We start from the raw sequence: 55,787 nt of genomic DNA on the forward strand, positions 1-55,787 counted from the left end.
TCACCGGGGTCGCGGTGCCGCGGAAGGTGGCCTCGGGCGTGACGGTGACCTTCCCGGTGGTCGGGTCGATCGTGTAGGTGCCCTCGCCCGGGACGGTCAGCTGCTTGCCGTCGGTCGAGACCTGTGCGCCCTTCGGCTGGCCGGTCGTCGGGAAGACGACGCTGCTCGGCGTGAGCGGGGTCTGCGCGTTGCCGGCGGTGTCGTTCGCCAGGACGTCGACCGTGGTCGCGCTGCCCTGGTCGATCGTCGCGGCGTCGTCCTGTGCGGTCGGGCGGACGGCCGCGACCGTGACGCTGATCGTCGCGGTCCCCGTCGCTCCGCCGCTGTCGGCGACCTGGTACGTCACCGGCGTGGTCGTGCCGGTGAAGCCCTGCGCCGGGGTGGCGGTGACCTTCCCGGTGCTCGGGTCGATCGTGTACGTGGCCTCGCCGGGGACGGAGAGCTGCCTGCCGTCCTTCGACACGGTGGCGCCGGTCGGCTGGCCGGTGGTCGGGAAGACCACGCTGGTCGGGTCGATCGGGGTGCCGTTCGCGACGCCGGGCCGGTCGTTCGCGGTGACGTCGACCACGATCGGGGTGTTCTGCTCGGTCTTCGCGGTGTCGTCCTCGGCCGCCGGGCCGACCGGGGTGACCGTGGCCGTGATCGTCGCGGTCGCGGTGTGCCCGTCGACGTCCGCGACCCGGTAGGTCACGGGCGTCGCGGGGCCGCGGAAGGTCGGCTCGGGCGTGAAGGTGACCTTCCCGGACTTCGGGTCGATCGCGTACGAGCCCTCGCCGGGGACGGTGAGCTGCTTCGTGCCGTTGCCCGGGAACGTGACGGTGGTGGGGTCGAGCGGCGTCGCCGTGTTGCCCGGGGTGTCGTTGCCGAGGACGTCGACCGTGGCCGCGTCGCCCTGCACGAGCGTGACGGTGTCGTCCTTCGCGGTCGGGGTGACGGCCGTGACCGTGACGGTCAGCGTTCCGGTGCCGGTCGCGCCGCCGGTGTCACCGACCCGGTAGGTGACGGGGGTGGTGGTGCCGGTGAAGCCCTGCGCCGGGGTGAAGGTGATCGTCCCGGACGTCGGGTCAGCGGTGTACGTGCCCTGTCCGGGGACGGTCAGCTGGCGGCCGTCGGTGCTCGTCGTGGCGCCGGCCGGCTGGCCGTCCTCGGGGAAGGCGACCTTCGTCGGGTCGACGGGGGTCCCGCCCTGCACGCCCGGAGCGGCGTCGCGGACGACGTCGACCGTGGTCGGGGTGTTCTGCTGCGTCGTGACGGTCTCGTCGTGCGCCGTCGGGCCGACCGCGGCGACGGCGACCGTGATCGTCGCCGTGGACGTCGCGCTGTCGGCGTCGGCGACCTGGTACGACACGGGCGATGCGGTGCCGCGGAACGCCGGGTCGGGAGTGAACGTGACCTTCCCGGTGCTCGGGTCGATCGTGTACGTGCCCTCGCCCGGGACCGTCAGCTGCTTGCCGTCCGCGGAGACCTGCGCGCCCTTCGGCTGACCGGAGGTCGGGAAGACGACGCTCGAGGCGACGGTGCCGCCCTGGTCGTTCGCCAGGACGTCGACCGTCACGGCCGTGCCCTGGGTGGTCTTCGCGGTGTCGGGCTGCGCGTTCCCCTTGTACGTCACGGCGATCTGCCCGGACGTCTGGTTGCCGCGGGTGTCGGCGACCGTGTCGGTGACCGGGGTCGGGTTCTTCGTGGAGCCGCTCTCCGGCGTGAAGGTGACCTTGCCCGACTGCGGGTCGACGGTCCAGGTGCCCTCACCGGGGACGGTGAGCTGCTTGCCGCCGTTCGACACGGTCGAGTCCGGCGTGTTCGGGGCCAGCGTGACGGTCGTCGGGTCGATGGTGCCCGTGGAACCCGCGAGCGGGTCGACGGTCGCCGGCTGCCCGGGGGTGTTGCCCGTCGACGAGGTGTTCGCGACGGTCGGCTTGACGGGGTTCGTGAACACGCACTGCACGTCGCCACCACCCGCGGGGACGGTGAACGACGCCGAGGTGCCCTTGCCCTGCTTGACGATGGTCTGGTCGACCAGGTTGGTGCAGACGTAGGTCGTGTCGTAGGCGTTCGGATCGGTCGTGGTGTTCCCGGGGGTCTGGTCGACCTGGTACGTCTTGCCGGGCAGCAGGAGGATCGGGCCCACGGTGACGGTGTCCTTGCCGGGGGCGGTCGTCCCGCTCACCGGATCCGGGATGCCGCCGCCGCTGATCGTCGTCGTGAGCTCGTCGCTCGGCTTCGCTCGGCCGTCGGTGAAGCCGCCCTGCGACTGCCCCGTCGACGGGAGTGCGCGCGATCCGAGGTCGTACACGTTCAGCGCCGTACCGCCGGAGCTGATCGACTTCGCCGTGCCGACGGCACCGGTGACCGGGTCCACCTGCATGTAGGTGTTCGCGCCGGATCCGCTGATGTAGATGTACCCGTCGTCGCCGAACGCCAGCGAGGTCAGGTTCACGGACGTCCCGATCGCCGGTCCGACCGGCGTCGCGGTCGTGCTGCCGCCGCCGAGGTCCGCGGCGTTCACGCGGTAGACCTGGGCCGACCTCGTGCTGCTCGAGATGAAGTACATGTTGCCCTGGCGGTCGAACGCCAGGTCACCGGCTCCGCCCGGAGGGGTCGACTTCGGCGTGACCGACACGACCTTCGTCGAGACGGCCCCCGTCGCCGGGTCGTAGTACAGGAAGGTGAAGAGGTTCGACGTCGTGTCCAGACCGCCGAAGTAGAACCGGCCCGTCTTGGGGTCGACGCCACCCATCTGGGTCGCCACGGTCGGGGAGCTCGGCCGGGCGATGGTCTTGAACGTCTCGGTCGATGCCGTCCACTCGAAGACGTTCGAGCTGTTGGTGAAGAACATCTTGCCGCCGTCGCCGGAGATGCCGAGCTGGTTCAGCCCGGCCACCTTCCCGGGGGAGCTGATGAACGGCGTGGCCGTGCCGGTCGCGCGGTCCACCGAGTAGATCGTCGAGTCGCCGTTCACGGTGGCGTACAGGCCGGAGACGGGCAGGTTGGCCATCGCGGAAGCCGTCAGCGGGCTCAGGAGGGCGAGGCCTCCGGCGACGATCGTGGTGATGGTCGTCGCAGCCAGGACGCGCAGAGCGCGACGGCGCGGACGAACACGGTGTGTGGGAGACACAGAGTTCCTTCGTGCTGCTCGGTCGTGTCGGGTACGCGACCGTTCATCACAGTAGGGGGTACACGTGTTCTCAGCTGCGACTCAGACGGGGGGTTCGTGTCCCCAAAGAGGGGGACCGAGCCGTCCCGCGGTGGACTAGCGCAGCGGCGCGATGAGCTGCGGGCCGTCGTTGCGGACGCTGTTCACCGCGCGCGAGACCTCGTACTGCTCGAGCCCGGCCGCGACCGCGAGCGACTCGTGGTCGAGCAGCGCGAGCAGGTCGTCCGAGCCCAGGTCGCCGTCGAGCCAGTCGTCGTAGCCGTCGGGGGTGAGGAACGCCGGCATCCGGTCGTGGACCTCGCCGGGGGCGACGTGCGCGTCACGGGTGATGATGGCGAGCGAGAGCCGCCACTTGTCCGGGTCGTCCTCGGGCTTCGTCGGGTCCGGCCAGGCACTCACGATGCCCGCCATCGCCAGCGCACCACCGGGTTCGTGGACGAAGTGGGGTTCCTTGCCGTCCTCGCGGACGACCCACTCGTAGTAGCCGAGGGCGGGCACGATGCAGCGGTTCGTCGCGAAGGCCCGCTTGAACATCCCGCTCGTCGCGACCGTCTCGATGCGGGCGTTGATCGGCTTCGGCCGCTGCTTCCGGAAGTCCTTCGCCCAACTCGGCACGAAACCCCAGCTGATCTGCGGGAGCTCGCGCTGCCCGTGGCGCTGCCGGACGGCGTACACGGGGTCGGTCGGCGCGACGTTCCAGCTCGGGGCGAGGCCGGCGTGGACCTCGCCGGTGTCCTCGTCGACGTGCTCGGTGCGCGCGGCGAGTTCACCCACGAGCTCGGGCAGCAGATCGGCCGTGGTGTCGGAGACGACGAACCTTCCACACATGCGCCCAGTGTGCCCGGCGCTGCCGACAGTGGTGCGGCAAGCCGGTGGTGTCACTCACTCACCGGCATCGGTTCGCCCGCGTCCTGTCCCTCGTCACGTCCCTCACCGGCATCGCCGAGGCGTCCGGGGTCCTCCCGCTCTGGAACGCGCTGCTCGAGCGGATCGTGAAGACCCTCGCACAGGCCATCGTCGACGGCATCGGCAACGCGGTCCTGGTCCAGGACGTGCACTGGGTCGTCATCCTGCAGAACGCGGCCGTCGCGGGCCCCGGTTCCTTCGTTCTCGCCGGCACGACGCCCTTGCCGAGCAGCACGCGCAGGCGCTCGGGAAGCTCGACGCGATTCACGCCGCCCTCACCGCCCAGCAGAAGCACCCGGACACGAAGATGCCCCCCGAACTCCCGCAGGAGTCCGAGGGGGCACCTTTCGCATTCGGCCCGGTCTAGCCAGCCCTGCGATCCGCAGTAATGCGCAGGGACGATGCGGCAATCAGTGCTCCTGCGAGCATGGCCGGGTAGGCGCTGACCGCCCCGTAGCCGACTGCTTCGAACGGGTTGAGGACCTGCGACGCCGACGACCAGCTGACCTGCTGGAGCATGGCAAACAGGACGATCACGAGCATCACGAGCATCACGGCGCCTGCCGACATGCCGATCACCGGCAGGCGCCAGCCCCCGACGACAGCAAGCGCCGCCAGGACGGCCAAGATCAGGAGTACCCCTGGATTCGTGGTGAAAGGCCCTGGGACCTGGGCCGTGCCCACGATCGCGGTCGCCCAGAACAAGAGGCTGCCGGCGACGAGTCCGACGACGATCCTCACTGCGATTCGCGGGACGCTCTTCCGAACGCCATGCATGCCACTTGCGATGTTCGTAGAAGCCATGGTCTCTCCTCAGTTCGAAAGGTTGATCAACCCGGGTTGCAGGCGAGCCTGACGTGATGGTGTTGCCCCCTCGATCGGCTGTGATCGCTACTCCCTGAACTTGCGCGCTCAACGTAACGCGCTGTCTACCCCCGGGACGAGTCACGTTTCCGAAACCAGGGCGTAGATCGTGCGGATGGGTCTGTTCTTCTGAGCACGACGCAGCATCGCCGTCGGCGTCGCTGCGAACCTCTCGAAGCGCGGCGTCCCCGCCAACGCGCGCCGCGCCGGCTTCCGAGCACGATCAGCATCCGGAGGACCCCTGAGGCCTTGTCCCGGCAACTGCGTTCTTGGGCCGGCCTCGAGCAGCGGGATCGTTCTCAGGGGTCACGGCACCGCTGACCCGGAGGCATGGTTCTCCGGTGGGGCACCAGCGGCTCCCTCCCTTCGGGGGCGTCGACCGGGTTCCCCGCGGCGACCTAGGATCGTGCATCGAAGCGCTGCCAGACATCGGGTGTTCCCCGCGACGCGGGCGCCCCCGCAGGCAGTGAGGAAACAGATGGGTGTCGTCTACGCGACCGCGATCGTGGCGGTGGCGGCCGTCCTGCTCTTGCTCACGAGGCCCGACACTCGTCGCTTCGTGCGGGCATGCAGGACGAAGACGTCGTGGGAGCGCTCACTACGTGTCGCTGACGAGACGGCAGACCTCAGTCCTTCCGACGAGGTGCGACTCTTCGTGTCCACCACCGGTCTCCACGCGCCCGGTTACGCCGTGCTCATCCCCGTCGACGAGCCGGCGGACCACGTCGTCGTGGCGATCGCAGACCACGACTCCAGAGCAGGGCTCCCGCTCGACATGGAGCCAGACGGGTTGCCGTCCGGGGATGTGGCCGGCTACGTCTCCTCGTGGGGCCTGCGGAGCATCACCGAAGCCACGTACCGCGATGCGATCCTCCTCCGGCACTTCCGCAACGTCCTGTCGGGTGACTCGTGATCGCCACGAGCCACCCGTCGCCGAGCGACGTTCGGCCACCCTCGTCGCGGAGGTTGCGGCGGATCACGGGCACACGCCGCGCATCCATCTGGTTCGCGCTCGTCTTCAACGTGTTCTTCGATGCAGCGCTCGCAGTGCCGGTGCCGTCAGATCTGAGTCCCTTTCCCTGGATGTCGCTCGGTTTCGCGAGCGCCCTGTTGCTGTGGCTCGTGCGGGCGTTCTTCATGGGTGTGCTGATCAGCGATCGGACGCTGCGGGTCCATGGCTGGTACCACTTCCGGGACTTCCCGCTCGAGTCGATCGAGCGCCTCGAGATCGATGGCTACAGCGGCGGTCTGAACGGAAATCTGCAGAGCAACATCGACCCGTTCTACCGGTACGGCAGGATGCTCGTGTTGCGGATCAACGGCAAGGAGAAGGAGTTCCCGACGGCCTTGTTCTCGAGGCGGACGGCGGACCGGGTGCAGGAGTCGCTGCTGGCTGTCGCTCCGTGGATCCGTCTGACGTCAGGAGCGCACGGGAGCGTCAGGGGCAAGCGGGCGAAGCGGCGAGACCAGTGAACGGTCTGCAGGCCGGACCTGAACGGTCGGACGGCGCACACCGCGGGTCCGGGGTTCCCCACGCGCTGGACCGCCTGTCGAAGACGGCGCCGGGGCCACTGCTGACCCGCGTCCTCCTCGTCTGCGGGCTGCCCGTTCTGGTCCTGGCCGGACTCGGCTTCCCGCTCCCACCGCTGTTCTCCCGCGTCGGCACGGTGATCACCCTCGATGAGTCGCTGACGAACGTCGGACTCTGGTGGTCGGCGGACGGCGTCCTGCAGTACGACTTCTCGTCCTGGGTCTGGGGTGCGGCCGCCTGGGTCCTGCTCAGCAGCGCCCTGCTCGCGCATCGAGCCACACAGGTCACCCGCTTGCTCCGACGTGCCCCGGTGCGTGCACGGATCGCGCTGCCGCTGTTCGTGACCCTTCCCGCGCTGGTGATCTCCTGCCTCCCGCCGCTGCTGCTCGCTGCACTCGCCCTCCCGCAGTCGAGCTACGCGGATCAACGATGGCTGGATGAGGGTGCCGTCGTGAACGCAACCGTCATCTCGGTGCCCTACCTGGTCGGGTTCGTTGCCTACGCTCTCGGAGTGCCTCGCACCGCCCGGGAAGCCGAGAGGCTGCTCACCCGGGGCGCCGTCGCGAAGCATCGAAGCGACCCGCGCCGTGCCGTCAGGAAGAGCCGGGGTCGTGATGGTTCCAGCGATGAGCGGTGAGATGAGCGACGACACGCAACGGCCGGGCGACCTCGCGCCGTACGGCGCGGGACTCCTCGTGTTCCCGTTCGGTTTCGCGGTGTTCGCCTCCAGTTCGATCGCAGACCTCGCCGACGGCTCGAGCGATGCGGTGATCGATCTCTGGACTGCGATCGGAGCGCCGATCGCACTGGTGGTCCTCGCTCTCTTGACGACCATCCCTCGCCGTCGCCGTGAAGCGCGGCTGCGCATCACGCACCCTCGAGCCGCCATGGTGCACGTCATCGTGACGCCGACGGCCAGGCGGGACCTGCGGCTCGAGGACGAGTTGCGGCGCTCGTACACGGCGACCTTCGTCTTCGAGCCAGGCCGCGTGACCCTGTGGAAGCGGGGGTTCAAGCCCGTCCCTGTCGCCGCAGTGGCGCCAGGAGGAACAACCGTGCGTGCCACTTCCATGCGCTACGGGGGCAACCGCGTCGCGGCGCTCGAGCTCACACTGCCGGATGCGACGCTCATCGTCCCGGTGATCAAGAGCGGCGCGGTCTTCAACGTGCCGACCGGGTACGCGACCATCGAGGAGCTCTGCCGGTCGGCTGCCGAACACCTGGCACCGGAGGGGAACTCGCCGTGCTGAGGGGGATCCGGGTCTACAGCATCGCAACGTGCCTTGTGGCTCTCCTCGTCAGCGCGTTCTGGAGTCGCGTGTTCGGGGCCGCGTTGTGGCTGGAGGATGCGCTGTTCCTGGTGCCGCAGGTCACGCTGACCGTGGTGGTCAGCATCCTCGTCTCAAAGAAGCTGCCGGCTGGTTCACCGGGACTGGTGCTGGTCCTCGAGATGCTCAAGGCTGTCCTGTTCTGGGTCGCCTTGGGGTGGGCCTGGCTGAACGTCCCCTGGTATGACTGAGCGCTCGGCAGGTTCGCGTCTTCCCGCCGGCGGACGATGTCGGCACACGCGGAACGTCCTGGACGACGAGTCGGGTGCGACCCGGAGCAGATGCGCTCAGAACGGCGCCGTTCCACCAGCGCAGGACTGCGCCGCATCACGCCGCGGGCTCGGGACGTGGTGAGTCCGACGAAACCCACCCGCGTACGTGGTTCCCGCGGCGGGCCGGTGTGGGTAGCAGTCGCGTTGACTGCGGTCTTCGCGCCCGGCATCGCAGCGAGCATCGCCGGATTCGGCCTGCACTGGGATCAGGTGGCCTTCGCCTCGCCGTTCGTCCTGATGCTCGTGCGCGCTTCGACGATGGGCGTGTTCGTCGGGCCGGAGGAGATCCGGATCCGCTCGTGGTGGTGGAACAAACGGATCAAGCTGGAGCGGGTTCGGTGCCTGGAGATCGACGGGTACAGCGGCAGCCTCAACCGTGGGTCACAGAGCCCGCTGGACCCGTTGTACAGGTACTGCCGGATGCTCGTCCTGACGATCGGCGACGGGGAGCGGGAGTACCCCGAGACGATCTGCTCGCGGGAGGTGGCACGGCGGATCCAGGACGCGGTACTCGCGGCGCGGCCCGAGACCACGCTGCTGTCCGGCGAGCACGGGAGCCCGCCGGGCAAACGGCGCCGCCACTGAGGTTCAGGTCCTTCGACACCTCACAGGGCGCCAGCGCGAGAGGTTGCTGGATGGAGAGGAGCGACGGACCGTTCTCGGGGCGCAGAGCGCGAGCGTCGTCGCTGCTACCGTGCCCAGGTGGTCCTCGACGACGAACAGCGCTGCCCCTGCCTGAGCGGCAACCCCTACGGCGAGTGCTGCGGGCCCCTGCACGCTGGCGCCGCGGCCCCGACCGCCGAACGGCTCATGCGCTCCCGGTTCAGTGCGTTCGCCCTCGGGCTGCCGGAGTACCTGCTGCTCACCTGGCACCCGCGCACCCGGCCGGACGAGCTGACGCTCGACCCGACGCAGCGCTGGACGCGGCTCGACATCCTGTCCACCCGGTCTGGAGGCCCGTTCGACTCCGCAGGACAGGTCGCCTTCCGCGCGTGGTGGCGTTCCGACGACGACCGCGGGACGCTCGAGGAGACGAGCGACTTCGTCCGCGAGCAGGGCCGGTGGTTCTACGTCGACGGCGTCGTCGCCTGACCCCTGGTTCACTGTCGACGGCGTCGTCGCCTGGCCCCTGGTTCACCGTCGACGGCGTCGTCGCCTGACCCCTGGTTCACCGTGGACGGCGTCGTCGCCTGAGCGGCGGTCCCCGTCGACGGTCAGGTGTAGCGCGCGACCAGCTCGTCGCACTCGGCGGCACTCGGGACGTCCGGCCGGCCGCCGAGCGCGTCCGTCAGCAGGTCGAACAGGGTCGGGTGGTCGGTCGGCGCCCGCTCGCTCAGCTCGACCCGCCACCCCGGAGCGAGGACGTCGAGCACCCACCCGACGGCGAGTCCGCTGGAGTAGTAGAGGTCACGGTCGACCAGCTCGTCCGCGTACTCGTCGAAGACGTCGAGCAGCGTCGGGGCGTCGCTCGTCGCGGCGTCGTCGTTGACGGCGGTCTCGAAGTACGTCGCCGTGCCCTCGACGGTCTCGATGCCGTCCTGCTGCCGGAGCTCCGGCCAACGCTCGTACCGGGCGAGCCGCAGGCGCGCGGCGTCGGTCGCCGCGCGGCTGACCGCGGTCGGGTCGTCGGTGCCCGTCGCCGCGGTGAAGGCGGCCATCTCGGCGCGGAGCAGCCGCCGGTGCTCCGGCGAGGCGGGGACGTCGAGTCGGCCGCCGTCGTCGTAGTCCCAGTAGCCGGGGTCCCCGGGCTCGATGCCCTGCACCGCCACGTGGAAGTGCTCGTGGGCGGCGAAGTGCCGGAAGTCCGCGTTGGTCGGGACGTCGTCGCCGAACATCCCGGGGTGGAACTTGAACGCGAGGACGCGGTGCCCGCCCACCTCGATGTTCCCGAACTGCGACTTCACGTGGAGCCACGGCTCGGAGAACGCGAAGCGCTTGCTGACGCGGACGTCGTCGAGGAGCGGCATCCCGGGCAGCTCGACGCGGCGCATCCCGGAGACGTCGGTCCGGTCGCTCATGTTCACGAGGTACGCGTACGACCAGTCGAGCTTCCACGGCCCCGAGGTGCGGAGCAGCACGAAGGGCTGCTCCTCGTAGTGGTAGTCCTCGGTCCACATCCCTGCCGGGTCCTGTCGTGCCCGCTCGAACTCCTCGGAGAGCTGCCGGAACATCGTCCGGTCGGTGTCGTCGAGCGAGGCCCACGACCCGGACGGGTACGGACCGGCGAGCCGCCACGTGACCGATCCGGTCAGGACGAGCGCGCCGGCGGCGAGGAGCGCGAGGAAGACGGTACGGACGCGGTGCAGCCGGGATCGGCGACGAGGACGGATGAGCACGACCAGTATTCTAGATGCAGGACTCCGTCATCCGCTCACCCCGCGATGGTGTCCGGCAGCCCGACCGATCGCCGCATCGCCCGCCGGACCTCGGCCTCGTCCGGCAGCAGCTCACTGTCGTCCCCGCTCACGAAGAACCGGATCTGCCCGATCGCCTGCTCCGCGAGCATGTCGAGCCCGTTCAGCACCCGGCCGCCTGCCGCCGCCCAGCGACCGGCCGCCGCGGTCGGCCACGGCTCGTAGGCGACGTCGAAGAGCACGGCATCCGACCCCGAGGGCACCAGCTCGAGCGAGTCCGCCGCACCACCGGGCAGCGTCGAGACGACGAACCCGTGCCGGGTCCCGGGCAGCGAGTCGACCGGCAGCACCTCGAGCGTCACGCCGAGGCGTACGGCCAGCTCCACGAGCGGCCCCGCCTTCCCGGTGTCGCGGAGGAACAGCCGCACGTCGACGGCCCCGAGCCGCACAGCAGCCGCGAGGGCGCTCGCCGCGGTGGCCCCACCGCCCACGATGGTGGCCTCGCCCGGCAGGTGCCCGAGTGCCTCGACCGGACGGACGATGCCCTCGACGTCGGTGTTCGCGCCGGCAAGGACGACCCGGTCGCCCTCCTGCCGGAACGCCACGGTGTTCGCCACCCCGAGCTCGTCGACGAGCGGGGTGGTGCGGTCGAGCATCGGGAGCACGTCGCGCTTGAGCGGCATGGTCAGGCTGAGCCCGCGCCAGTCGGGACCCAGCCCCGCGACGAACGCGTCGAGCCCACCGGAGGCGACCTCGTGCCTCCCGTACGTGAACGGCAGTCCGAGCACGTCGTAGGCCGCCGCGTGCAGCGTGGGGGAGAGCGAGTGCGCGATGGGGGAGCCCAGCACGGCCAGCCGGGTCCGGTCGGGGTCGGTGAACTCCACGTCCGGAGCCTAGCCGCTCGACGTCCACGAGAGGAGTGCTTAGGGTAGCCTTACCTGTGTGATCCGAACCTCCCCCTCAGCGCGCCGCGTCCGCCGCGTGCTCGCGGCCGCCGGCGCCGTCGTCGCCGCGTCCCTCGTCCTCGCCGGGTGCAGCTCCGGCTCCTCGTCGCCCGCCGCGTCCGACGACGCCTCGGGCTCGGGCGGCGCGTTCCCCGTCTCGATCCAGACCGCGCTCGGTACGACCGAGATCCCCTCGCAGCCGAAGCGCGTCGTCGCCCTCGGCTGGGGTGACGCGGAGACGGCACTCGAGCTCGGTGTGCAGCCCGTCGGTGCGAGCGACTGGCTCGGCTTCGGTGGCGACGGCGTGGGGCCCTGGCTCAAGGACGCGTACACGAAGAAGCCGACGATGATCCAGACGCTCGAGCCCAGCTACGAGCAGATCCTCAAGCTCAAGCCGGACCTGATCCTCGACACCAAGAGCTCGGGCGACAAGGACCGCTACGCCAAGCTCTCGGCCATCGCGCCGACCGTGGCGATCCCGAAGGGCGGCGAGAACTACCTCACCACCACCGAGCAGCAGGTCGACCTCGTGTCGCGCGCGCTCGGCAAGGAGTCCGAGGGCAAGAAGCTGCTGACCGACCTCGACGACGCGTACGCCGCGGCGCGGAAGGCGCACCCCGAGTTCGACGGCAAGACCGCCGTCGTCGGGTCGTACACCGCGGACGGCTTCGGCGCGTACGCCTCGAAGGACAGCCGCTCCACCTTCATGCAGCAGCTCGGCTTCACCATCCCGAAGGACGTCGACCAGCAGGCGGGCGACGCCTTCTCGGTGAGCCTGTCGAACGAGAACCTCGACCTGCTCGACGCCGACCTGACCGTCGTCCTGCCGATCTTCGTCGACGCGTCGAAGGCCGAATCGGACCCGCTGTTCCAGAAGGTCCCGTCGGTGCAGGCCGGGCACGCGATCGTGGTCGACGACGCTGACGTGTCGAACGCGTTCTCGCTCGGCACGACGGCGGCGATCGAGTGGGCGCTCGACCGCCTGCCGGACGAGTTCGCGAAGAAGGTCGGCTGACCGACAGCCGCAGGGGGAGTACGGCAGACGCCGGGTCGCGAGTCGCGACCCGGCGTCTCTCGTTGCGCGCGGCGGTGCGGTGACCGGCCGTCGGACGGGAGGCGCGGTGCGGGCTGGCACCGAGCCTCCCGTCCGCCGTCTGGTGCCGTTCCGCGCGTCGGCGGCCGTTCCGCGCGGAGGGGGCTGTTCCGCGCGAAGGAGGCAGGTCCTTCCTGCTTTCCACGCGCGGTTCGTCATCCCATTGCACGCGTGATGGGCTCGAACGCCGCGCTTCGGGAGGAAGTGGCGAGGCTACGCGGCGGTGAAGGTGGAGCCGATGAAGGCGAAGAGCAGGGTGATCAGCGGCAGCGAACCCTGCACGAAGGCCGAGTTGAGGTAGCGGCGACCCGTGCCGGCCAGGACGACGGCGGCGCCGAGCATGCTCGCGGTCGAGAACACGACGAGGGTCCAGCCGGTGGCGCCGTTGCCCGCGAGCACCAGGACGACACCGAGGATCGCACCGATGGCGAGGAACAGGTTGTAGAAGCCCTGGTTGAAGGCGAGGGTGCGGGTGGCCTGCGCCTCGGACTCCGAGGCGATGCCGAACACGCGGCGCACGCGAGGACTCGTCCACGCAACGGACTCGAGGAAGAAGATGTACACGTGCACGAGGCCCGCGAGGACCGCACACACGCCCGAGATCACGAGCAGGACCGACATGGCCTCCATTCTCGCAGCCCTGGAGCAGTGCTCGTGTCCGTCCGTCACGCAGCCCCGGCGGCGGGGGTGCGGCCAGTAGGCTCGGGCCATGAGTGCCGACGAGTCCACGCCCGTCCACGACGATGCGGTCGCCGAGCTGGCGAGCATCCGGCAGAGCATCGACAACATCGACGCCGCCGTGATCCACATGCTCGCCGAGCGCTTCAAGTACACCCAGCGGGTCGGTTACCTGAAGGCCGGCGCGGGAATGCCGGCCGCCGACCCCGGTCGCGAGCAGGTGCAGGTCGCGCGGCTCCGACAGCTCGCGGCCGAGTCGCACCTCGACCCGGCGTTCGCGGAGAAGTTCCTGAACTTCATCGTCGCCGAGGTCATCCACCACCACGAGCGCATCGCCGGCGGCGAGCGGTGAGCGGCGCTGCTGCCGGGCTCCCGGCCGACGGCTTCCCGCAGGACCTCGTCGACCTGCACGTGCTCGTCGGGTCGTACACCGCGACGGGCGGCGGGAACGCGACCGGCATCTCGGTCGTGCACGGATCGACCGCGACCACCGTCGCCGTGATGGACGACCCCTCGTTCCTCGCGCTGTCCGGCGACCGGGTCTACGCCGTGTCCGAGACCGCGGACGGCAGCGTCTCGGCCTTCCGGTACGCCGGCGGCTCGCTCGAGCACCGGTGGGACGCGGACGCCGGTGGTGACGCGCCCTGCCACGTGCGGGTCGACCCCTCCGGCGCACTCGTCGTCACGAACTACGTCTCCGGCACCGTGACCGCGGTGTCGCTCGAGGCCGCGGAGTCGCACGCCGCGTCCGTGTCCGCCAGCGACGGCGTCGTCGGAGCACACGGCAGCCAGGACCGGGTGGTCGTCCCCGACGCAGCGGTCGTCACCGGCGTGCTGCCCGACGTCGAGGGGCCCGTCGAGGACCGACAGGAAGGGCCGCACGCCCACCAGTCGATCGCGACGCCCGACGGCACGGTGCTCGTCGCAGACCTCGGCGGCGACGCGCTCCACGAGTTCCGGGTGTCGGCGGAGCCGGCGATCGACCTCGTCCGCGTCCACCACCTCGGGCCCGGGGTCGGGCCGCGGCACATGGCCTGGCTCGGCACCGGGGCGGACGCCGACCTCGTCGTCGCCGGGGAGCTCGACGGCCGCGTGTACCGCCTGCGCCGCGACGAGTCCGGGACGCTGCAGCCGATCGCCTCGACCCCGGCGTTCGAGGGTGAGGTGGGGGAGTCGCTCCTCAGCCACGTCGAGGTCGACCAGGCCGGACGCGTCGTCGTCGCGGTGCGTGGTCGCGACCTGGTCGTGGTGCTCGACACCGCGGACGACGGGCTGACGGTCGTCGGGTCGGCCTCGTGCGGTGGGGTCTGGCCCCGGCACTTCGCGCAGGTGCCCGGGTACCTGCTGGTGGCCAACCAGATGTCCGACGCGATCGCCGTGCTGCCCGTCGGGGCAGACGGCGTGCCGGGCGAGGCCGTGGCGCAGATCGCCGTCGGGTCGCCTGCGTGCATCGTGCCGGTGCTGCCGTGACGGAGGCGCTCGCTGACGGGTACCGGCTCGTGGTCGGGCCGCCGCCGCTGGACGACTACCTGCGCCTGCGGCGGGACTCCGGCCTGTCCCCGAAGAACGCGGAGCAGGGCGCCGGTGCGATCGCGGGCAGCTGGTCCGCCGTGCACGTGGTCGACGGTGGGGACGTGCCCGTCGCGATGGGCCGCACGATCGGCGACGGCGGGTGGTACTTCCACATCGCGGACATCGCCACCGACCCGGGTCACCAGCGCCGGGGGCTCGGCAGGGTCGTCGTCGAGTGGCTCGTGGCGGACATCCGGGCGCGGGCGCCCGAGGGGGCCTACATCACGCTCGTCGGGGATCCGCCCGGGCAGCGGCTGTACCGGTCACTCGGGTTCGAGGACGTCGCACCGAGCCTGGGGATGGCGCTGCCGCTGCCGCTGCCGCTGCGCTGACGCTGTCGCTGGGCTGACGCGTGGCCGGCAGCCCGTCGTTCGGTGCCGGTCTGATCGTCAGCCGTGCACGACGTTGGCGAAGGGCCGACCCGCTGCCAGGGCGGCCACCTGTCGGCGCACGAGGTCGAGGGTCCGCGGCACGCTGAGGTCCGTGTTCCCGCCGACGTGCGGCGTCAGCACCGTGTTCGGGGTCGCCCAGAGCGGGTGCCCGGCGGGGAGCGGCTCCGGATCGGTGACGTCGAGCGCCGCCGACAGCCGACCGCACTCGAGCTCGGCCACGAGGGCATCGGTGTCGACGACCCGCCCACGGGCGACGTTCACCACGAGGGCGCCGTCGGGCAGCGCAGCGAGCAGGGCAGCGTCGACGAGCCGCTCGGTCTCGTCGGTGAGCGGGGCGATGAGCACGAGCACGTCGGTGCGGGCCGCGAGTGCCGGCAGGTCACCGAACGCATGCACCGTCCGGCCGTCCTGCTCTCGAGCCGTCCTGGCGACCACGGTCACGTCGCACCGCATCGCCTCGAACCGGCTCGCGATGGCGGAGCCGATCGCACCGTAGCCGACCACCGTCACGCGCCGGTCTGCGAGGGATCGGGTCTCGCGGGCGTCCCACACCCCGGCGGCACGGTCGGTCTGGAACGTGTGGATCTCGCGGAGCGACGTCAACGCGAGTCCGACCGCGAGCTCGGCGGTCTCGTCGTCGTGGATGCCACGACCGTTCGCCACGTGCGCGTGCTCGGGGGCGTGCGGCAGCGCGTGCTCGTACCCGGCGCTCGGCAGCTGCAGGAGCCGGAGGTTCGGGAGGTCGTGCACGTACTGCCAGCGGTGCCGCCCGGCGAAGTAGAACGGCAGCAGGGTGATCGCCACCTCGTCGGGACGGGCGTACGGACCCTCGACGTCCCACACGTCGAGCTCGACACCGTCCGGCACCGGGCCGAAGCGGTCCACGAGCTCGACGAAGGGCAGGGTGATGATCGGCATGCGTGCTCGTTGCTCCTGTGCGGTCGGAGGACGCCGACGGCCGTCAGCTCGTGCTGTCGGCCGTCGGCGGTCCACCGGTGGCGGTCGGTGTCAGCTGTCGGTGCGCGGCGAGAACGAGCCGTGGTCGTCGAGCGGCCCGCGCCCGACGTAGCCCTCGACGACGTCCTCGACGATGACGTCTCCGAAGCGCGTCGGCAGCGTCGCGCCGTGCGTCCCACGGAGCTCGTCGATCGACGCCTCGAACGCGCCCTGCACCTCGAGCGTGCCGGACGAGGCGTCCGTCACACCGATGCGCAGCACCGGGAAGCCCCGGCCGTCGCACAGGCCCTGGAAGCGCACGTCGTCCTCGCGGCGCACGGTCACGATGACACGGCCCGTCGACTCGGAGAACAGGGCGGTCGCCGTGTCGACGCCGTCGCGCTCCTCGAGTTCGTCGAGCACCACGCGCACGCCGATGCCGAAGCGCAGCACCGACTCGGCGAGGGACTGGCCGAGGCCGCCGTCCGCCAGGTCGTGGGCGCTCGTGAGCAGCTGCTCGCCCGACGCTGCCTGCAGGAGCTCGGCCAGGGCCTTCTCCTGCGCGAGGTCGACCGCCGGCGGTCGGCCGCCGAGGTGCCCGTGCACGGTGCCGGCCCACGCGGAGCCGTCGAGCTCGAGGCTCGTCGTGCCCAGCAGGTAGACGTTGTGACCGTCGTCCTGCCAGCCCGAGGGCACGCGCAGGGCGACGTCGTCGATGATGCCGAGCACGCCGACCACGGGGGTCGGGTGGATCGGGGTCGTGCCGGTCTGGTTGTAGAACGACACGTTGCCGCCGGTGACCGGGATCCCGAGCTCCATGCAGCCGTCCGCCAGGCCCTCGACGGCCTCGGAGAACTGCCACATGACCTCGGGGTTCTCCGGCGAGCCGAAGTTCAGGCAGTCGGTGACCGCGGCGGGGACGGCGCCGGTGACGGCGACGTTCCGGTACGCCTCGGCCAGCGCCAGGCGTGCGCCCTGCTTCGGGTCGAGCTGGCAGTAGCGGCCGTTCGCGTCGGTCGCGACGGTGACGCCGAGCCCGGTCTCCTCGTCGACGCGGATCATGCCGCCGTCGTCGGGGAAGGAGAGCGCCGTGTTGCCGAGCACGTAGGTGTCGTACTGGTTCGTGACCCAGTTCTTCGACGCCAGGTTCGGCGAGCCGAGGAGCTGCAGGAACTGCGCCTTGAGCGCCGGACCGTCGGCCGGACGCTCGAGCGAGGCGGCGGTGTCGGCCTGCAGCGCGTCGATCCAGGACGGGTAGGCGACCGGGCGGTCGTACACCGGGCCGTCGACGGCGACCGTGCGCGGGTCGACGTTCACGATCTCCTGGCCCTGCCAGTCGATGACGAGACGACCGGTGCCGGTGACCTCGCCCAGCACGCTGGTCTCGACCTCCCACTTGCCGACCACCGCGAGGAACTCGTCGAGCTTCTCGGGGCGGACGACCGCCATCATGCGCTCCTGGCTCTCGGACATGAGGATCTCCTCTGCCGTGAGCGTGGGGTCGCGCAGGAGGACGTCGTCGAGCGAGATGTGCATGCCGCCGTCACCGTTGGACGCCAGCTCGCTCGTCGCGCAGGAGATGCCCGCGGCACCGAGGTCCTGGATGCCCTCGACCAGCTCCTTCTGGAACAGCTCGAGGCAGCACTCGATGAGGACCTTCTCGGCGAAGGGGTCGCCGACCTGCACCGCCGGACGCTTGGTCGGGCCGCCGTCGGTGAAGGTGTCGGACGCCAGGATCGACGCACCGCCGATGCCGTCGCCACCGGTCCGGGCACCGAAGAGCACGACCTTGTTGCCGGCACCGGAGGCGTTCGCCAGGTGCAGGTCCTCGTGACGCAGGACACCGACCGCGAGCGCGTTCACGAGCGGGTTGCCCTGGTACACCGGGTCGAAGTAGGTCTCACCACCGATGTTCGGCAGGCCCAGGCAGTTGCCGTAGAACGAGATGCCGCCGACGACACCGTGCACGACGCGTGCCGTGTCCTCGTGGTCGATCGCACCGAAGCGGAGCTGGTCCATCACGGCGACCGGGCGTGCGCCCATCGAGATGATGTCGCGGACGATGCCGCCGACGCCGGTCGCGGCGCCCTGGTACGGCTCCACGTAGGACGGGTGGTTGTGCGACTCGACCTTGAAGGTCACCGCCCAACCGTTGCCGACATCGACCACACCGGCGTTCTCGCCCATGCCGACCATCAGGTTCTTCGTCATCTCCGGCGTGACCTTCTTGCCGAACTGACGCAGGTAGTTCTTGCTCGACTTGTACGAGCAGTGCTCCGACCACATCACGGAGTACATCGCGAGCTCGCCCGAGGTGGGGCGGCGGCCGAGGATCTCGCGGATCTTCGCGTACTCGTCGGCCTTGAGCCCGAGCGCCTCGTACGGCTGCTCCTTGTCGGGCGTCGCGGCGGCGTCCTGCACGGTGTCGGGCTTCGGGCGAACGTGGGTCGTCACGGTGTTGTCGTTCCCTGTCACTGGAGTCGTGTCCGTCGTCACTTGACGAGCGTCGACTCGATCACGGAGGTGAAGAAGGTGAGGCCGTCCGTGCCGGAGGCCATCGCCGCGGGGGTGTCCGGGCCGAAGCCGGGCTCCGTCGCGTGCTCGGGGTGCGGCATGAGCCCGACGACGTTGCCGCGCTCGTTGGAGACACCGGCGATGTCGTCGATCGACCCGTTCGGGTTCACGCCGACGTAGCGGAACACGACCTGGCCGTTGTCCTCGATGCGCTTGATCTCGTCGGCGTCGGCGACGAAGCGGCCGTCGGCGTTCTTGAGCGGGATCGTGATCTCCTGCCCGGCGCTGAACCCGGAGGTCCAGGCGGTGCCGGCGGTCTCGACCCGGAGCTTCTGGTCGCGGCGGATGAACTGCTGGTGCGCGTTGCGGGTGTGCGCGCCCGGGACGAGGCGGGCCTCGGCGAGCATCTGGAACCCGTTGCAGATGCCGAGCACGGGCATCCCCTTGCCGGCGGCGTCGATGACCTCGGCCATGATCGGGGCCTTCGCCGCGATGGCGCCGGCACGGAGGTAGTCGCCGTACGAGAACCCGCCGGGGAGCACGATCGCGTCGACCCCCTGCAGGTCGTGGTCGCCGTGCCAGAGCGCGACGGGGTCGGCTCCCGCCAGGCGGACCGCACGCTGGGCGTCGCGGTCGTCGAGCGAGCCCGGGAACGTGATGACGCCGATGCGCATCCGCGTCACGCGTCCTGCACGGTGACGGAGACGACGTCCTCGATCACGGCGTTCGAGAAGACGTCGGCCGCGATGTCGCGGACCTCGGCCAGCTTCGCGTCGTCGACCGGGCCGTCGACGGCGATCTCGAAGCGCTTGCCGATGCGGACGTCGGTCAGGTCGGCCTTGCCGAGACGGGCGAGGGCGTTGCCCACCGCCTTGCCCTGGGGGTCGAGGATCTCTGCCTTGGGCATGACCTCGACGACGATGGTTGGCACGTGTTCACTCCAGCGCTTGGGTGGGTTGGGTGGGACGGCACCAGTCTACGGGCCGCGCGCGGCGCGCCGGGCCGCTTGTGGAGAAGTCGTCGAAAGCGTATGTTCCAAGTCGAATAATCGCTCGGGAACACGGTCTGGAGGCACGGATGGCGTCGCTCACGCCCCTCGCGTTCGCCGCGCTCGGCCTGCTCGCCGAGGCGCCCATGCACCCGTACGAGATGTTCCAGACGATGCTCCACCGGCACGAGGACCAGAACGTCAAGGTCCGGCCGAGCACGCTCTACCACCAGATCGGGCGGCTCGTGGACCTCGGGTACGCCGAGGCCCTCGGGACCGCGCGCGAGGGCAACCGGCCCGAGCGCACCACCTACGCCATCACCGACCACGGCCGTGCGGAGCTCGACGCCGGGCTCCGGCGCATGATCGCCGAGCCCGCCGACGAGTACCCCGAGTTCCAGCTCGCGGTCTCCCACGTCGACAACCTCACCGCGACCGATGCGGCGACCGCGCTGCGCGCCCGCGCCGAGGCGCTCCGTACGGAACGCACGGGGTACGACGAAGCCGCCACGGGCCTCCAGGCCAAGCAGCTCGCCGAGCGTTACTGGCTCGACGTGTCGTACGTCCGTGGCATGCTCACCGCGCAGATCGAGTGGCTGACCGCCACCGCCGACCGCATCGCGAGCGGCGACATCCCCTGGGACGGCCCCGCCGTCCCCGACCCAGCACCACAGAAGGACCAGGACACCACTCGATGACCTCCACCACGTCCGCCGACCTGCAGCACGGGCAGAAGCCGTGGCCCGCGCTCTGGGCACTCGTCGTCGGCTTCTTCATGATCCTCGTCGACTCGACCATCGTGTCGGTCGCGACGCCCACCATCGCGCAGGCGCTCGACGCCGACATCAACGCCGTGATCTGGGTCACCAGCGCGTACCTGCTCGCCTACGCCGTGCCGCTGCTCATCACCGGGCGGCTCGGTGACCGCTTCGGCCCGAAGGTGCTGTACCAGGCGGGGCTCGTGGTGTTCACCCTCGCGAGCCTGTGGTGCGGTCTGGCCGGTTCCATCGAGGTGCTCATCGTCGCCCGCGTCGTGCAGGGCCTCGGCGCCGCGATGATGACCCCGCAGACGATGGCGGTCATCACGCGCATCTTCCCGCCGCAGAACCGTGGTGCAGCCATGGGCCTGTGGGGCGCCGTCGCCGGTGTCGCTTCGCTGGTCGGGCCGATCGTCGGCGGGCTGCTCGTCGACGGCTTCGGCTGGGAGTGGATCTTCTTCGTCAACGTCCCCGTCGGTGTCGTCGCGTTCGTGCTCGCACAGCGCTTCGTCCCTCGCTTCGAGCGGCACGGACACCGGTTCGACTACCTGGGCATCGTGCTCAGCGCCGTCGGCATGTTCCTGCTCGTCTTCGGCATCCAGGAGGGCGAGACCTACGACTGGGGCACCATCACGGGGCCGATCTCGGTGTGGTCGCTGATCATCACCGGCATCGTCGTGCTCGCCGCCTTCGTGGTGTGGCAGGGCGTGCAGAAGGGCGAGCCGCTGCTGCCGCTCGGCCTGTTCAAGGACCGCAACTTCACGCTCGCGAACATCGCCATCACGGCGGTCGGCGTGGCGATCTCGTCGTTCGCGCTGCCGATCATGCTCTGGGCGCAGGACGTGCTGCGCTTCTCGCCGACCCAGGCCGCGCTGCTGCTCGTGCCGCAGGCCGTGCTGTCCGCCGCGCTCGCACCCCTCGTCGGCAAGAACCTCAACAAGTGGAACCCGCGGTGGGTCGGCTCGTTCGGTCTCGCGTGCTTCTCCGGCGGGCTGTTCTGGTTCGGCGCCCTGCTGTGGTCGGGTGCCGGCTGGGGCTGGACGCTGCTGCCGAGCGCGCTCCTCGGGCTCGCCAACGCCTGCATGTGGGGTCCGCTCTCGGTGTCGGCGACGCGCAACCTGCCGCCGGCGCTCGCGGGTGCCGGGTCGGGCGTCTACAACACCACGCGGCAGATCGGTGCGGTGCTCGGCTCTGCCGGTATCGCCGCCCTGATCGAGGCGCGCATCACGGCGAACTTCCCGTCCGGCGCGGGCACGGGCTCGGGCGGCGCGGAGCAGCAGGTCGGGGCGCTGCCCGAGTTCCTGCAGCAGCCGTTCGCCACGGCGATGGGGCAGTCGCTCGTGCTGCCGGCCGTGGTGCTCGTGGCGGCCATCGTCGCGGCGCTGTTCCTGGCGAAGCCGAAGCAGACGACAGCGTGGAAGCAGACCGGGGCGGTCGAGACGCAGCCGGACGCTGCAGAGCCCGAGGCCGCGGCGCACTGACGCTGCTGCGCTGACGTCGTCACACGGTGGACCCCGGTCCCGCTCGGTCGAGCGGCGCCGGGGTCCGCTCGTGTGTCGGTCATGCGGCTTGCTCGTGTGGGGCAGCCGTGGTTGCGCTGACGAAGAACGACAAGACTGCTGTCGTACGACAGCGCATCTGTCGTTCTTGCCGCCCGGGGCGGAAGAGCGTGGATCGGCGGGGACTGGTGCGACAGGATCGTCGTCGTACGACAGCGCATCTGTCGTACGACCGCGCCGCCGACCGACGGTCCCGCACGCCGACGACCCCCGCACGCCGCACGCCGCACGTCGCACGTCACACGCCGCCGGCCCCGCTCACCCCCGGCGCTGCAGGTGCGCCCGGGTCAGCTCGGCCATCTCCTCGTCGGACAGGGCGTCGACCGAGCGGGCCTCGCGGCGGTCCGTCCGCTGCCACCGCACGAACAGCATCACGAGGACCGGGACGTCGGCGACCTCGGCGATGAACCACAGCAGGTCGCCCGCCAGGTGCTGGTCGCGCAGGGGGGACGGGAACCACGACTGCCCGACGGCGTGCACGAGCGACCCGTCGAGCACGTGGTTCGACACCCGGAGCACGATGCCGGGCACCGCGTCGAGCAGCAGCTCCACGAAGGCGAGCAGGAACTCGACCGTCACGAAGGTCGAACTCCGCAGGACCCCCGGCTCGGTCAGCGGCCCGAGCACCGTGAACCCGAGCGCCGGCACGAGCACCGTGATGAGCGCTGCCCAGACCCCCGACTCGCGGACGACCGCCGACAGCGGGGTGAGCAGCACCGCGAACAGCACCAGTCCGACCACGGGGGCGACGATCGCGTTGCCGAGCACCCGGACCGGCCGCGAGTGCAACACCCGATCAGCGGCGGCGGACCACCGTGCCGGGCCGCCGAGCCGCAGCAGCGACACCGGGGCGGCCAGGGCGGCGAAGGTCGGCACCGCGAAGAACAGCAGCGCGAGCCGGAGCGTGAAGGCCCACCGGAGCTCCTGGTCGTACCGGCCGACGATGCCGAACTGGAGCACGGCGAAGAGCAGCAGCGCGACCATGAACGACAGGGACCGCCAGGCGGACCACCGGGCCCCGCGGCGTCGAGCCCCGACCAGCCACCAGCCGTAGGTCACCGCGGCGACCGCCAGCAGCACCGCGGCCAGGGGATCGACCTGCCAGGTGCTCCAGAACTCGGCGGGTTCGGGCGTGGGGTGCCTCCTGGTCGCGAGCGGGACGGGCCGGACGCGCGAGACGGGCCGGCATCGTCATCCTCCGCCCCTCGGCCCCCGCGACGACCGCGCTGACGGGCGACAGCGGTGAGGATCGACTCAGCTGTGGGCGGTCCGCCCGGCTGCCCGAGCGACCCCGGCAGGCCTGGTCCGACCGGCGAGCCACACCCCGATCGGCACGGCGACCGCACCGAGGACCGCGACGCCGAAGGACAGGTGCCACTGCATCACGACGAACGCCGGGCCGATCGTGCACACGGCGGCAGCAGCCACGACGGGCCATCCCGGACGGTCGGTCCCACCCGACAGCCGGGGGAGCGGGCGGTCCCACCGGCGAAGTGCCCTGGCCACGCCGATCGCCGCGGCCAGCACGACGACGAGCGCGATCGGCCGCGTCGCCCACCAGGACACCGAACCGGGCTCGGGGAACGGCACCGCGAGCACCAGCGCGATCCCGTTCAGCGCGATGTACAGCGGCAGGTGCCAGAGGTAGACCGCCATGCCGTCCCGGCCGAGCACGAACACCGCCGCCTGCGCCGGTCGGGTCTGCATCAGCCGGGTGAGGGGTCGGTGCACGAGCTGCACGAGGCAGACCTGCGACACCGCGAGCAGCGCCAGCGGGAGCATCGGCGGGTTGAGGTCCTGCAGCATGTCCGGCGCCCAGAGCCCGACCGACGTCAGGGGGACGAGGAGGGCGTAGCCGGCGAGGGCGACCACCGCCAGCAGCACCCTCGAGCGACGGGCGAACCAGCCGTCGGCCCAGAGGAACCCCAGCTGCTGCGCGAACAGCCACACCGGACCGAGGTTGAGGAGCCCGACCTCGGCGGTCCCCGTCGCGAACCGGAGCGCATCGACTGCCGCTGCGAGGAGCAGCAGGACGCCGAGCGTGCGGAACGGTGCCCGTTCGTGCAGGCGCGCCATCAGCGGCACACAGCACTGCGTGATGCCGTACGCGGCGAGGAACCAGAGCGGTGACCCGATGCCGAAGGCGACCTCGGCGAGCAACTCGGCCGGGGTGCCGAGTGCGGTCGCGATCCCGAGACCGACCGCGAGGACGGCGAACAACGGGACCGCCGGACGGAAGAGCCGCACGAGCCGGGTCGCCACGAAGTCGCGCGCGCCCGCGCCCCTGGCGAGTGTGCTGCGCCAGCCGACCGCGCTCGCGAAGCCACCGACGGCGAAGAACAGCGGCATGACCTGGCCCACCCAGGTCGCTGGGACGTACCAGACCGCGTCCTGCAGTGGGCTCGTCACGCCGATGCCGTCGGGCGACACCGCCACACCGACCATCGTGACGTGCACGACGACGACGAGGACGACGCACGCCGTCCGGATGAGGTCGACGACCAGGTCCCGCTGCGCGATGATCCCCCGGACGTCCTGAGCGCTGTCGGCCGGCACGGAGTCCATCCGCGACGAAGGCCCCTGCTTCGTGGACATGCCGTGACGCTAGCGCCGGACCGCGGGGATCAGCGTCGTCCCAGCGGATCGCGACCGGATCGTGACACATCGCATGCCGCCATCGGAATGCATCAACGGGGCGAAGCAACGGCTCTCCGACACGCGCAGTCCACCACCGCCCTGGGCTCCGACCCGGCGACGGTGTACGGTGGAGCTTGTCTTGACCGATGCAAGAGAAAGAGACCGATGGACGCCGACGCCGACCTGCTCCGGGCCGCCGGCCTGCGGGTGACGACGCCGCGGCTGGCGGTCCTGCGTGCCTCCGGGGCGATGCCGCACGCCACCGCGGACGACATCCTCACCGCGGTCTCGGCCGAGTTGCCGACGACGAGTCACCAGGCCGTCTACGGAGTCCTGGGTGCGCTGACCGGAGTCGGACTCGTCCGCCGCATCGAGCCCGCCGGCAGCCCTGCCCGGTACGAACGGCGCACCGGGGACAACCACCACCACATCGTCTGCACGATGTGCGGCGCGGTCGAGGACGTCGACTGCGCGGTCGGCCACGCCCCGTGCCTCACCCCGTCAGAGACCCACGGGTTCGCGGTCACCACCGCCGAGGTCACCTACTGGGGCATCTGCGAGCGTTGTGCAGCAGCGGAACGCGACGACGCCGAGGCCGTCACCGCCTGACCCCGACGGGCCCCTGCGGACCCGACGACCCCGCGCGCCGCGACCACCAGGCGCGTCCCACGACCAACCCGAACCACCCTGACCGAACCAACTGTTCCACCTGAGGAGGAACCGTGTCCGACCAGAACACGCCCACCGGCCCCGCCGGCACCCCCACCACGACGACCAACTCCGGCGCCCCCGTCTCGAGCGACCAGCACTCGATGGGTGTCGGTGCCGACGGCCCCCTCGCCCTGCACGACCACTACCTGGTCGAGAAGCTCGCCCAGTTCAACCGCGAGCGCGTCCCGGAGCGGGTCGTCCACGCCAAGGGCGGCGGTGCGTTCGGTACCTTCACCGTCACGCACGACGTGTCGCAGTACACCCGTGCCGCGTTCCTGCAGCCGGGCAAGCAGACCGAGATGCTCGCCCGCTTCTCGAGCGTCGCCGGCGAGCAGGGCTCCCCGGACACCTGGCGCGACCCCCGCGGCTTCGCGCTGAAGTTCTACACCGAAGAGGGCAACTACGACCTCGTCGGCAACAACACCCCGGTGTTCTTCATCCGCGACGGCATCAAGTTCCCGGACTTCATCCGCTCGCAGAAGCGCCTGCCGGGCAGCCACCTCCGGAACCACGACATGCAGTGGGACTTCTGGACCCTGTCCCCGGAGTCGGCGCACCAGGTGACGTGGCTCATGGGTGACCGGGGCCTCCCGTCGAGCTGGCGTCACATGGACGGCTTCAGCTCGCACACCTACCAGTGGATCAACGCCGAGGGTGAGCGCTTCTGGGTGAAGTACCACTTCGAGACGCAGCAGGGTCACAAGACCCTGACGCAGGAGGACGCCGACCGCATCGCCGGCGAGGACGCCGACTTCCACATCCGCGACCTCTACGAGGCCATCGAGCGCCAGGACTTCCCGAAGTGGGTCCTCAAGGTGCAGGTCATGCCCTACGCCGACGCCGAGGGCTACCGCTTCAACCCGTTCGACCTGACGAAGGTGTGGCCGCACGCGGACTACCCGCTCATCGAGGTCGGCACGATGGAGCTCAACCGCAACCCGGAGAACTACTTCGCGCAGATCGAGCAGGCCGCGTTCGCGCCGTCGAACTTTGTGCCCGGCATCGCGGCCAGCCCGGACAAGATGCTCCTCGCGCGCATCTTCAGCTACGCGGACGCGCAGCGCTACCGCGTCGGCACGAACCACGCGCAGCTGCCGGTGAACGCCCCGAAGAACGAGGTCCACTCGTACTCGAAGGACGGCGCCATGCGCTTCGACTTCCAGAAGGCCGAGGTGCCGGTGTACGCGCCCAACACCCAGGGCGGCGCGCACGCCGACCCGACCGCCACGGACGACGTCCCGGGCTGGGAGTCCGACGGCGCGCTGCAGCGCTCCGCTGCGACGCTGCACCCGGAGGACGACGACTTCGGCCAGGCGGGCACGCTCTACCGCGAGGTCCTCGACGACGCTGCGCGTGAGCGCCTGGTCGGCAACATCGCCGGGCACGTCTCGAAGGTGACGCGCGACGACCTGCGCGAGCGTGTGTTCGCCTACTGGACGAGCGTCGACGCCGACCTGGGTGCGCGCGTGCGCGCCGCGGTCGCGCCGAGCGCGCCCGGTTCGAACGAGGACCCGGAGAAGGTCGCGGTCGAGGCGTAGTCGACACCACCTGACGGACGGGAGGCCCGGTACCAGCTGGTACCGGGCCTCCCGTCCGTCGTGTGGTGGGTCTCAGACCTGTTGGCCGTTGCGCCTGGTCTCGCCCGGCTGGTGGCGGGGCCCGGTCCTCTCGTCTAGACCTGTTGGCCGTTGAGCATGATCTCGCCCGGCTGGTGGCGGGGCCCGGTCCTCTCGTCTAGACCTGTTGGCCGTTGAGCATGATCTCGCCGGTCGGCCAGTCCTCGAGCTGCGCCTCGACCGGCAGGACCATCCAGCCGCCCTGCTCGGTCTCGTTGACGCCGACCCCGTCGGCCGTGAAGGCCGAGAACGTGCCGACGGCCCCGTCGACCTCGTGCCAGCCCATGTGCGCGTAGAAGGGGATGCGGTCCTCACCGGCACCGAGGAAGCCGTAGGGCACCCGGAGTCCCTCGAGGACGGCGCGGGTGCGGACGAGGAGCTCCCGGCCGACGCCGGTGCCCTGCAGCTTGGGCGAGACGGCGACGATGCCGGTGTCGCCGACCAGGACGTCCTGCCCGCCGACCGTGACGAACATCCGGCGGATCCCGACGTGTGCGAGGACCGTGCCGTCCGCACCCCAGCCGACCACCCGGCGCTCGGGCTGCATGCCGGCGTAGTCACGGCCGCCCACGTACCAGTGCGACCAGCTCGGGAACGCCTGCCCGAGCATCGCTGCGATCGCCTCGTGGTCGGGGAGCGTCAGGGCGCTCTCCTCGACCACCTCCCACCGGATGTCTTCGCTCACGGTCCCATCCTGCCGGGTCCGCCTGCGCGAGCGGCAGGGCAGGCCGAGTCTCGCGCCCTGCGACCGTCCTCGTGCCACCGAGCCCGAGAGGTGTCGCTCAGCCCGAGTCTCGCGACAGCGACAGCGGCCCGCTCAGCCGCGACCGGGCGCCGTCACCTCGATGCGGTTCGCCCACGGGTCCTCGAACGCCACGGTCCGGCCGTCGTCGGCGGTCCGCACCCCGGTGTCGTGCATCCGCGACACGAGCGCGCCGAGGTCGTCCGTCCCCGGCACCTCGATCCGCACGAGCCCGAGCCCGAGGGCCTGCTGCCGTCGCCCGGCCCCGCGCGAGTTCCACGTGTTCATCGCCATGTGGTGGTGGTACCCGCCAGCGCTCACGAACAGCGCCTGGTCGCCCATCGCCGCGGTCGTCGCGAAGCCGAGCCGGTCGACGTAGAACGCCTTCGCGGTCGCGACGTCGCCGACGGACAGGTGCACGTGTCCGACTCGGCCGGGGCGCGTGCTGGCCGACTCGAGCGCCGAGGAGGTCAGGTGTTCCTGCACGAAGGCGTTCGGGTCGACGTAGATCGTCGCCATGTCGACCATCCCGTGCGTCCACGACCATTCGGTGCGGTCGCGGTCCCAGTACAGCTCGACGCCGTTGCCCTCCGGGTCCTGGAAGTAGAAGGCGTTGCTCACGAGGTGGTCCGCGCTGCCCGTGAACGTCTGCGGGTACTTCGTCGCGACGGAGTACAGCGCCGCCGCCAGGTCGGCCTGCGTGTCGAAGAGGATCGCGGTGTGGAAGAGCCCGGCCTCGTGGGGGGCGGCGTGCCGCATCGCGGGGGCGTGCTCGAGGACGACGATCGAGGTCGTGCCGCGGCCGAGCACCGCGGTGCCGCCCGTGTTCGTGAGCACCGCCAGACCGACGCCGTCGCGGTAGTAGGCGACCATCGTGTCGAGGTCGGCGACCCGGAGCGTGACGGCGCCCATCCCGGTGTCGGCTGCGAGCAGGTCCTGCGTGTGCATGCCCCCAGTGTGCGCCCGAAATGGTTGACGCGTCAACCAAACGTCACTTCGCGCTGAACCCGCCGTCCGTCTTCAGCAGCTGCCCGTTCACCCACCCGCCGTCCGGCCCGAGCAGGAAGCCGACGAGCGCAGCCGTGTCGGTCGGCATCGACGGTCGCCCGAGCGGGGTCTGGGCGACCGCGGCCTCGCGGATCTCCTCGGTCATCCAGCCGGTGTCGTTCGGGCCCGGGTTGACCAGGTTCGCGCTGACCCGGACGTCGCCGAGCTCGATGGCGGCCCCGACGATCAGCCGGTCGAGGGCGCCCTTGCTCGTGCCGTACGGCAGGTTGAACCCCACGTGGTCGCTGGTGAGCGCCACGATCCGCCGACGGTCCTCCGGCGCGGCAGCACCCTCGCGGAGGCGCCGCGCGTACGCCTGCACGACGAGGAACGGCGCGCGGACGTTCACCGCGAGGTGCCGGTCGAAGGACTCGACGGTCGTGGTCGCGAAGTCCGAGTCGACCGACTCGCAGTGCGACATCACGACGGCGGTCACGGGGGCACCCGCCTCCGCCTCGGCGCGGCCGACGAGCGCGGCCGCCTGCTCCGGGTCGGCCAGGTCGACCGGGAGGCGCGTCACCTGTGCACCCGCACGTTCGGCCTCCGCGATGACCGCGTCCACCCCGTCCGGGTCGGCCCCGCCGTGCACGCGCTCGTCGTACGGTCCCCACCAGGAGATCGCGAGGTCCCAGCCGTCGGAGGCGAGCCGTGCGGCGATCGCGGCACCGATCCCGGCGCGGCGACCGACACCGGTCACCAGGGCGAGCGGTCTGCTGGTGAGCGGTCCGTGGGTCATGGGTCGTGCCTCCCGTGCGGACGATGCACCGGCGCGCCGCCCGGACCAGGATGGCATCGCATCCGGTGTCCTGACGGCACGGCACGGCGGCGCAGGGCCAGGATGGGAGGATGCCGCCCTCCCGCCGACCCGACCCGGCGACGTTCCCCGTCGACCGCCTGCGCGACCGCATGTCGTCGTACATCTACGGCAACATCACCGTGCTCGCCGTCGCGATCGCGGTGGGACCGGAGCAGATCGAGCACGGGGCGGCGGTGCTGACGGTGCTCGCGACGGCCGTGCTGACGTACCTGGCGCACGTGCTGTCGCACCTCGTCGCGCACACCATCGGTGACACGGGGGACGATGCCGAGCACCGGGAGACGATCGGGGCGATCCTGCGCGACGCGAACCCGATCGCGACCTCCGGTCTGATCCCCGCGGTGCTCTACGCCGTGGCGTGGGCGGGCTGGTTGCCGACGCAGTGGGCGCAGACGGCGGCGATCGTCATCCTCGTCGTCCGCATCGGGATGGTCGGGGTGTTCCTGCAGCGGTTCAGCGGACGGCGTCCGACGTTCCTCGGGCTCTGGGGCGGCATCGTCCTGGCCGCCCTGGCCTTCGTGATCGGCCTGGTGAAGGTGGTGTTGACGCATTGAGCGAGCAGACCGACGAGTCCCGCGCCGAACGGCCTGCACGGTCCGGGTGGCGGTTCCTCCGCGACCTGGCGATCATCGTGGTCGTGGCGCTGCTGGCGTCGTTCCTGGTGAAGGCCTACCTGGTGCGGGCGTTCTCGATCCCCTCCGGGTCGATGGAGCGGACGCTGCTCATCGGGGACAACGTGCTGGTGAACGAGCTCGTGCCGGGCGCCGTGCCGCTCCGGCGGGGGGACGTCGTGGTGTTCCGCGACCCGGGCGGGTGGTTGACCAGCGAGCAGGGCGACGACCTCATCAAGCGGGTGATCGGGCTGCCCGGGGACACGGTGTCGTGCTGCGACGCGCAGGGACGGCTGTCGGTGAACGGGCACGCGGTGGACGAGCCCTACGTGGTGCGGCCAGCCGACGTGACCCGCGTGTCGGCGGAGGACTTCGACGTCACCGTGCCGGCCGGTCACGTCTGGGTGATGGGGGACAACCGGTACGAGTCCGCCGACTCGCGCATCCACGGGACCGTGCCGACGTCGGACGTCGTCGGGCGGGCGTTCGTCGTGACGTGGCCGGTCACGCGGTGGGGCGTGCTCGGGCGGTACGGCGACGAGTGGGACGCGGTGCCCGACCCGCGGTGACCGGGTGGGCTACCCGCGGTGACCGGGTGGGCTACCCGCGGTGACCGGGTGGGCGTGCCCGACCGCGGTGGTTGGATGTGTCGCGTCCGGTCAGCAGCCGGTCGTGGTGAGCGTCACCCGCGCCACGTCGTCGTCCGACACCGTCGTCCGGACCGGGCACAGGTTCCCCGCACGCACGGTGACGTCGCCGAGCGGGACGCCCGCGAAGTCGGCGGTGCCCCCGGGGAACACCCGCTGGTGCTCGGACAGCTTGCCGGTCGAGGCGAACACCTCCACCTCGTACGGGCGGTCGGCCGCGTTCGACGACACGGTCACCGAGATCTGCCCGGTCGAGTCGTGGGCGCCGCAGCCCGTCAGCGAGAGCGCGGCAGCGGCGCCGAGGGCGAGCACGAGCGGGACACGACGGATCACCGTGCCGAGGGTACGCGCGTCCGGCGAGGCCACCCGACACGGTCGCCCCGGGTCCACCGTTCTGGGGAGGGGCGCTGCCGGGTGGGACCAGTACCGTGGACGGCATGCACCAGGGGACCTCACCGACCTCCACCGGATCAGCACCAGACGCCGTGCGCCGCGCGGCCCTCGTCGCCGCGCTCGACGTCGTCGACAGCGGACCCGAGGAACGCTTCGAGCGCATCACCCGCATCGCCCGCGAGGCGTTCGGCGTCTCGGGCTCCTTCCTCAACCTCGCGGGCACCGACGTCCTCACCATCAAGTCGCAGCAGAGCGACGCGGTGTTCGGCCCGACCATCCCGCTGCAGGACACCTTCTGCGGCCGCACGCTCGACCAGGCCGGACCGATCGTCGTGCCGGACGCCCGTGCCGACGACCGGTACGCCGACATGCCGATGGTCGTCGAGGACCCGAACGTCCGCTTCTACGCGGGCGTCCCGCTCCGTGTCGGCGACGACGCCGTCAAGGTCGGCACGCTCTGCCTCGTCGACCCGCAGCCCCGCACGCTCGAGGCCGACGACCTGGCGCTGCTCGAGGAACTCGGCGTCTGGGCGGAGCGCGAACTCGCCGCCGGCGCCGACGAGGACCGACTCCGCGGTGTCCTCGCCGGGTTGCAGCCGACGCCCGTCACGGTGCCCGGCTACCGGATCGGCGGCATGTCCGTCCCGCACGGGGTGGTCTCGGGTGACCTGCACGAGTGGCACCTGGTCGGCGACGCCCTGCACTTGACCGTCGCCGACGTGATGGGCAAGGGGATGTCCGCCGGGCTGCTGGCCGCGACGATCCGCGGTGCCCTGCTCGCCCGGCCGGCGGAGGACCCGGGGCGCGTCGTCGCCGCGCTCGACGAGCAGGTGGGGCCGGACCTCGGCCGCGCCGAGTCGTTCTCGACGATGTTCCACGGTCGGCTCGACGCACCCAGCGGCCGCATGGACTTCGTCGACGCCGGCCACGGGCTCGTGCTGCAGATGCGCGCCGACGGCCGCGAGCGGACGCTCCTGTCGAACGACCTGCCGATCGGCCTGCACCCCGCGGGCTTCGCTCGGTCCTCGGGGTCGCTCGAGCTCGAGCCCGGAGACGTGCTCGTGATCGTGAGCGACGGGGCGCTCGAGCTCTGGGACTCGACCCTGACCTCGCTCTCGCGGCTCGGTGCCCTGTGGCGCGAGGAGCCCGACATCGACGCGTTCCTCGCGCGGGTGCGCGCCCGCGCCCTCGAGCACGACCCCGGTGACGACCTGACGGTCGTCGTGCTCGTCCGCGACTGACGCGCGAGGCTGACGGCCCCGCCACGCGAACGGACGGAACGGGCCGACGGACGGGAGGCGCAGGGCGGCCCCGCCACGCGCCTCCCGACCGTCAGATGGTCGCGTCGCGCCCCGCTGCGGACGTCGCACCCCGACGTGACGGGATGCGACGTCCGTACCGGGGTGCGACCGGTGATCGCACGGCCCGGCCGAGCACACGCCGATCCGCGATCCGTCCGACCGGCGAGGTCTGCCGACGTCGCGGTCAGGCGCCGAGGCGCTCGATGAGCTCCGCGTAGCGCGCCGCCGTGCGGTCGACGATCTCCTGCGGCAACACCGGTGGCGTGCCCTGTCGGTCCCAGTTCGCGCTGAGCCAGTCGCGCACGATCTGCTTGTCGAACGAGTCCGTCCGGTTGCCGGAGCGGGCGTCCCAGTAGCGGCTCGAGTCGCTGGTCAGGACCTCGTCCGCGATCCGGATCGTGCCGTCCGCGTCGCGTCCGAACTCGAACTTGGTGTCGGCGATGACCACGTCGTGCTCCCGGGTGATCGCCGCCGCCTCGCCGTAGACGCGCAGCGAGAGCTCGCGGAGGGCCTCGGCGTCCTCGCGCCCGACGAGCTCGACGGTCTGCTCGAAGGAGATGTTCTCGTCGTGCTCGCCCTGCGGTGCCTTGTACGCCGGCGTGTAGATCGGCTCGGGCAGCCGGTCGCCCTCGGAGAGCCCGGTGGGCAGGGGGACGCCGCACACGCTCTGCGTCTCGCGGTACTCCGCCCAACCGCTGCCGACCAGGTACCCCCGGACGACGCACTCGACCGGGAACATGTCGAGCGGCAGCACGTGCATGGACCGGGCGGCCACGGAGTCGGGGACCGCCGTGCCGCCCGTGCCCGCCGCGACCAGGTGGTTCGGGACGTCGGCGATCCGGTCGAACCAGAACCGCGACAGCCGCGTCAGGAGCTCGCCCTTGCCCGGGATCGGGGGCTCGAGCGCGAAGTCGTAGGCGCTGACCCGGTCGGAGGCGACGAGCAGCAGCTCGGACGCGCTCGCGACGTCGTCGACCCCGGCCGGCACGTAGAGCTCGCGGACCTTCCCCGACGAGACGTGCCGCCAGCCGGGCAGCTCCGGTGCGGCGGTCACCGGGCGACCTTCGCGGCGATGTCCGTGCGGTACTGCGCCCCCTGGAGCGCGATGTCACCGACCCCGGCGTAGACGCGCTCGCGGGCCTGGGCGAAGTCTTCGCCGGTCGCGACGACGCTCAGCACGCGGCCGCCGGTCGCCACCAGGTCGTCGTCGAGCACGGCGGTCGCCGCGTGCGCCACGGACACGCCCTCGCGCGCTGCGGCGGCGTCGATGCCGGTGATGACCCGACCGGTGTGCGGGTTCTCCGGGTAGCCCTCGCTCGCGAGCACCACCGTCACCGCGACGTCGTCGCTGAACGTCGGCTGCGGTGCCGACGCGAGCTGGCCGGTCGCCGCTGCCGTGAGCAGGGCGCTGAGCGGCGTGGTCAGGCGGGGGAGCACCACCTGGGTCTCCGGGTCGCCGAAGCGTGCGTTGAACTCGATCACGCGCACGCCCTGCTCGGTCACGATGAGGCCGCAGTAGAGCAGGCCGACGAAGGGCGTGCCCTCGTGCTCGAGCCGACGGACGGTGGGGAGCGCGACGAGCTCGGTGACCTCGGCGACGAAGGCCTGCTCGGACTCCCACCGGTCGGCGAGCCACGGCAGCGGGGAGTAGGCACCCATGCCGCCGGTGTTCGGCCCCGTGTCGCCGTCGCCCAGGCGCTTGTGGTCCTGCGCGGGGCTGAGTGCACGGACGTCGTGGCCGTCGCTCAGGAAGAACAGCGAGACCTCTTCGCCGTCGAGGAACTCCTCGACCACGACACGGCCGTGCTGCAGCCAGTAGGCGGCGTGGTCGATCGCCGCCTGGCGGTCCTCCGTCACCAGGACGCCCTTGCCCGCGGCGAGCCCGTCGGCCTTGACCACGTACGGAGCACCGAGCTCGTCGATGGCGGTGACTGCTTCGTCCACGGTGCCGGCGTAGACCGGGCGCCCGGTCGGGACCCCGGCCTCGGACATGATGCGCTTGGCGAACGCCTTCGATCCCTCGAGCTGCGCGGCGGCCCGGCTCGGCCCGAACACCGGGATGCCCCGCGTCCGGAGGGGGTCGGCGACGCCGGCGATGAGCGGCGCCTCGGGCCCGACGACGACGAGCTCGACGCCGTTCTCGATCGCGTACTCGGCGACCAGTTCGCCGTTCGTGGGGTCGAGCGACACGGTCTCGACGTCGGCGGCGATGCCGGCGTTGCCGGGTGCTGCCGTGATGACGTGTCCGGCCTGCTCCGCGAGGAGGGCCGTGATGATCGCGTGCTCGCGGGCACCGGAACCGAGGACGAGGATTCGCACGCGGCAAGCCTACCGAGCGCGACACGCCGCCCGCGATGCGAGGGCTAGCCTGGGGACATGCCGCCGCGGAGGATCGAGGACGCCGAGGGACGCGCCGCGCTCGCCGCCGTCCGAGCGGGGTCGTCGGTCCGGTCCGACGTCGCGACGGCCGTGCGCTGGACTTTGCAGCGGCTGGCCGACGACGTCCCCGGCAACAGCGTCGAGGTCCGCGTCCCGCCGTTCGCCGCGGTGCAGGCCGTGCCCGGGCCGCGGCACACCCGCGGGACACCGCCGAACGTGGTGGAGACCGACGCCGTGACGTGGTTGGCCCTGGCGCAGGGGGAGCTGCGGTGGGACGAGGCCCTCGCAGCGGCACGGGTCAGTGCGTCCGGGTCGCGCGCGGACCTGTCGGCGTTCCTGCCGGTCCGGACCGCGGCCTGACACCTGGCGGCCTGACACCTGGCGGCCTGACGGTCGAGCCGGCACGGTCGTGCAGCCTGGCTCACTGACTTAGGTAGGTCCTACCGATGTGATCGGGAGGAGCCGCCGCGTAGCGTTGAAGTCGCCGGGATTCGGACCCGACCCGAACGGGTCCGAACCCGGCGACAGGGTCAAAGGTACGCGACATACTGCGTTCGTTGTCAACCGGTGCGGCGAGTCGTGCTGCAAACCGCAACGATCGTGGTTCCTCCGGGGACCTTTCCTGATCAGGCGTCAGGTTCTCCCCTTGGGAGTCGGCCCGTTCAGCGGGCACCGAGCAGTTCGACGAGCTCCGACCGGGCGTGCACGTCCCACTTCGCGAAGATCCGCGACATGTGCGCGTCGACCGTCCGGACGCTCAGGCTCAGCATCTCCGCGATCCGTCGGTTGCTCAGGCCCTGCGCGGCCAGCTCGGCGACCTCGTACTCCCGGTTCGTCAGCGGCGGACGGACCCGGCCGGCGGACACCGCCATCCCGTGCGACGCGAGCACCCCCTGCGCCGCCACGATCCGCGTCCGGTCGTCGGCGAGGACGGCGTCCGCGTACTCGACGACCGCCGCGGCGAGGGGGCCGTCGACCCGGGCTGCCGCCTCGCGCATGCGGACGAGCGACGCGGTGGCGTCCCGTCCGGTCGTCATGTCGTGCGTGTAGTGCTGCGTCGTCGCGTACATGACGTGCAGCCAGGACCCGTCACGGGTGCTCCGCTCGATGATCTCGTCGGCGTGCCGCAGCCCCGCCGGGTTCCCGAGCACGGTCTCGGTCCAGGCGATCGACACCGCGACCTGCTCGCCGGTGATCCGCATGGCACGGCCCGGCGTCGTGCGGGCGCGCTCGAGGGCCTCGGCAGCGCGTTCCGCGTCGCCGGCGTAGGCGTACGCCATGGCCAGGCGGGCCCAGGGGTACGCCGCGAACCCGCCGTGGTCGGCCACGACGTAGCGCTCGCACGCGGCGGAGAACGCGGCGATCGCGTCGTCCCACCGGCGCTGCCCGATCGCGTGGTTGCCGAGCCCGATGAGCTCGAGCGTGAAGTCGTACTTCAGGAACGGGCTCCCGCGCCGGACCGGGATCTCGGTGACCAGGTCGGCCATGTCCCCGCGCCACACCTGCACCTGGTGGAGCACCGAGACGTTCTCGCCGACACCCCAGGGAGCGGCCTCGACGTGCTCGACGGCCGTGGCGATCGCGCGACGGGCGAACGCAGCCGCCTCTTCGAGCCGGCCCTCGGTCGCGAGTGCCATCGTCACGCAGGGCGCGATGCAGAGGAACGACACCGGGACCGTCGGCTGCTGCAGGATGCGCGACCGTTCGATCTCCTCGCGGACCTCGGCGAACCGACCGCCCCACCCCAGGTGGGCGAGCCGGAGCAGCCGCACGTGCTCGGCCGTCTCCGGCCCGACCAGCGGCATCAGCGCCTCGGTCAGCGCCACCGCGGCGTCGACGTCGTCGTCGTGGAACTGGCGGATGTTCGCCAGCGTCTCGCACGCCTCGACCACGACGGCGTCGTCGACCTCGCCGGCGCGCTTCCGGGCGAGGTCCCACGCGGCCTCGGCGTCGACCCGACCGGCCTCGCGGCCGGTGCTGTACGAGTGCGCGATCGACCGCAGGCAGTGTGCGGTGACCCGCTCGGTGGCCGTGAGCGCGGTGCGGAGTGCAGCGGAGGCCAGGGCGACGGCGCTCTCGTGCTCCTGCAGCCGGACGGCGACCTCCGTGGCGTCGAGCAGCTGGCCGACCGGGGGCAGCACACCGCACTCGAGCGACCAGAGCGCGGCGCGGAGCCGAGCGGCGGGCGGTGCGCCCTCGGGGCGGGTGGTCCGGAAGGCGTTGGCCCGGGCGAACAGCGCCGTGCGTCGAGCGACCGGGACGAGCCCGCGGACGACCTCGCCCACGAGCGGGTGCGACGGCCGGACGATGCTCGTGCCGTCCTCGGCGGAGTCGACGGCGACCAGCCCGAGCGCGACGACCCGGTCGACGTCACCGCCGGACACCAGGCCGAGCAGGCGGGCGAGCGGGATCGGGTCGGCGAGCGCGACGATGTCGACGACGTCGCGGAGGTCCTCGGGCAGCGCGCCGAGCTCAGTGCGGTACATGTCCGCCAGGCTGTTCGACGCGGTCACCCGACCGCGCCAGTACCAGCCCGTCGCGGTCTGGTCGAGCGCCCCCGACGTCAGTGCGGCGCGGACCACCTCGCGCAGGTACAGCGGGTTGCCGGCCGTCGCCCGGTGCACGCGCTCGGTCGAGGCGGTCTCGAGCTGCGCGCCGAGTGCCTGCGCGACGACCTCGCCGGTCTCGTGCAGGTCGAGCGGGGCCAGGTCGATGCGCTCGAGCAGGTCGTCCTGCCACAGCGCGCGGAGCGGGTCCGACAGCGCGGTGAAGTCGCGGCAGGTCAGCACGAGGCGCGCGCCCTGGTCGCGGACGAGCCAGGCGACGTAGCGCGCCGAGATGGCGTCGAGGTGGTCGGCGTCGTCGACGCGCAGGACGACGTCGCGGTCGGCCAGGTCGTGCGTCTCGCGCAACCGCTGCGCGGCCGAGGCGTCGTCGACCAGGTCCGCGAGGGCGGCGGGCAGCTCGCCGAACCGGTCCGCGACGGCACCGAACGGCATCGACCGGCCGGCGGCGACCGCGGTGATCGGCACCACGACGGTGCGACCGGTGGTGTCGCGGCGGGCGACCCGGTCGGTCACGCGGGCGGCGGTGGAGGTCTTCCCGAGGCCGGGCGCGCCGACGATCGCGACGCTCCAACGGTGCTCGGCGACGACGGACACCGCGCGGTCCTCCTCGCGGCGCTGCACGATCGGCCACGGCACACGTCCGGGCGTGCGGGTCCGGCGACGCCCGCGGATGGACTGCTCGTGCACCCCGTCACCTCCCGGTCCTGGTCGTCCGCCTGCTCCCCCCGGCTCGCGGATCCCGTTCCCGGGCTCCGACATCGTCCTCGACCGGGCGGTCGGAGTCCGACGGGATGCGTTCCGTGGATACCGACCGGTAGGGACATCATGCCCTGGATCAGCCGACGCGCAACAGGCCGCGGCACCTCCCACAGTGGGGGACAATGGTCTGGTGAGCGACACCGACCGACCTGAAGACCGCCCGGCAGTGCCGGCCGCGACGCCGGCTCCGAGCGCCGTCAGCTCGCCGGACGAGGTCACCATCCGACGCGCACCGAAGTTCGGCGTGTTCATCGTCGGCGGCGCGGTGCTCGGCTTCCTCGCGACGCTGCTCGTCGTGACGCTCACCATGGACATCGACCGCGGCGACCAGCAGGACGCCGACTTCGGCACGCTCGTCGGCTACTTCTCGCTCTGGGGCGTCACGATCGGCGCCTTCGTGGGCGCCGTCGTGGCGATCGTGCTCGACCGGGTGTTCGCCCGCCGCGCCGCCCGCCTGACGGCGGAGCGCGTCGAGGTCGAGCCGGCGGAGGAGACCGTCGACGGCGAGGTCGAGGAGCACGGCGACGCGAGCGGACCCGTGGAGCGCACCGACCGCTGACGGTCGCCACCACACGACGGACGGGAGGCCCGGTACCAGCTGGTACCGGGCCTCCCGTCCGATGCGTGTCGCGTCGGGACGCGACTCAGCTGAGCTGGTTCGCCTCCACCCACGACAGGTACTCCGGGCTCACGGTGCCGCTGACGTACTCGCCGGTGAAGCAGCTCATCTCGAGGTCGGTGACGTCCGAGCCCTCGATGATCGCGTCGCGCATGTCCGCCACCTCCTGGTAGATGAGGTGGTCGCTGCCGAGCACGCGGTTGATCTCCGGGATCTTCCGGTCGTGCGCGATGAGCTCCGCGCGCGTCGGCATGTTGATGCCGTACACGTGCGGGTAGCGGACCGGGGGAGCGGCGCTCGTGAACGTGACCTCGTTCGCACCGGCGGCACGGGCCATCTCGACGATCTCGCGGCTCGTGGTACCGCGGACGATCGAGTCGTCGACGATCAGGATGTTCTTGCCCTTGAACTCGGACGACATCGCGTTGAGCTTCTGGCGCACCGAACGCTTGCGCTCGGCCTGCCCGGGCATGATGAACGTGCGGCCGACGTAGCGGTTCTTGAAGAAGCCCTCGCGGTAGTCGATGCCGAGCTTCTGCGCGACCTGCATGGCTGCGGGGCGCGACGAGTCCGGGATCGGCATGACGACGTCGATGTCCCCGGTCGGGGCGTACTGCGCGATGGTGTCCGCCAGGCGGTTGCCGAGGCGGAGGCGGGCGTCGTACACCGAGATGCCGTTCATCACGGAGTCGGGACGTGCGAGGTAGACGTACTCGAACGAGCACGGCACCAGACGCGGGTCCTTCGCGCACTGCCGGGCGTGCATCTGACCGTTCATCTCGATGAAGACGGCCTCGCCCGGGGCGATGTCGCGGACGATCTCGTAGCCCCCCGACTCGAGCACGAGGGACTCGCTCGCGACGACCCACTCCGGCTGCCCGGCCTCGTCGAACTTGTGCCCGAGGATCAGCGGTCGGATGCCGTACGGGTCGCGGAACGCCAGCAGGCCGTGCCCCGCGATCGTCGCGATCGTGGCGTAGGAGCCCTCGACGCGCTCGTGTACGCGCTCGACGGCGTCGAACACCTGCCCGGCGTCGAGCTCGCTGCCGCGGACCTGGCCCTGGAGCTCGTGCGCCAGGACGTTCACCAGCAGCTCGGTGTCGCTCGTGGTGTTCAGGTGACGGCGGTCGATGTCGAACAGCTCGCGGGTGAGCTCGCGGGTGTTCGTCAGGTTGCCGTTGTGGACGAGCACGATGCCGTAGGGCGCGTTCACGTAGAACGGCTGGGCCTCTTCCTCGTTGCTCGCGGCACCCTTCGTGGCGTACCGGACGTGCCCGAGGCCCATGGTGCCGAGCAGGGCACGCATGTCACGGGTGCGGAATGCTTCGCGGACGTGCCCACGCGTCTTGTGCATGTGGTGGACGCGACCCTCGACCGTGGCGATGCCCGTCGAGTCCTGGCCCCGGTGCTGCAGGAGCAACAGGGCGTCGTAGATGGATTGGTTGACGGGCCCCTGCGCAACGAGGCCGACGATGCCGCACATTCGCGGAGTGCTCCAGACCGTAGGATCGGGTGGTACCGAACAAGTCTGCCATGCTCCGCGGAGGACCACGCATGCCGAACCCGTACGCTGCCGCCGGCGTCGACACCGCCGCCGGTGACCTGGCCGTCGAGCTCATGAAGTCCGCCGTCTCGGCGACGCACAACGCCTCCGTGCTCGGTGGCGTCGGCGGCTTCGCGGGGCTCTACGACGTCTCGTTCCTCAAGGACTACTCGCGACCGTTGCTCGCCACCTCGACCGACGGCGTCGGCACGAAGGTCGCGATCGCGCAGGCGATCGACAAGCACGACACCATCGGCCAGGACCTGGTCGGGATGGTCGTCGACGACATCGTCGTGGTCGGTGCGAAGCCGCTCTTCATGACGGACTACATCGCCTGCGGCCGCGTCGTGCCGAACCGCATCGCCGACATCGTCGCCGGCATCGCCCGCGGCTGCTCGGCGACCGGGACCGCGCTCGTCGGCGGCGAGACGGCCGAGCACCCGGGGCTGCTCGGGCCGGACGAGTACGACGTGGCCGGTGCCGCGACCGGTGTCGTCGAGGCCGACCGACAGCTCGGCGCGCACCTGGTGCAGGACGGCGACGTCGTCGTGGCGATCGAGTCGTCCGGGCTGCACTCGAACGGGTACTCGCTCGTGCGGCACATCCTGTCCGGCAAGGGCATCGGCTACACCGACCAGCTGCCGGAGTTCGGCGCAGGAGTCTCCGTGGGCGAGGCCCTGCTCGAGCCCACCCGGCTCTACACTGCGCCGCTGCTCGACCTGCTCGACGCCCGGCCCGGTGTCGTCCACTCGCTCTCCCACGTGACGGGCGGTGGCATCGCTGCGAACCTGGCGCGCGTGCTGCCCCTCGGCACCTGGGTCGAGGTCGACCGTTCGACGTGGACGCCCCCGACGGTGTTCCGGGTGCTCGCGGACATGGCGGGGACGCCGGTCGAGGACACCGAGGGCACGTGGAACCTCGGCATCGGGATGTTCGCCGTCGTGGACGCGGCCTCGGCGTCGGCGGTGCTCGAGGACCTGCATGCCGCCGGGCTGCCCGCGTGGACGGTCGGCACCGTGTCGACCTCGGCGCGCGGGCTGGACGGGTTCGAGCAGGGCGCCAAGGGCGTCGACGGCGGCGCGGTCCGGCTCGTCGGTTCCTACGCCGGCTGAGGCGCGCCGGCCGCACCCGTCGGCCGCGGGCGCGAGCGGGTGCGACGCGCCGCTCAGGTTCGACGAGCGGGCAGTTCCGGTCGCTGCGGGGCGTCGAGCGTGACTGATCGCACCCGGTCGACTGACTCTTCCCGGTCGACTGACCCTTCCCGGTCGACTGACGCTGCCTGGCGCCTCGGCTGCAGTCAGTCAGACGCGGCCGGTCAGACGCGGTCGGCAGATCGTCGTCGGTCGGGTCGGGGCTCCTGCTGAACGGGCACGACATGCCGCTCAGGTCCGGCGGGCGGGTGTGTTTCGTCGTCGGACGGCTTCGAGTGTGACGGATCGGGCGCGCTCGGGAGCGCCGAGTCGGCTACCAGGCGTCCGCGGCCGGTCGACGTGCGTCGGATGACCGGGGGCCGACAGGCCGACGAGGCTGCCACCGAGCGAGCACGACATGCCGCTCAGGTCCGGCGGGCGGGTGCGTTCCGTCGTCGGACGGCGTCGAGTGTGACGGATGTGGCCCGCTCGGCGAGTACGAGCCCGGAGCCCGCCGCCCGCGCACACGACGACGCCGCGCGGCCCCGGAGGGTGCGCGGCGTCGACGGTTCAGGTCAGGCGGACTTGTTCTGGTCCTGCTGGGGCTCGAACTCGTCCTCGTCGTCGCCCGGTTCCTCACCGTACTGGTCAGCCCAGCGGTCGACGTAGGAGTCTTCGTCCGAGTGTTGCCCGGCGGAGAGCTCGCGTTCGAGCGCACCGTAGTTCGTGTCCGGACTGAAGTACTTCAGCTCCCGGGCGACCTTGGTGTGCTTTGCCTTCTGACGGCCGCGCCCCATGCGTGACCCCCTCGTGATCGGCTCTGGTCCGGTCCTGGCGGGTGCGTGGTTGCCACCCGGGGAACCGAACGGTTCGTGGTTTGAAATCTGCCGATCACTCTACCATGTACCCCGTTCCCCACCTGGCCACCGACGTCCCCCGTGGCGGGGAGGAAGACCTGATCAGGACTCAGGCGGGGAGGGGCTCCCGGACCCCGCGCTTCCGTCGCGCGGAGCGCAGCACGAGGGCGTCGACCGAGAACCGTCCGGGTCCGGTGAGCGCGACGGCGAGGGACGCCACGGCGAGCACCAGCACGTACTCGAAGCCGCCCTCCTGGGCGAAGAAACCCGCGGTGGCGTGGGCGAGCAGGCCCGCGACGACCATGTCGACCGCGAGCAGCAGGCCGACGACGCGGGTGGCGACGCCGAGCACGAGGAGGATCCCGCCGACGAGTTCGAGTCCCGCCACGAGCGGAGCTGCGACCTCGGCGAGCGGGACGCCCATCCCGGCGAAGCCCTGGGCGACGCCGGGGATGCCCTGGGTGAACTTCTGGGCGCCGTGGGCGATGAACACCACGCCGAGGACGATGCGGAGCGCGGTCAGGCCGATGGAGGTCGATGTCGTTCGCATGCTGCCGACGCTATGCGGTGACGTGTCATCGACCGGATGGCCTCGGCGAACCGCCCGGACTCTGCCAGGGGCTGTCCAGGAGACGGTCCACCGAAGCGGGGACCGGCTCTCAGGAACGACCGACGCCGGTCCGCCACAGCGGGGACCGGCGTCGGTGGGAGGAGCGAGGTGTCAGGAGTCCGCGCCGCGCCCGGTCTGCTGCTGCAGGCGGTCGATGTGCTCGGACGCCTCGGCCTTGGTGAGGTCCGCGGGGAGTTCCTCGCCGGCCTCGCGGGCCAGGGTGTCGAGGTAGCTGCGCTGCGGGCCGGTCATGGGCTCGTCGCCGGTCACCCACTGCTCCGGGTCCTTGCTCGCGGTCGTCGAGGGGTCGGGACGCTCGCCGCCCAGGGTCTCGCCCTGGTGCGACTCGTCGGGGGTCTGGTCTGCTGCGTCGGTCATGGGCCGAACCTACGCGCGACGGCGGACCCGACACGCAGCGAGGACGTCCCCCACGGGACCGGGCACTCAGACCGGCGTCGCCGTGTAGCGCACCAGGTCCGGCCCGACGCCGCTCGCCGCGATCGGCACCTCGGTGTCGCCCTGCCGGATCCAGATCGTCGCGGCCTGCTCGTCGATCCGGACGACCTCGTGCAGCGACCCGTCGAGCAGCACCGCAGCCTGCACCGACACCTGCCCGGTCGACGGCCGCGGCGGCAGTCCCACCACGTCGGCGCCGTACACGGCGTGGCGCCCGGGGGAGAGGAACGGCGACACCGGTGTGGTCACGACCTCGAGTCCGTCCTCGACCGGACGCACCGCGACCAGGCGCACCGCCTGGTCGGTGGGCAGGGGGACGTCGACGACGGGCGCGTCGACCGGGCCGGCCAACGCGCGGAAGGCGGGCCGACCGTCGGGGGCGAGCCGTGCCTCCAGGCCGTCGATCCGGACGCGACCGCGGCCACGTGAGTCGGCGTAGGTCCCGGGCTCGAGCCCGGAACGGCGTGCTTCGAGCCGCGTGACGACGACGCTGTCCGGCCGGTACCAGTCACGGAGCGTCGCGGGGTCGACCCAGCCGATGCTGGCGACCCCGCGGGCGAGGTCGGCGCCGTCGTCGGCGGGTCGTTCGTCGAGGGCGCCGAGCGGGTGCTCGCCGCGCACCGGGACCAGTCCGGCGTACGGTCCGGCCGTCGATGGTTCGTGGTCGAGCACCTCGACACGCTTCGAGACCTTGCCGCCGTGGCCGTCGAAGGTCGCGAAGGTGCGCAGGTCGGAGATCGTCATGTCGCGGACGATGCTACGACCGGTCGCCGTCACGTCGTGCAGGTGCGGGGACGAGGAGACGCATCTCGCCCGTGCACTGCGTCTGGTCGACGCCCTCGGCGGGGCCGGCCGGACGCGTCGCGCGCCTCGGCTGCAGGCCGTCGCGCTGCAGCGGCCGTCCCACGGGCTGCAGGCTGTTCCGCTGCACCGACCGGAGGAGCCGGTCCTCCTGCGCGTCGTGGTGGAACACGCCCTGCGGCGAGCGGCGGAGCGCCGGACGGATCGGCTCCCCGCGGCGCTCCTGGCCCGGGAGCGGCCGCGAACGACGGCCGTACAGCAGCTCGGACGAGTCGAGCAGCCACGGCACCAGGGCGACGGTCACCCCGTGCACGAGCAGCAGCTTCTTGCGGATCCGGCGGCCACGGTGGTTGTGCAGCAGCGTCTCCCACCAGTGGCCGACGACGAAGACCGGCGTGTAGACGGTCACGACCTCGGACCCGTGCTCGGCCCGGTGCGCCTTGATGTACCGGATGAGCGGCATCGAGATGTCGCGGTAGGGACTCGGCACGACGGTGAGCGGGACCTCGATGCCGTGCTCGACCCACTGCTCCTGCAGGCGACGGGCCTCGGCGTCGTCGATCGCGACGTGCACCGCCTCGAGTCCGGCGTGCTGCGCCGCGATGGCGTAGTCGATCGCCTTGAGCACCGGCTTCTGGAGCCTGTTGACGAGGACGATCGCGTGGTCGCCGGTCGCGCCGAACTGCGTGTCGACGTCCGCCTCGACCTCGTGCGAGACGTCGCGGTAGTACCGGTTCACACCGAGCATCAGCACGAAGAGCACCGGCATGATCACGAACACGAGCCAGGCGCCGTGCGTGAACTTCGTGATGGTGACGATGACGAGCACGACGAAGGTGGACGTCGCGCCGATCGAGTTGATGGTCAGCGAGCGCCAGACCTGGCCCCGGTCGACGGGCTCGTCCGCGGTGCCGTCGCGGTCCGCGCGGAGGAGCCGCAGCCAGTGCCGGACCATGCCGGTCTGGCCGAGCGTGAACGACACGAAGACGCCGATGATGTACAGCTGGATCAGGCTCGTGACGTTCGCCCGGTACACCACGAGCAGCGCGACCGCGACGAGCGCGAGCACGATGACGCCGTTCGAGTAGATGAGCCGGTCACCACGCGTCGACAGGGCCTTCGGTGTGTAGGAGTCCCGCGCCAGGATCGAGCCGAGCAGCGGGAAGCCGTTGAAGGCCGTGTTCGCGGCGAGGAGCAGCACCGCGGCCGTCGTCGCCTGCACGACGAAGAACAGGATGCTGCCGTTCCCGAAGGTCGCGGCGGCGATCTGCGCGATGAGCGAGCGCTGCGGCGTGGTCGCGCACGCGGTGAAGCCCTGCAGGTCGCAGGCGCGCTCGGCGTAGTGCACGTGGGAGACGAGTGCGAGCGTGATGAGCCCGACGAACAGCACGATCGCGATCGAGCCCATGAGCACCAGCGTCGTCTGGGCGTTCCGGATCTTCGGTCGGCGGAAGGCCTGCACGCCGTTCGCGATCGCCTCGACACCGGTCAGGGCCGAGCAGCCGGACGCGAACGCGCGCAGGAGCAGCAGCACGAAGGCGGCCTGCGTCGTGTGCTCGACGTTGTCGATCGTGTACGCGGCGGACTCGGCGACGGGGGCGTTGCCGAGTGCGGTGCGGACCAGGCCGGTCAGGACCATGACGAACACCGAGCCGACGAACAGGTAGGTCGGCACCGCGAACGCCTTGCTCGACTCGCGGACCCCGCGCAGGTTCACCCCGGCGAGCAGCACCACGAAGGCGACCGCGAGCTCGACGCGGAACGGGTCGAGGCCGGGCAGGGCCGAGATGATGTTGTCCACGCCCGACGCCACCGACACGGCGACCGTCATCACGTAGTCGACGAGCAGGGCGCTCGCGACGACGAGACCGGCCTTCTCGCCGAGGTTCCGGTGCGCGACCTCGTAGTCGCCACCGCCCGACGGGTACGCCTTGACGAGCTGTCGGTAGGACGCGACGACCACGACGAGCAGCAGCACCACCATGGCCGCGACCCACGGCGCGAAGGTCAGGAACGCCATCCCGCCGAGCAGCAGGATCATGAGGAGCTCCTGCGGCGCGTACGCCACGCTCGACAGCGGGTCGCTCGCGAAGATCGGCAGCGCCAGGTGCTTCGGGAGGAGCTGTCCCTCGAGCTTCTCCGAGGGCAGGGGATCCCCGATCAGTCGCGCCTTCAGCGACCGGATCTCGTTCGTCACGAGCGGCAAACCTACTCAGTTGCGCGTGCGAGTCAACACTGTGGGAACGGACAGGCCCCGCGGGGCACGCGACGGGCGCGTGCCGTCGTGTGGCGGACGGGAGGCGCGGATCGCCACCACCCGTCCGCCGGCGGCCGTCAGACGGAGCGGCGCAGGGCCTCCAGGCCGTCCCGCAGACGCGTCACCGTGTCCTCGGTGAGCGTCCCGCGCGTCGCGCGGCGACGCAGGTCCGCCCGGACCTGCTGCCGGAAGGCGGCGATCGCCATCTCCACCTCGCGCAGGGCGCGGGCGCCCTCCGTCGGGACGTCGACGGGCTCGTCGGCGGTCTGGCCTCGAGGGGCCTGGGCGCTCGCGGCGAGGTCCGCACGGAGCGAGCGCATGGCCTCGCCGACCGAGGCGCGGACGCCGTCGGCGAGGGACCGCACCGAGTCGGCGACCCCGGACTCGACCGCGGCGAGCTCCTCGGCGCGGGCGTCGAGCTCGGCGCGGCCGGCGTCGGTGATCGCGTAGACGGTCTTGCGGCCGTCGACGGTCTTCGTGACGAGCCCCTCGGACTCGAGCTTGGCGAGCCGCGGGTACACGGTGCCGGCGCTCGGGACGTAGGCGCCGCCGAAGCGCTCGCCGAGGGCCTGGATGAGCTCGTAGCCGTGCATCGGACGGTCGGCGAGCATCGACAGCAGGGACAGGCGCAGGTGGCCGTGCGCGAAGACGGGGCTCATTCGGGCACCACCGTCTCGTCGTCGGTTGCGCGTTCGCCGGGGGCAGTGCTGGTACCCCGGTCGGGCACCACCGTCTCGTCGTCGGTTGCGCGTTCGCCGGGGGCAGTGCTGGTACCCCGGTCGGGCACCACCGTCTCGTCGTCGTCAGCCGTCGGAGCGGACGGCGCAGCCGCGGGCGGTGCGTGCAGGACCGCGATGTCACCCGAGACCGAGTTGACCTTCAGGTCGAGCCACTGCCCGGACAGCTCGCCGCCCTGCTTGACGTACGAGCCGCGGACCCCGCGGATCTCGGAGTCGTCGAACTGCAGCCCGCCGGTCGCCGTGCTGACGGTGCAGCGGTAGGGGACGCCGTCCTCGAGCCGGACGCTGACCGATCCGGACACCGTGTCGATCCGCGCCGCGTCGGGCGTGCCCTGCAGGTCGAGCACCACGTCGGCGTTCACCCCGTCGGCCGTGAGGCGCGGGATCGCCCCCGTCGCCACGACGTCACCGGACACGGTGCGGACGGTCAGCGCACCGTCGAGGTCGCGCACCGTGGTCGACCCGGAGACGGCGTGCACGGCGAGGTCGCCCGCGAGCCCGTCGACGACGGCGTCGCCCGAGACGGAGTTCACGGAGGCGCCGCGGTTCGTGCCGGAGAGCAGCACGCCCGCGGAGACGACGCCGATCGTGACCCGTGCGTCGCGCGGCACCAGCACGCTGACGTCGGCGCTGGCACGTCCGCGGAACGACTTCAGGAACCCGAGCGGGTCGTCCCACCGGATCTGCGGGTGGTCGATGGTGAGCGTGTCGCCGTCCAGCTCGATCTTGAGCGGCTTGCCGGACACGCCGTGCACCTCGATCCGGGCGGTCGGTTCGTCGTGGGCGACGACGTCGACCTGCCCACCGGCGAGGCCCACGCGCAGGGCGCGGACGATGCCGGTGTCGATCACCTTGGGCTCCTCGACGAGCCACTTCTCCTGGGCCATGTTGCCTCCTCGAACTCGCGATGTATCGCGTCTGGTGCAGTCACGGTACATCGCGAGTCTGCTCTCGTCATCAGGGCGGCACGCAGGACGGCCCCGCTCCCGGTCGGGAGCGGGGCCGTCCTGCGGAGCGACCGCTACTTCGCGGCGTCGTCCAGTGCCGCCTGGGCCTTCTCCGCCGCGGCGTCGAGGGCTTCCTTCGGGCTGGTCTTCAGCAGCATCGCGGACTGCAGCTGCGTCGACAGGGCCGCGCTCACCTCGCCGTACGCGGTGATCGACGGGCGCGCCTTGGCGTACTCGAGCTCGTCGGCGAAGGCCTTGAGGCGCGGGTTCTCCTCCAGGTACTTCTTCCACGTCGCGTTGTCCGCCGTGGCCTGGTTCGCGGGGAGCAGGCCGGTCGCGATGTCCCACTTCGCCTGCGTGTCCGGGCTGAGCCACCACTGCAGGAACTTCCACGAGGCGTCCTGCTTCGCGGTCGTCGTCTTGATGACGTACGAGTTGTTCGTGCCGAGGTTCATCGCGGGCTGCTCGATGCCGGGGAGGGCGAAGACGCCGACGTTGTCCTTGCCGAGCGTGCTGTCGATGGTCGACAGGTCGTACGCGCCGGTGATCGCCATCGCGGCCTTCTTCGACGTGAGCGCGGGGACGGCGCCGTTCGTCGAGGTGGTCAGGAGCGACTGCGGGTAGGCGGAGCCGTCCTGCAGCATGTCCGTCCACGCCGTGAGCGCCTTCACGCCCGCGTCGCTGTTGAACTCGACCTTGGTGTTGTCCTCGTTGAGGAACTCGCCGCCGGCGCCCCAGAGCATCGACTGCCACGTGAAGACCGGCCACTCACCGGTGCCGATCGGCAGGTAGGCGCCGTACTGGGTCGTGCCCTTGGTGAGCTTCTTCGCGTCGTCCTGGAACTCCGACCACGTCTTCGGGGTGTCGGTGATCCCGGCCTCCTTGAACATCTCCTTGTTGTAGACGACGGCGTAGTCGCCGATGTCGGTCGGCAGCGTGTACTGCTTGCCGTCGAACTCGCCGGTCGAGAGCATGCCCTCGGTGAAGCTGTCCTTCGTGACGTCACCGCTGGACAGGTAGTCCTCGAGCGGCAGGACCTTGCCGGTCTGGATCACCTCGCCGGTCTGCTGCGGCGTGCTGTCGCCGAGCACCATGTCGGGGCCGGTGTCGTTCTTCAGCGCGTTGATGAGCTTCGCGTCGAACTGGTCGGACGAGGCCGCGTACTGGGGCTGGACGTCGATCTCGTCCTGCGAGGAGTTGTACTCGTCGATGAGCTTCTTCACCTCGGTGGCCTGGGGCCCCGTGTAGTTGTGCCAGACCGTGATCGTGGTCTTGCCGCCGCTGCCGCCGGAGTTGCCGGTGACGGAGCCGCCGGAACACCCGGACAGGGCCAGTGCGGCACCCACGGCGAGGGCCGTGGCACCGAGCAGTCGCTTGCGCATGAGTCGTCCTTTCTCGGACTTCGGGTGGAGCGAAGGGTGATGAGGAGGAGTGGAGCGAGGGGTGGTGCGGGATCAGCGGAGTCCGCCGGCCATGGCCGACACGATCTGCTTCTGGAAGATGATGAAGACGATGAAGACCGGCAGGATCGCCAGTGTCGAGCCGGCCATCAGCAGGTTGAAGCTCTGGCTCGCGTTCGCGGACTGCAGCTGCGTGAGGCCGACGGAGACGGTGAAGAACTCGGTCCGCGACGCCACGAGGAACTGGAAGAAGAAGTTGTTCCAGTTGTAGACGAACGACAGGACCGCGAAGGACCCGATCATCGGGGTCGCCATCGGCGTCACGACCGACCACATCCGCCGCCACACGCCGGCACCGTCGACCCGACTGGCGTCCTCGATCTCGCTCGGGAACGACGTGAAGAACTGCCGGAACAGGAAGGTGCCGAGGATGGAGGGGATGTTCGGCACGATGAGGCCCTGGTAGCTGTTCAGCCAGTGCAGCGACGACAGCAGGGTGATGAGCGGCGTGAACACGACCTCGAACGGCACGAGGAGCGCCGCGAGCAGGACGACGAAGACGATGTTCTTGCCGGGGAACTTCAGGCGCGAGAACGCGAAGCCCGCGGCCAGGCTCGTCACGATCTGCCCGAGGGTCGTCGCGATGGCCACGACCGTCGAGTTGAAGAAGTACAACCCGAAGGGGGCGACGGTGAAGATGTCGGTGTAGTTCGACAGTTCCCACTTCCGCGGCAGGAACGTCGGCGGGAAGGCGAGTGCCTCCTCCGAGGACTTGAAGCTCGTCAGCAGCATCCAGAGGAACGGGCCGAAGAACAGCACGACCGCGACGAGCAGGATCACGTGCCGCAGGACGGCGGGCGAGTGCTTGCGGAACAGCACGCCGAACGGGCGGCTGCGGTGCGGACGGGAGGCGCGGCGTGCGTCCGCCGGGAGGCTGCGGGAGGCGATCTGGGTCACGGTGGCGGTCCTAGTTCAGCTCGATGGGGTCGCGGCGGTTGATGACCCGCAGCTGGACGACCGCGACGAGGATGCCGACGATGAGCAGGAGGACGGCGGCAGCGCTGGCCGAGCCGCCGTGGAAGAACACGAAGCCCTGGTTGTAGATGTAGTAGAGGATCGTCTCGCTCGAGTTGATCGGGCCGCCCTGGGTCAGGACGTAGACCTGCGTGAAGACCTGCAGCGCGCCGATCACGCCGGTGATGGCGAGGAAGCCCGTGGTCGGGGCGACCAGGGGGAGCGAGATCCGGAAGAAGCGGCGGATCGGCCCGGCGCCGTCGAGCGTCGCGGCCTCCATGTAGGACGCCGGGATGTTCGTGAGCGCCGCCGAGTAGATGATCATCGTGTAGCCGACGCCCTGCCAGATCGAGAACACGATCACCGAGACCAGTGCCCACGGCTCCGAGGTCAGGAAGCCGATCGGGGGAGCGCCGAGCGCGGTCACCACGCCGTTCACCAGGCCGCCGAGCGGCGACAGGATGAAGCTGAAGATCAGCGCGCTGCCGACGATCGGGGCGATGTACGGCACGAACAGCAGTGCGCGGTAGACCCCTCGGCCGCGGAACGGCTGGGCGAGCAGCGCCGCGAAGAAGAGCCCGAGTGCCATCGTGATCGGCACGACGATGACCACGTACAGCGCGGTGTTGCCCGCCGCCCGGACGAACTCGCCGTCCCGGAACAGCCCGGTGAAGTTCGACAGGCCGACGAAGCCGTTCGTCTCGCCGGACGCGGGGTTCCAGTCCGTGAACGAGTAGTAGACCGTCTGTGCCAGCGGGTACAGGTAGAACAGCGCCAGCAGCACCGTCGTCGGGGCGATGAGCACGTAGCCCGCCCTGCCCTCGCGTCGTTCCATCCGGCTCGCGTCCGCTGTGGACGACCGTCGACCGGGAACGCGCACCCTGGTCGGGTTCTGAACCGCACTCGTCATGCGGACCTCCTCTTGGCTCGTCGTTGAACGCTAGGAACAGGCTGTTTCGAGCAGATTACCGTTCGATCACCAAAAGTAAATAGTCGAATCTGCAACGACTTCGTTCGGTAATCGACCGTTTCGTCGCTACAGTGACGACATGCACGAGCAGCACTTCCAGGACATGGACCGCAGTCCGGGGTCCGTCGGGGACGTCCTCCGACTGATCCGCGTCTCGGACACGACCTCGCGCTCGAGCATCGCCAGGAGCACCGGTCTCGCGCCCTCCACCGCCTCGGCCCGGGTCGATGCGCTGACCGCGCTCGGACTCGTGCGCGAGAGCGGCGCAGAGGGCTCCCGCGGCGGCCGACGCGCCCGGCGCCTCGAGCTCGTCGCGGACGCCGGCTTCGTCGCCGCGGCCGACCTCGGTGCCCACCACGTCCGCATCGTGCTCACCGACCTCGCCGGCCGGATCGTCGCCGACACCGACGCGCTCGAGCACGGCGCCGCCACGGTGCCGGTCGCCGCGGGGCCGCGGGCCTCGGTCGCGGCGCTCTGGGACCGGTTCGTCGAGCTCGCCCGTGACAGCGGCCTGGACACGGCCCGCTTCCGCGGTGCGGCGATCAGCGTGCCCGCACCCGTGTCGTACCCGGGCGGCAGCATCGCGACGCCGTCCTTCGAGCCGTCGTGGCACGGCGCCGTGCTGCCTCAGCTCTTCGCCGAGCACACCGACGCCCCCGTGCTCGTGGAGAACGACGCGAACCTCATCGCCCTGGCCGAGCGTCCGGGCCCCGACCGCACGGGCACCCTCGTCGCGGTGAAGCTCGGGACCCGCATCGGCTCGGGCGTGCTGCTCGACGGGCGCCTGCACCGCGGGGTGAGCGGCGCCGCCGGCGAGATCAGCCACACCCCCGTCGACGGCGAGGCCGCCATCGGCTGCACCTGCGGGGTGCCGAACTGCCTCGAGTCGGTGGCGTCCGGGGGCGCGATCGTCGCCCGGCTGCGCGCGGGGGGACGGCAGGTCGGCGGGACGAGCGACGTGCTGGCGCTCGCGGCACAGGGCGACGCGGTCGTCCTCGACGAGCTCCGGCGGGCGGGGGAGCACATCGGCCGGGTGCTCTCCGGCATCGTGAACTTCTGCAACCCGAGCGAGGTCGTGCTCGCGGGCGCGATGTCGGCGTCGTCCGTCCTGGTCGCGACGATCCGGGGCGAGCTCTACCGGTCCTGCCTGCCGATGGTCGCGGACGCCCTCGACGTCCGGGCGAGCTCCTCGCCGCGCGACGCCGGCATCCGCGGCGCGACCGTGCTCGCGATCGACGAGGTGCTCGCGCCGGCCCGCGTGGACGAACTCGCCCGAGCGGCGGCGGAGCGCAGCGCATGACGAGCGCAGCACGGCGCGTGCCCGGCGGAGCGCGCCCCGGCAACCCGGAGCAGTCCGGCGCGGTCGTCGCCGTCGACGTCGGTGGCACCACCGTCAAGGGGATGGTCCGCGTCGGCGACGTCGTCCTCGACCGCGCGGTCCTGCCCACCCTCGGGCCGGTCGACGTCGGAACGCCCGACCCCGGCCACCCCGATCCCGACCCCGCTGCCGGCGGCCCCGCCCTCGCTGCCGTCACGGCCGTGGTCGACCGGCTCGCAGCAGCAGCCACGGCCGCCGGGCACCCGCTCACCGCCATCGGCCTCTGCACGCCCGGGGTCGTCGACGCCGAGACCGGGACGGTGGTCGTCGCGGTCAACCTCGACTGGCACGACCTGCCCCTCGCCGCACTCCTGCGCGACCGGTACGGCGTCCCCGTCGCGGTGGCGCACGACGCCCGCGCTGCCGCGACCGCCGAGATCGCGGCGCGCACCGCGGCGGGTCGGGACGTCGCCGAGATGGTCTTCATCCCGATCGGGACCGGTGTCTCCGCGAGCCTGGTGGTCGACGGTCGCCTGGTGGTCGGCGCAGCCGGAGGCGCCGGCGAGGTCGGCCACGTCTGCGTCCGACCGGGCGGTGAGCCCTGCTCGTGCGGGCAGCGCGGCTGCGTCGAGGTGTACGCCTCCGCCCGGAACATCGGACGGCGCTACCGCGCGGCCGGCGGCACCATCGACGGGGCGACCGACGAGATCGTCGCCGCCGTCGACACCGACCCGGTCGCCGCCGCGGTGTGGGCCGATGCGATCGACGCGCTCGCCGCCGGGATCGCGATCCTGTCCGCCGTGCTCGACCCGGCCGTGGTCGTCGTCGGCGGCGGCCTCGGCGAGTCCGGGGAACGCCTCCTCGCCCCGCTGCGCACCGCGGTGGACGCCCGGCTCGGCTGGCGTCCCGCCCCCCGCATCGAGCAGTCGCTCGCAGGAGCCGGTGCCGGCCTGGCCGGAGCTGCCCTGCTCGCCCGCACCGCAGCCGACCCCACCGCTCCACCACGGACACCGCACCACCCACGAACCAGGAGGACCCCATGACCGCACAGCGACTCCGGATCGGCCTCGTCGGCGCGGGGGTGATCGCCCACGCGCACCTGCCGAACCTGCTCCGCCTCGGGGACGTCGTCGTCTTCTCGGAGGTCGGCGCCGAGGAACTCGTCGCGGCACACGGCGGCGAGGTGGTCGACTCGCTCGACGCACTCCTCACCCGTGTCGACGTGGTGGACGTCGTCGTCCCCACGTACGCCCACGCCGAGGTCGTGCGCGCCGCGCTCGCCGCCGGCAAGGACGTCATCAGCGAGAAGCCGCTGGCCCGCACCGACGCGGATGCCGACGACCTGGTCCGGCTCGCGCACGAGGCCGGCCGGCAGCTCTACCCGGCGCACGTGGTCCGCTACTTCCCGGAGTACGTCCGCCTGAAGGCCGCGGTCGACGCCGGGCAGCTCGGCGAACTGGCCGTGCTGCGGTTCGTCCGCTCCGGTGCGTTCCCGACCCGGTCCGCCTGGTTCGCCGACCCCGAGCTCTCGGGCGGCATCATCATGGACCAGATGATCCACGACCTGGACATCGCCCGGTGGATCGCCGGCGACGTCGTCCGGGTCAGCGCCGTGCACGTCCGGAAGGGCACCGTCGACCACCCGGTCGAGGCCGCGCACGTGCTGCTCACCCACGAGTCCGGTGCGATCAGCCACGTCGCGGGCATCTGGGGACCGGCGCACCTGCCGTTCGTGACCGAGTTCTCCGCCACGGGCACGCTCGGCAGCCTGTCGCACGACTCCCGTGCGGAGCGGAACTACACGGCCGAGCTCCTCGACGAGGAGGGGGTCGGCGGCGACCTGCCGGAGCTCGACCCCGCCGAGGACCCGTACTTCCTCGAGGTCCAGGAGTACCTCGGGGCCTTCCGGGGCGGCGCGGTGCCCCGTGTCTCCGCCGAGGACGGCGCCACCGCGGTCCGCATCGTCAACGCCGCGCTGCGGTCGGTCGCGACCGGGCAGCCCGTCGACCTCGAGCCCGCCCCGGCGGCCGGGACGCACGAGGGGGCGACGGCGTGACCGCCCTGCGGATCGGTGTGCTGTCGTTCGCGCACACGCACGCCCTGTCCTACCTGTCGGCACTGCAGGCGATGCCCGACGTCGAGGTCGTCGGCACCGACCCGGGCGGCACCTCGACGGGCAGCGAGCTGGTCGACCTGCGCGGTCGCGAGCTCGCCGACGCGCTCGGGGTCGCGTACGTCGACACCGTGGAGGAGCTCCTGGCGAGCGGGGTCGACGCCGTCGTGGTCACCAGCGAGAACGCCCGGCACCGTGCGCTGGTCGAGCAGGCCGCCGCCGCGGGGGCGCACGTGCTGTGCGAGAAGCCCCTCGCCACCACCTGGGAGGACGGGCTCGCCATGCGCGCTGCTGCCGAGGCCGCGGGCGTGCTGCTCATGGTCGCCTTCCCGGTCCGGTTCGCGAGCACCTTCGCCCGGCTCGCCGCGACGAAGCGGTCCGGCCGCCTCGGCGAGGTGTTCTCGGTCCGCGGGGCGAACAACGGCATGCTGCCGCTCACCCGCTCGTGGTTCACCGAGCCGGAGCTGTCCGGTGGCGGCGCGATCGTCGACCACGTCGTGCACATCGCCGACCTGCTCGACGAGCTCCTGGACGGCACGCCGGCCGAAACCGTCACGGCGGTCACGAACCGGGTGCTGCACGCGTCGCGCGCGCAGGCCGAGACCGCCGGGCTGGTCACCATCACCTACGCGGACGGCACGATCGCGGCGATCGACTGCTCGTGGAGCCGTCCGGACACCTCACCGACCTGGGGCGGGCTCGCGCTCACCGTCGTCGGTTCCGAGGGCTCGGTCGACGTCGACTTCTTCCGGCCGAGCGTGCGGGGACTCGACGCGGCCACCGGCCGGTCGGTCGTCCTGCCGTACGGTCCGGACTTCGACGCGGCGATGCTCGACACGTTCGTCGCTGCGGTCCGTTCCGGCGAGCAGCCCCAGCCCGACGCGGCCGTGGGACTGCGCACCCTGGCGATCGTGCTGGCGGCGCAGGAGTCGGCCGCGAGCG

At 71.5% G+C, this 55,787-nt stretch carries 56 protein-coding genes (2 of these 56 only partly in view); 25 read left to right on the forward strand and 31 right to left on the reverse strand.

From position 1 onward, the window contains the following. The 4 genes from ACIPEQ_RS05315 to ACIPEQ_RS05330 form a co-directional block, all read right to left on the reverse strand. Positions 1–2,995, reverse strand: the 5' portion of a protein-coding gene (locus ACIPEQ_RS05315) for an Ig-like domain-containing protein (protein WP_402714368.1). 1,913 nt of this gene lie to the left of the window's left edge; 2,995 of the gene's 4,908 nt are visible here — the first part of the coding sequence; its start codon is at positions 2,993–2,995; the stop codon falls past the left edge of the window. A gap of 255 nt (positions 2,996–3,250) precedes the next feature. Beyond that, positions 3,251–3,982 carry an SOS response-associated peptidase gene (locus ACIPEQ_RS05320; RefSeq protein ID WP_402714369.1) on the reverse strand — a complete coding sequence of 244 codons (732 nt, stop codon included), beginning with the start codon at positions 3,980–3,982 and terminating at the stop codon, positions 3,251–3,253. 50 nt (positions 3,983–4,032) lie between these two features. After that, a complete protein-coding gene (locus ACIPEQ_RS05325) occupies positions 4,033–4,212 on the reverse strand; it encodes a hypothetical protein (RefSeq protein ID WP_402714370.1) in 180 nt (59 codons plus the stop codon). Positions 4,213–4,423: 211 nt separating this feature from the next. Beyond that, positions 4,424–4,864: a hypothetical protein gene (locus ACIPEQ_RS05330; RefSeq protein WP_402714371.1), complete on the reverse strand. Its 441-nt coding sequence runs from the start codon at positions 4,862–4,864 to the stop codon at positions 4,424–4,426. A 538-nt stretch (positions 4,865–5,402) separates the two neighbouring features. Between ACIPEQ_RS05330 and ACIPEQ_RS05335 the strand changes: the two genes are divergently transcribed. The 7 genes from ACIPEQ_RS05335 to ACIPEQ_RS05365 all read left to right on the forward strand — a co-directional run bounded on the left by ACIPEQ_RS05335 (position 5,403) and on the right by ACIPEQ_RS05365 (position 9,147). Continuing rightward, positions 5,403–5,837 carry a hypothetical protein gene (locus ACIPEQ_RS05335; RefSeq protein WP_402714372.1) on the forward strand — a complete coding sequence of 145 codons (435 nt, stop codon included), beginning with the start codon at positions 5,403–5,405 and terminating at the stop codon, positions 5,835–5,837. Further along, complete coding sequence (locus ACIPEQ_RS05340) at positions 5,834–6,397, forward strand: hypothetical protein (protein WP_402714373.1); 564 nt, start codon at positions 5,834–5,836, stop codon at positions 6,395–6,397. The genes ACIPEQ_RS05335 and ACIPEQ_RS05340 overlap by 4 nt, the downstream gene beginning before the upstream one ends. Continuing rightward, positions 6,394–7,092 (forward strand): hypothetical protein, encoded by a 699-nt coding sequence (locus tag ACIPEQ_RS05345; RefSeq protein ID WP_402714374.1) that lies wholly within the window; start codon positions 6,394–6,396, stop codon positions 7,090–7,092. The genes ACIPEQ_RS05340 and ACIPEQ_RS05345 overlap by 4 nt, the downstream gene beginning before the upstream one ends. Position 7,093: 1 nt before the next feature. Further along, positions 7,094–7,705: a hypothetical protein gene (locus ACIPEQ_RS05350; RefSeq protein ID WP_402714375.1), complete on the forward strand. Its 612-nt coding sequence runs from the start codon at positions 7,094–7,096 to the stop codon at positions 7,703–7,705. Positions 7,706–7,740: 35 nt separating this feature from the next. Beyond that, positions 7,741–7,974 (forward strand): hypothetical protein, encoded by a 234-nt coding sequence (locus ACIPEQ_RS05355; protein ID WP_402714376.1) that lies wholly within the window; start codon positions 7,741–7,743, stop codon positions 7,972–7,974. Positions 7,975–8,199: 225 nt separating this feature from the next. Continuing rightward, positions 8,200–8,640, forward strand: a complete 441-nt coding sequence (locus ACIPEQ_RS05360; protein ID WP_402714377.1) for a hypothetical protein — start codon at positions 8,200–8,202, stop codon at positions 8,638–8,640. 117 nt (positions 8,641–8,757) lie between these two features. Continuing rightward, the gene (locus ACIPEQ_RS05365; RefSeq protein WP_402714378.1) at positions 8,758–9,147 is read left to right on the forward strand and encodes a YchJ family protein; all 390 of its coding nucleotides are present in this window, start codon (positions 8,758–8,760) and stop codon (positions 9,145–9,147) included. Positions 9,148–9,269: 122 nt separating this feature from the next. On the opposite strand, the gene ACIPEQ_RS05370 is transcribed toward ACIPEQ_RS05365, so the two are convergent. Next, complete coding sequence (locus tag ACIPEQ_RS05370) at positions 9,270–10,391, reverse strand: hypothetical protein (RefSeq protein WP_402714379.1); 1,122 nt, start codon at positions 10,389–10,391, stop codon at positions 9,270–9,272. Positions 10,392–10,426: 35 nt separating this feature from the next. Further along, positions 10,427–11,293 carry a shikimate dehydrogenase family protein gene (locus tag ACIPEQ_RS05375; protein ID WP_402714380.1) on the reverse strand — a complete coding sequence of 289 codons (867 nt, stop codon included), beginning with the start codon at positions 11,291–11,293 and terminating at the stop codon, positions 10,427–10,429. Positions 11,294–11,351: 58 nt separating this feature from the next. On the opposite strand from ACIPEQ_RS05375, the gene ACIPEQ_RS05380 reads away from it, so the two are divergent. Further along, positions 11,352–12,368, forward strand: a complete 1,017-nt coding sequence (locus ACIPEQ_RS05380) for an iron-siderophore ABC transporter substrate-binding protein (protein WP_402714381.1) — start codon at positions 11,352–11,354, stop codon at positions 12,366–12,368. Between the two features lie 291 nt (positions 12,369–12,659). Here the strand turns inward: ACIPEQ_RS05380 and ACIPEQ_RS05385 are convergent, their stop codons facing one another. Next, entirely contained in the window at positions 12,660–13,067 is a 408-nt protein-coding gene (locus tag ACIPEQ_RS05385; RefSeq protein WP_174234669.1) for a DUF1304 domain-containing protein, read from the reverse strand. An 88-nt stretch (positions 13,068–13,155) separates the two neighbouring features. Between ACIPEQ_RS05385 and ACIPEQ_RS05390 the strand changes: the two genes are divergently transcribed. From ACIPEQ_RS05390 to ACIPEQ_RS05400, 3 genes are read left to right on the forward strand one after another with little or no spacing between them, the layout of a single operon-like run. After that, a complete protein-coding gene (locus tag ACIPEQ_RS05390) occupies positions 13,156–13,476 on the forward strand; it encodes a chorismate mutase (RefSeq protein WP_058729807.1) in 321 nt (106 codons plus the stop codon). Then, on the forward strand, positions 13,473–14,594 hold the full coding sequence (locus ACIPEQ_RS05395; protein ID WP_402714382.1) for a lactonase family protein: 1,122 nt from the start codon (positions 13,473–13,475) through the stop codon (positions 14,592–14,594). The genes ACIPEQ_RS05390 and ACIPEQ_RS05395 overlap by 4 nt, the downstream gene beginning before the upstream one ends. Then, complete coding sequence (locus tag ACIPEQ_RS05400) at positions 14,591–15,028, forward strand: GNAT family N-acetyltransferase (protein ID WP_402714383.1); 438 nt, start codon at positions 14,591–14,593, stop codon at positions 15,026–15,028. The genes ACIPEQ_RS05395 and ACIPEQ_RS05400 overlap by 4 nt, the downstream gene beginning before the upstream one ends. Positions 15,029–15,085: 57 nt before the next feature. Here the strand turns inward: ACIPEQ_RS05400 and ACIPEQ_RS05405 are convergent, their stop codons facing one another. From ACIPEQ_RS05405 to purS, 4 genes are all read right to left on the reverse strand, one after another. After that, positions 15,086–16,006 carry an NAD(P)-dependent oxidoreductase gene (locus ACIPEQ_RS05405; protein ID WP_402714384.1) on the reverse strand — a complete coding sequence of 307 codons (921 nt, stop codon included), beginning with the start codon at positions 16,004–16,006 and terminating at the stop codon, positions 15,086–15,088. A gap of 90 nt (positions 16,007–16,096) precedes the next feature. Further along, positions 16,097–18,499 (reverse strand): phosphoribosylformylglycinamidine synthase subunit PurL, encoded by a 2,403-nt coding sequence (gene purL, locus ACIPEQ_RS05410; protein ID WP_402714385.1) that lies wholly within the window; start codon positions 18,497–18,499, stop codon positions 16,097–16,099. A gap of 17 nt (positions 18,500–18,516) precedes the next feature. Next, positions 18,517–19,212: a phosphoribosylformylglycinamidine synthase subunit PurQ gene (gene purQ / locus ACIPEQ_RS05415; protein ID WP_066657734.1), complete on the reverse strand. Its 696-nt coding sequence runs from the start codon at positions 19,210–19,212 to the stop codon at positions 18,517–18,519. A 5-nt stretch (positions 19,213–19,217) separates the two neighbouring features. Then, positions 19,218–19,469, reverse strand: coding sequence for a phosphoribosylformylglycinamidine synthase subunit PurS (gene purS / locus ACIPEQ_RS05420; RefSeq protein ID WP_066652126.1), 252 nt, complete (start codon positions 19,467–19,469; stop codon positions 19,218–19,220). A gap of 146 nt (positions 19,470–19,615) precedes the next feature. On the opposite strand from purS, the gene ACIPEQ_RS05425 reads away from it, so the two are divergent. After that, positions 19,616–20,224 carry a PadR family transcriptional regulator gene (locus ACIPEQ_RS05425; protein WP_402714386.1) on the forward strand — a complete coding sequence of 203 codons (609 nt, stop codon included), beginning with the start codon at positions 19,616–19,618 and terminating at the stop codon, positions 20,222–20,224. Next, a complete protein-coding gene (locus ACIPEQ_RS05430) occupies positions 20,221–21,765 on the forward strand; it encodes a DHA2 family efflux MFS transporter permease subunit (protein WP_402714387.1) in 1,545 nt (514 codons plus the stop codon). The genes ACIPEQ_RS05425 and ACIPEQ_RS05430 overlap by 4 nt, the downstream gene beginning before the upstream one ends. A 336-nt stretch (positions 21,766–22,101) precedes the next feature. On the opposite strand, the gene ACIPEQ_RS05435 is transcribed toward ACIPEQ_RS05430, so the two are convergent. Continuing rightward, complete coding sequence (locus ACIPEQ_RS05435) at positions 22,102–22,923, reverse strand: cytochrome c oxidase assembly protein (RefSeq protein WP_402714388.1); 822 nt, start codon at positions 22,921–22,923, stop codon at positions 22,102–22,104. A 174-nt stretch (positions 22,924–23,097) separates the two neighbouring features. Continuing rightward, a complete protein-coding gene (locus ACIPEQ_RS05440; protein WP_402714389.1) occupies positions 23,098–24,438 on the reverse strand; it encodes an acyltransferase in 1,341 nt (446 codons plus the stop codon). Positions 24,439–24,645: 207 nt separating this feature from the next. On the opposite strand from ACIPEQ_RS05440, the gene ACIPEQ_RS05445 reads away from it, so the two are divergent. Together ACIPEQ_RS05445 and ACIPEQ_RS05450 are read left to right on the forward strand one after the other, a co-directional pair. Beyond that, the gene (locus ACIPEQ_RS05445; protein ID WP_209822975.1) at positions 24,646–25,089 is read left to right on the forward strand and encodes a Fur family transcriptional regulator; all 444 of its coding nucleotides are present in this window, start codon (positions 24,646–24,648) and stop codon (positions 25,087–25,089) included. A gap of 113 nt (positions 25,090–25,202) precedes the next feature. Further along, positions 25,203–26,729 (forward strand): catalase, encoded by a 1,527-nt coding sequence (locus ACIPEQ_RS05450; protein WP_126890181.1) that lies wholly within the window; start codon positions 25,203–25,205, stop codon positions 26,727–26,729. Positions 26,730–26,925: 196 nt separating this feature from the next. Here the strand turns inward: ACIPEQ_RS05450 and ACIPEQ_RS05455 are convergent, their stop codons facing one another. The 3 genes from ACIPEQ_RS05455 to ACIPEQ_RS05465 form a co-directional block, all read right to left on the reverse strand. Then, positions 26,926–27,492, reverse strand: a complete 567-nt coding sequence (locus ACIPEQ_RS05455) for a GNAT family N-acetyltransferase (RefSeq protein WP_209679987.1) — start codon at positions 27,490–27,492, stop codon at positions 26,926–26,928. 132 nt (positions 27,493–27,624) lie between these two features. Continuing rightward, positions 27,625–28,497 carry a VOC family protein gene (locus ACIPEQ_RS05460; RefSeq protein WP_402714390.1) on the reverse strand — a complete coding sequence of 291 codons (873 nt, stop codon included), beginning with the start codon at positions 28,495–28,497 and terminating at the stop codon, positions 27,625–27,627. Positions 28,498–28,540: 43 nt separating this feature from the next. Then, a complete protein-coding gene (locus tag ACIPEQ_RS05465; RefSeq protein ID WP_402714391.1) occupies positions 28,541–29,332 on the reverse strand; it encodes an SDR family oxidoreductase in 792 nt (263 codons plus the stop codon). Positions 29,333–29,442: 110 nt separating this feature from the next. Between ACIPEQ_RS05465 and ACIPEQ_RS05470 the strand changes: the two genes are divergently transcribed. Together ACIPEQ_RS05470 and lepB are read left to right on the forward strand one after the other, a co-directional pair. Next, positions 29,443–29,967 carry a hypothetical protein gene (locus ACIPEQ_RS05470; protein ID WP_126890184.1) on the forward strand — a complete coding sequence of 175 codons (525 nt, stop codon included), beginning with the start codon at positions 29,443–29,445 and terminating at the stop codon, positions 29,965–29,967. Then, positions 29,964–30,593, forward strand: a complete 630-nt coding sequence (gene lepB, locus ACIPEQ_RS05475; protein ID WP_402714392.1) for a signal peptidase I — start codon at positions 29,964–29,966, stop codon at positions 30,591–30,593. The genes ACIPEQ_RS05470 and lepB overlap by 4 nt, the downstream gene beginning before the upstream one ends. A 90-nt stretch (positions 30,594–30,683) precedes the next feature. On the opposite strand, the gene ACIPEQ_RS05480 is transcribed toward lepB, so the two are convergent. Beyond that, positions 30,684–31,004, reverse strand: a complete 321-nt coding sequence (locus tag ACIPEQ_RS05480; RefSeq protein ID WP_402714393.1) for a hypothetical protein — start codon at positions 31,002–31,004, stop codon at positions 30,684–30,686. A gap of 104 nt (positions 31,005–31,108) precedes the next feature. Between ACIPEQ_RS05480 and ACIPEQ_RS05485 the strand changes: the two genes are divergently transcribed. Continuing rightward, positions 31,109–32,305 carry a PP2C family protein-serine/threonine phosphatase gene (locus ACIPEQ_RS05485; protein WP_402714394.1) on the forward strand — a complete coding sequence of 399 codons (1,197 nt, stop codon included), beginning with the start codon at positions 31,109–31,111 and terminating at the stop codon, positions 32,303–32,305. Between the two features lie 244 nt (positions 32,306–32,549). Here the strand turns inward: ACIPEQ_RS05485 and ACIPEQ_RS05490 are convergent, their stop codons facing one another. Then, positions 32,550–33,419: a phosphoribosylaminoimidazolesuccinocarboxamide synthase gene (locus ACIPEQ_RS05490; protein WP_402714395.1), complete on the reverse strand. Its 870-nt coding sequence runs from the start codon at positions 33,417–33,419 to the stop codon at positions 32,550–32,552. Continuing rightward, positions 33,416–34,684, reverse strand: a complete 1,269-nt coding sequence (gene purD, locus ACIPEQ_RS05495) for a phosphoribosylamine--glycine ligase (protein WP_402714396.1) — start codon at positions 34,682–34,684, stop codon at positions 33,416–33,418. Before purD ends, ACIPEQ_RS05490 begins: the two co-directional genes overlap by 4 nt. Before the next feature lie 57 nt (positions 34,685–34,741). On the opposite strand from purD, the gene ACIPEQ_RS05500 reads away from it, so the two are divergent. Continuing rightward, a complete protein-coding gene (locus tag ACIPEQ_RS05500) occupies positions 34,742–35,104 on the forward strand; it encodes a sterol carrier family protein (RefSeq protein WP_402714397.1) in 363 nt (120 codons plus the stop codon). Between the two features lie 302 nt (positions 35,105–35,406). On the opposite strand, the gene ACIPEQ_RS05505 is transcribed toward ACIPEQ_RS05500, so the two are convergent. Next, positions 35,407–37,998, reverse strand: a complete 2,592-nt coding sequence (locus tag ACIPEQ_RS05505; protein WP_402714398.1) for a LuxR C-terminal-related transcriptional regulator — start codon at positions 37,996–37,998, stop codon at positions 35,407–35,409. A 202-nt stretch (positions 37,999–38,200) separates the two neighbouring features. Between ACIPEQ_RS05505 and ACIPEQ_RS05510 the strand changes: the two genes are divergently transcribed. Beyond that, entirely contained in the window at positions 38,201–38,629 is a 429-nt protein-coding gene (locus ACIPEQ_RS05510; RefSeq protein ID WP_402714399.1) for a hypothetical protein, read from the forward strand. A gap of 85 nt (positions 38,630–38,714) precedes the next feature. Here the strand turns inward: ACIPEQ_RS05510 and purF are convergent, their stop codons facing one another. Further along, a complete protein-coding gene (gene purF / locus ACIPEQ_RS05515) occupies positions 38,715–40,172 on the reverse strand; it encodes an amidophosphoribosyltransferase (protein WP_402714400.1) in 1,458 nt (485 codons plus the stop codon). Between the two features lie 71 nt (positions 40,173–40,243). On the opposite strand from purF, the gene purM reads away from it, so the two are divergent. After that, a complete protein-coding gene (gene purM / locus ACIPEQ_RS05520) occupies positions 40,244–41,344 on the forward strand; it encodes a phosphoribosylformylglycinamidine cyclo-ligase (RefSeq protein ID WP_402714401.1) in 1,101 nt (366 codons plus the stop codon). Positions 41,345–41,937: 593 nt separating this feature from the next. Here the strand turns inward: purM and ACIPEQ_RS05525 are convergent. The 10 genes from ACIPEQ_RS05525 to ACIPEQ_RS05570 form a co-directional block, all read right to left on the reverse strand. Further along, positions 41,938–42,159, reverse strand: coding sequence for a DUF3073 domain-containing protein (locus tag ACIPEQ_RS05525; RefSeq protein ID WP_058727428.1), 222 nt, complete (start codon positions 42,157–42,159; stop codon positions 41,938–41,940). Positions 42,160–42,328: 169 nt separating this feature from the next. Continuing rightward, complete coding sequence (locus ACIPEQ_RS05530) at positions 42,329–42,769, reverse strand: DoxX family protein (RefSeq protein WP_209679961.1); 441 nt, start codon at positions 42,767–42,769, stop codon at positions 42,329–42,331. 171 nt (positions 42,770–42,940) lie between these two features. Continuing rightward, positions 42,941–43,207: a DUF3072 domain-containing protein gene (locus ACIPEQ_RS05535; RefSeq protein WP_058727430.1), complete on the reverse strand. Its 267-nt coding sequence runs from the start codon at positions 43,205–43,207 to the stop codon at positions 42,941–42,943. A 66-nt stretch (positions 43,208–43,273) separates the two neighbouring features. Beyond that, entirely contained in the window at positions 43,274–44,029 is a 756-nt protein-coding gene (locus ACIPEQ_RS05540; protein WP_402714402.1) for a hypothetical protein, read from the reverse strand. Positions 44,030–44,042: 13 nt separating this feature from the next. After that, positions 44,043–46,292 (reverse strand): APC family permease, encoded by a 2,250-nt coding sequence (locus ACIPEQ_RS05545; protein ID WP_402714403.1) that lies wholly within the window; start codon positions 46,290–46,292, stop codon positions 44,043–44,045. 128 nt (positions 46,293–46,420) lie between these two features. Then, positions 46,421–47,002, reverse strand: a complete 582-nt coding sequence (locus ACIPEQ_RS05550) for a PadR family transcriptional regulator (protein WP_126892322.1) — start codon at positions 47,000–47,002, stop codon at positions 46,421–46,423. Beyond that, complete coding sequence (locus tag ACIPEQ_RS05555; protein WP_402714404.1) at positions 46,999–47,970, reverse strand: DUF4097 family beta strand repeat-containing protein; 972 nt, start codon at positions 47,968–47,970, stop codon at positions 46,999–47,001. The genes ACIPEQ_RS05550 and ACIPEQ_RS05555 overlap by 4 nt, the downstream gene beginning before the upstream one ends. Before the next feature lie 134 nt (positions 47,971–48,104). Continuing rightward, positions 48,105–49,412: an ABC transporter substrate-binding protein gene (locus ACIPEQ_RS05560; RefSeq protein WP_402714405.1), complete on the reverse strand. Its 1,308-nt coding sequence runs from the start codon at positions 49,410–49,412 to the stop codon at positions 48,105–48,107. 72 nt (positions 49,413–49,484) lie between these two features. Beyond that, positions 49,485–50,387 carry a carbohydrate ABC transporter permease gene (locus tag ACIPEQ_RS05565; RefSeq protein ID WP_402714406.1) on the reverse strand — a complete coding sequence of 301 codons (903 nt, stop codon included), beginning with the start codon at positions 50,385–50,387 and terminating at the stop codon, positions 49,485–49,487. Between the two features lie 10 nt (positions 50,388–50,397). Beyond that, on the reverse strand, positions 50,398–51,279 hold the full coding sequence (locus ACIPEQ_RS05570) for a carbohydrate ABC transporter permease (RefSeq protein ID WP_402714407.1): 882 nt from the start codon (positions 51,277–51,279) through the stop codon (positions 50,398–50,400). Between the two features lie 214 nt (positions 51,280–51,493). Between ACIPEQ_RS05570 and ACIPEQ_RS05575 the strand changes: the two genes are divergently transcribed. The 4 genes in view from ACIPEQ_RS05575 to ACIPEQ_RS05590 are tightly spaced (each overlapping or abutting the next) and all read left to right on the forward strand, a layout consistent with a single transcriptional unit that may run on beyond the window. Then, the gene (locus ACIPEQ_RS05575; protein WP_402714408.1) at positions 51,494–52,714 is read left to right on the forward strand and encodes an ROK family transcriptional regulator; all 1,221 of its coding nucleotides are present in this window, start codon (positions 51,494–51,496) and stop codon (positions 52,712–52,714) included. After that, positions 52,711–53,775: an ROK family protein gene (locus tag ACIPEQ_RS05580; protein WP_402714409.1), complete on the forward strand. Its 1,065-nt coding sequence runs from the start codon at positions 52,711–52,713 to the stop codon at positions 53,773–53,775. The genes ACIPEQ_RS05575 and ACIPEQ_RS05580 overlap by 4 nt, the downstream gene beginning before the upstream one ends. Beyond that, positions 53,772–54,788, forward strand: a complete 1,017-nt coding sequence (locus ACIPEQ_RS05585) for a Gfo/Idh/MocA family protein (RefSeq protein WP_402714410.1) — start codon at positions 53,772–53,774, stop codon at positions 54,786–54,788. Before ACIPEQ_RS05580 ends, ACIPEQ_RS05585 begins: the two co-directional genes overlap by 4 nt. Beyond that, on the forward strand, positions 54,785–55,787 hold the 5' portion of the coding sequence (locus ACIPEQ_RS05590; protein ID WP_402714411.1) for a Gfo/Idh/MocA family protein. 29 nt of this gene lie beyond the right edge of the window; only the first 1,003 of its 1,032 coding nucleotides appear in the window; the start codon lies at positions 54,785–54,787; its stop codon lies beyond the right edge, outside the window. The genes ACIPEQ_RS05585 and ACIPEQ_RS05590 overlap by 4 nt, the downstream gene beginning before the upstream one ends.

The organism is Curtobacterium sp. NPDC087080 (assembly GCF_044745105.1).
Classification (GTDB): Bacteria; Actinomycetota; Actinomycetes; order Actinomycetales; family Microbacteriaceae; genus Curtobacterium.

Excerpts from the sequence above, each read along its gene's own strand:
- ACIPEQ_RS05320 (WP_402714369.1), bottom strand. The coding sequence starts at position 3,982 with ATGTGTGGAAGGTTCGTCGTCTCCGACACCACGGCCGATCTGCTGCCC.
- ACIPEQ_RS05330 (WP_402714371.1), bottom strand. The coding sequence starts at position 4,864 with ATGGCTTCTACGAACATCGCAAGTGGCATGCATGGCGTTCGGAAGAGC.
- ACIPEQ_RS05335 (WP_402714372.1), top strand. The coding sequence starts at position 5,403 with ATGGGTGTCGTCTACGCGACCGCGATCGTGGCGGTGGCGGCCGTCCTG.
- ACIPEQ_RS05350 (WP_402714375.1), top strand. The coding sequence starts at position 7,094 with ATGAGCGACGACACGCAACGGCCGGGCGACCTCGCGCCGTACGGCGCG.
- ACIPEQ_RS05385 (WP_174234669.1), bottom strand. The coding sequence starts at position 13,067 with ATGTCGGTCCTGCTCGTGATCTCGGGCGTGTGTGCGGTCCTCGCGGGC.
- ACIPEQ_RS05390 (WP_058729807.1), top strand. The coding sequence starts at position 13,156 with ATGAGTGCCGACGAGTCCACGCCCGTCCACGACGATGCGGTCGCCGAG.
- ACIPEQ_RS05405 (WP_402714384.1), bottom strand. The coding sequence starts at position 16,006 with ATGCCGATCATCACCCTGCCCTTCGTCGAGCTCGTGGACCGCTTCGGC.
- purQ (WP_066657734.1), bottom strand. The coding sequence starts at position 19,212 with ATGCGCATCGGCGTCATCACGTTCCCGGGCTCGCTCGACGACCGCGAC.
- ACIPEQ_RS05425 (WP_402714386.1), top strand. The coding sequence starts at position 19,616 with ATGGCGTCGCTCACGCCCCTCGCGTTCGCCGCGCTCGGCCTGCTCGCC.
- ACIPEQ_RS05430 (WP_402714387.1), top strand. The coding sequence starts at position 20,221 with ATGACCTCCACCACGTCCGCCGACCTGCAGCACGGGCAGAAGCCGTGG.
- ACIPEQ_RS05440 (WP_402714389.1), bottom strand. The coding sequence starts at position 24,438 with ATGTCCACGAAGCAGGGGCCTTCGTCGCGGATGGACTCCGTGCCGGCC.
- ACIPEQ_RS05445 (WP_209822975.1), top strand. The coding sequence starts at position 24,646 with ATGGACGCCGACGCCGACCTGCTCCGGGCCGCCGGCCTGCGGGTGACG.
- ACIPEQ_RS05460 (WP_402714390.1), bottom strand. The coding sequence starts at position 28,497 with ATGCACACGCAGGACCTGCTCGCAGCCGACACCGGGATGGGCGCCGTC.
- ACIPEQ_RS05465 (WP_402714391.1), bottom strand. The coding sequence starts at position 29,332 with ATGACCCACGGACCGCTCACCAGCAGACCGCTCGCCCTGGTGACCGGT.
- ACIPEQ_RS05470 (WP_126890184.1), top strand. The coding sequence starts at position 29,443 with ATGCCGCCCTCCCGCCGACCCGACCCGGCGACGTTCCCCGTCGACCGC.
- ACIPEQ_RS05485 (WP_402714394.1), top strand. The coding sequence starts at position 31,109 with ATGCACCAGGGGACCTCACCGACCTCCACCGGATCAGCACCAGACGCC.
- ACIPEQ_RS05500 (WP_402714397.1), top strand. The coding sequence starts at position 34,742 with ATGCCGCCGCGGAGGATCGAGGACGCCGAGGGACGCGCCGCGCTCGCC.
- purF (WP_402714400.1), bottom strand. The coding sequence starts at position 40,172 with ATGTGCGGCATCGTCGGCCTCGTTGCGCAGGGGCCCGTCAACCAATCC.
- purM (WP_402714401.1), top strand. The coding sequence starts at position 40,244 with ATGCCGAACCCGTACGCTGCCGCCGGCGTCGACACCGCCGCCGGTGAC.
- ACIPEQ_RS05525 (WP_058727428.1), bottom strand. The coding sequence starts at position 42,159 with ATGGGGCGCGGCCGTCAGAAGGCAAAGCACACCAAGGTCGCCCGGGAG.
- ACIPEQ_RS05530 (WP_209679961.1), bottom strand. The coding sequence starts at position 42,769 with ATGCGAACGACATCGACCTCCATCGGCCTGACCGCGCTCCGCATCGTC.
- ACIPEQ_RS05535 (WP_058727430.1), bottom strand. The coding sequence starts at position 43,207 with ATGACCGACGCAGCAGACCAGACCCCCGACGAGTCGCACCAGGGCGAG.
- ACIPEQ_RS05540 (WP_402714402.1), bottom strand. The coding sequence starts at position 44,029 with ATGACGATCTCCGACCTGCGCACCTTCGCGACCTTCGACGGCCACGGC.
- ACIPEQ_RS05550 (WP_126892322.1), bottom strand. The coding sequence starts at position 47,002 with ATGAGCCCCGTCTTCGCGCACGGCCACCTGCGCCTGTCCCTGCTGTCG.
- ACIPEQ_RS05555 (WP_402714404.1), bottom strand. The coding sequence starts at position 47,970 with ATGGCCCAGGAGAAGTGGCTCGTCGAGGAGCCCAAGGTGATCGACACC.
- ACIPEQ_RS05560 (WP_402714405.1), bottom strand. The coding sequence starts at position 49,412 with ATGCGCAAGCGACTGCTCGGTGCCACGGCCCTCGCCGTGGGTGCCGCA.
- ACIPEQ_RS05570 (WP_402714407.1), bottom strand. The coding sequence starts at position 51,279 with ATGGAACGACGCGAGGGCAGGGCGGGCTACGTGCTCATCGCCCCGACG.
- ACIPEQ_RS05575 (WP_402714408.1), top strand. The coding sequence starts at position 51,494 with ATGCACGAGCAGCACTTCCAGGACATGGACCGCAGTCCGGGGTCCGTC.
- ACIPEQ_RS05580 (WP_402714409.1), top strand. The coding sequence starts at position 52,711 with ATGACGAGCGCAGCACGGCGCGTGCCCGGCGGAGCGCGCCCCGGCAAC.
- ACIPEQ_RS05585 (WP_402714410.1), top strand. The coding sequence starts at position 53,772 with ATGACCGCACAGCGACTCCGGATCGGCCTCGTCGGCGCGGGGGTGATC.